This is a genomic window from Nocardia niwae NBRC 108934 = DSM 45340 (genome assembly GCF_001613465.1).
Lineage (GTDB): Bacteria > Actinomycetota > Actinomycetes > Mycobacteriales > Mycobacteriaceae > Nocardia > Nocardia niwae.
This window is the reverse complement of the sequence record NZ_BDCK01000027.1, coordinates 111,216-168,886: the sequence shown is the minus strand read 5'-3', so window position 1 is coordinate 168,886 and position 57,671 is coordinate 111,216. Positions and strand designations below refer to the sequence as shown.

Annotated in this window: 43 protein-coding genes and 2 tRNA genes (2 of these 45 cut by a window edge); 23 read left to right on the top strand and 22 right to left on the bottom strand. The window is 69.2% G+C overall.

Features of this window, described 5'->3' with window-relative positions:
* Nucleotides 1–4,657 carry the 3' portion of a non-ribosomal peptide synthetase gene (locus NNI01S_RS19620; RefSeq protein ID WP_063021551.1) on the top strand. Its footprint begins 1,511 nt before the window's first position, so 4,657 of the gene's 6,168 nt are visible here — the last part of the coding sequence; the start codon falls outside the window, past its left edge; it ends in the stop codon at nucleotides 4,655–4,657.
* 6 nt (nucleotides 4,658–4,663) lie between these two features.
* On the opposite strand, the gene NNI01S_RS19615 is transcribed toward NNI01S_RS19620, so the two are convergent.
* On the bottom strand, nucleotides 4,664–4,990 hold the full coding sequence (locus NNI01S_RS19615; protein WP_063021550.1) for a hypothetical protein: 327 nt from the start codon (nucleotides 4,988–4,990) through the stop codon (nucleotides 4,664–4,666).
* A gap of 115 nt (nucleotides 4,991–5,105) precedes the next feature.
* Nucleotides 5,106–6,509, bottom strand: coding sequence for a three-helix bundle dimerization domain-containing protein (locus NNI01S_RS19610; protein WP_245676276.1), 1,404 nt, complete (start codon nucleotides 6,507–6,509; stop codon nucleotides 5,106–5,108).
* A gap of 450 nt (nucleotides 6,510–6,959) precedes the next feature.
* On the opposite strand from NNI01S_RS19610, the gene NNI01S_RS19605 reads away from it, so the two are divergent.
* Both NNI01S_RS19605 and NNI01S_RS19600 read left to right on the top strand, forming a co-directional pair.
* The gene (locus NNI01S_RS19605) at nucleotides 6,960–7,763 is read left to right on the top strand and encodes an SDR family oxidoreductase (protein WP_063021549.1); all 804 of its coding nucleotides are present in this window, start codon (nucleotides 6,960–6,962) and stop codon (nucleotides 7,761–7,763) included.
* Between the two features lie 449 nt (nucleotides 7,764–8,212).
* The gene (locus tag NNI01S_RS19600; RefSeq protein ID WP_063021548.1) at nucleotides 8,213–8,992 is read left to right on the top strand and encodes a hypothetical protein; all 780 of its coding nucleotides are present in this window, start codon (nucleotides 8,213–8,215) and stop codon (nucleotides 8,990–8,992) included.
* A gap of 374 nt (nucleotides 8,993–9,366) precedes the next feature.
* Here NNI01S_RS19600 and NNI01S_RS19595 read toward each other — a convergent pair.
* The 3 genes from NNI01S_RS19595 to NNI01S_RS19585 form a co-directional block, all read right to left on the bottom strand.
* Nucleotides 9,367–9,440, bottom strand: a tRNA-Leu gene (locus tag NNI01S_RS19595).
* 219 nt (nucleotides 9,441–9,659) lie between these two features.
* The gene (locus tag NNI01S_RS19590) at nucleotides 9,660–10,577 is read right to left on the bottom strand and encodes a ribonuclease Z (RefSeq protein ID WP_063021547.1); all 918 of its coding nucleotides are present in this window, start codon (nucleotides 10,575–10,577) and stop codon (nucleotides 9,660–9,662) included.
* Nucleotides 10,578–10,623: 46 nt separating this feature from the next.
* Nucleotides 10,624–12,132, bottom strand: a complete 1,509-nt coding sequence (locus tag NNI01S_RS19585) for an amino acid permease (protein ID WP_063021546.1) — start codon at nucleotides 12,130–12,132, stop codon at nucleotides 10,624–10,626.
* A 422-nt stretch (nucleotides 12,133–12,554) separates the two neighbouring features.
* Here NNI01S_RS19585 and NNI01S_RS19580 point away from each other — a divergent pair, with 422 nt between their 5' ends.
* Nucleotides 12,555–13,076 (top strand): SRPBCC family protein, encoded by a 522-nt coding sequence (locus NNI01S_RS19580; RefSeq protein WP_063917560.1) that lies wholly within the window; start codon nucleotides 12,555–12,557, stop codon nucleotides 13,074–13,076.
* 24 nt (nucleotides 13,077–13,100) lie between these two features.
* On the opposite strand, the gene NNI01S_RS19575 is transcribed toward NNI01S_RS19580, so the two are convergent.
* From NNI01S_RS19575 to NNI01S_RS19535, 9 genes are all read right to left on the bottom strand, one after another.
* The gene (locus NNI01S_RS19575; protein WP_063021545.1) at nucleotides 13,101–14,048 is read right to left on the bottom strand and encodes a Ppx/GppA phosphatase family protein; all 948 of its coding nucleotides are present in this window, start codon (nucleotides 14,046–14,048) and stop codon (nucleotides 13,101–13,103) included.
* Entirely contained in the window at nucleotides 14,045–14,578 is a 534-nt protein-coding gene (locus NNI01S_RS19570; protein WP_063021544.1) for a DUF501 domain-containing protein, read from the bottom strand. Before NNI01S_RS19570 ends, NNI01S_RS19575 begins: the two co-directional genes overlap by 4 nt.
* The gene (locus tag NNI01S_RS19565) at nucleotides 14,575–15,180 is read right to left on the bottom strand and encodes an FtsB family cell division protein (protein ID WP_063021543.1); all 606 of its coding nucleotides are present in this window, start codon (nucleotides 15,178–15,180) and stop codon (nucleotides 14,575–14,577) included. Before NNI01S_RS19565 ends, NNI01S_RS19570 begins: the two co-directional genes overlap by 4 nt.
* Nucleotides 15,181–15,261: 81 nt before the next feature.
* A complete protein-coding gene (eno, locus tag NNI01S_RS19560) occupies nucleotides 15,262–16,548 on the bottom strand; it encodes a phosphopyruvate hydratase (RefSeq protein WP_063021542.1) in 1,287 nt (428 codons plus the stop codon).
* A 114-nt stretch (nucleotides 16,549–16,662) separates the two neighbouring features.
* Complete coding sequence (locus NNI01S_RS19555; protein WP_084489038.1) at nucleotides 16,663–17,391, bottom strand: lytic transglycosylase domain-containing protein; 729 nt, start codon at nucleotides 17,389–17,391, stop codon at nucleotides 16,663–16,665.
* An 85-nt stretch (nucleotides 17,392–17,476) separates the two neighbouring features.
* Nucleotides 17,477–19,027 (bottom strand): ABC transporter ATP-binding protein, encoded by a 1,551-nt coding sequence (locus tag NNI01S_RS19550; RefSeq protein ID WP_084489021.1) that lies wholly within the window; start codon nucleotides 19,025–19,027, stop codon nucleotides 17,477–17,479.
* Nucleotides 19,024–19,845 (bottom strand): ABC transporter permease, encoded by an 822-nt coding sequence (locus NNI01S_RS19545; protein WP_063021541.1) that lies wholly within the window; start codon nucleotides 19,843–19,845, stop codon nucleotides 19,024–19,026. The genes NNI01S_RS19550 and NNI01S_RS19545 overlap by 4 nt, the downstream gene beginning before the upstream one ends.
* On the bottom strand, nucleotides 19,842–20,771 hold the full coding sequence (locus NNI01S_RS19540; protein WP_281180659.1) for an ABC transporter permease: 930 nt from the start codon (nucleotides 20,769–20,771) through the stop codon (nucleotides 19,842–19,844). Before NNI01S_RS19540 ends, NNI01S_RS19545 begins: the two co-directional genes overlap by 4 nt.
* Nucleotides 20,768–22,285 (bottom strand): ABC transporter substrate-binding protein, encoded by a 1,518-nt coding sequence (locus NNI01S_RS19535; protein WP_063021540.1) that lies wholly within the window; start codon nucleotides 22,283–22,285, stop codon nucleotides 20,768–20,770. Before NNI01S_RS19535 ends, NNI01S_RS19540 begins: the two co-directional genes overlap by 4 nt.
* Before the next feature lie 321 nt (nucleotides 22,286–22,606).
* Between NNI01S_RS19535 and NNI01S_RS19530 the strand changes: the two genes are divergently transcribed.
* The 7 genes from NNI01S_RS19530 (at nucleotide 22,607) to NNI01S_RS19500 (ending at nucleotide 31,309) form a co-directional block, all read left to right on the top strand.
* Nucleotides 22,607–23,764, top strand: coding sequence for a TauD/TfdA family dioxygenase (locus tag NNI01S_RS19530; RefSeq protein WP_063021539.1), 1,158 nt, complete (start codon nucleotides 22,607–22,609; stop codon nucleotides 23,762–23,764).
* Nucleotides 23,736–24,746, top strand: coding sequence for an ornithine cyclodeaminase family protein (locus tag NNI01S_RS19525; protein WP_174554441.1), 1,011 nt, complete (start codon nucleotides 23,736–23,738; stop codon nucleotides 24,744–24,746). Before NNI01S_RS19530 ends, NNI01S_RS19525 begins: the two co-directional genes overlap by 29 nt.
* An 88-nt stretch (nucleotides 24,747–24,834) precedes the next feature.
* A complete protein-coding gene (locus tag NNI01S_RS19520) occupies nucleotides 24,835–26,139 on the top strand; it encodes an alanine racemase (RefSeq protein ID WP_063021621.1) in 1,305 nt (434 codons plus the stop codon).
* Between the two features lie 32 nt (nucleotides 26,140–26,171).
* Nucleotides 26,172–27,203: a PLP-dependent cysteine synthase family protein gene (locus tag NNI01S_RS19515; RefSeq protein ID WP_063021537.1), complete on the top strand. Its 1,032-nt coding sequence runs from the start codon at nucleotides 26,172–26,174 to the stop codon at nucleotides 27,201–27,203.
* A gap of 52 nt (nucleotides 27,204–27,255) precedes the next feature.
* A complete protein-coding gene (locus NNI01S_RS19510) occupies nucleotides 27,256–28,659 on the top strand; it encodes an MATE family efflux transporter (protein WP_063021536.1) in 1,404 nt (467 codons plus the stop codon).
* Nucleotides 28,660–29,104: 445 nt separating this feature from the next.
* Nucleotides 29,105–30,193: a glycerol dehydrogenase gene (locus NNI01S_RS19505; protein WP_063021535.1), complete on the top strand. Its 1,089-nt coding sequence runs from the start codon at nucleotides 29,105–29,107 to the stop codon at nucleotides 30,191–30,193.
* 129 nt (nucleotides 30,194–30,322) lie between these two features.
* On the top strand, nucleotides 30,323–31,309 hold the full coding sequence (locus tag NNI01S_RS19500) for a phosphodiesterase (RefSeq protein WP_063021534.1): 987 nt from the start codon (nucleotides 30,323–30,325) through the stop codon (nucleotides 31,307–31,309).
* On the opposite strand, the gene NNI01S_RS19495 is transcribed toward NNI01S_RS19500, so the two are convergent.
* Nucleotides 31,257–32,720, bottom strand: coding sequence for a stealth family protein (locus NNI01S_RS19495; RefSeq protein ID WP_084489019.1), 1,464 nt, complete (start codon nucleotides 32,718–32,720; stop codon nucleotides 31,257–31,259). The two genes, NNI01S_RS19500 and NNI01S_RS19495, sit on opposite strands and share 53 nt — an antisense overlap.
* Before the next feature lie 496 nt (nucleotides 32,721–33,216).
* On the opposite strand from NNI01S_RS19495, the gene NNI01S_RS19490 reads away from it, so the two are divergent.
* The 6 genes from NNI01S_RS19490 (at nucleotide 33,217) to NNI01S_RS19465 (ending at nucleotide 43,998) form a co-directional block, all read left to right on the top strand.
* Nucleotides 33,217–33,672 carry a flavodoxin domain-containing protein gene (locus tag NNI01S_RS19490; protein WP_063021533.1) on the top strand — a complete coding sequence of 152 codons (456 nt, stop codon included), beginning with the start codon at nucleotides 33,217–33,219 and terminating at the stop codon, nucleotides 33,670–33,672.
* 141 nt (nucleotides 33,673–33,813) lie between these two features.
* Nucleotides 33,814–34,299 carry a hypothetical protein gene (locus NNI01S_RS19485; RefSeq protein ID WP_063021532.1) on the top strand — a complete coding sequence of 162 codons (486 nt, stop codon included), beginning with the start codon at nucleotides 33,814–33,816 and terminating at the stop codon, nucleotides 34,297–34,299.
* A gap of 66 nt (nucleotides 34,300–34,365) precedes the next feature.
* Entirely contained in the window at nucleotides 34,366–34,941 is a 576-nt protein-coding gene (locus NNI01S_RS19480) for a TerD family protein (RefSeq protein ID WP_063021531.1), read from the top strand.
* Nucleotides 34,942–35,523: 582 nt separating this feature from the next.
* Nucleotides 35,524–36,153: a GNAT family N-acetyltransferase gene (locus tag NNI01S_RS19475; RefSeq protein ID WP_063021530.1), complete on the top strand. Its 630-nt coding sequence runs from the start codon at nucleotides 35,524–35,526 to the stop codon at nucleotides 36,151–36,153.
* 73 nt (nucleotides 36,154–36,226) lie between these two features.
* A complete protein-coding gene (locus tag NNI01S_RS19470; protein WP_063021529.1) occupies nucleotides 36,227–42,625 on the top strand; it encodes a type I polyketide synthase in 6,399 nt (2,132 codons plus the stop codon).
* Complete coding sequence (locus tag NNI01S_RS19465) at nucleotides 42,622–43,998, top strand: aminotransferase class I/II-fold pyridoxal phosphate-dependent enzyme (RefSeq protein WP_063021528.1); 1,377 nt, start codon at nucleotides 42,622–42,624, stop codon at nucleotides 43,996–43,998. The genes NNI01S_RS19470 and NNI01S_RS19465 overlap by 4 nt, the downstream gene beginning before the upstream one ends.
* 193 nt (nucleotides 43,999–44,191) lie before the next feature.
* Here NNI01S_RS19465 and NNI01S_RS19460 read toward each other — a convergent pair whose 3' ends face one another.
* From NNI01S_RS19460 to NNI01S_RS19440, 5 genes are all read right to left on the bottom strand, one after another.
* The gene (locus tag NNI01S_RS19460; protein ID WP_063021527.1) at nucleotides 44,192–44,515 is read right to left on the bottom strand and encodes a hypothetical protein; all 324 of its coding nucleotides are present in this window, start codon (nucleotides 44,513–44,515) and stop codon (nucleotides 44,192–44,194) included.
* 65 nt (nucleotides 44,516–44,580) lie between these two features.
* Nucleotides 44,581–45,222, bottom strand: a complete 642-nt coding sequence (locus NNI01S_RS19455; RefSeq protein WP_245676281.1) for a nucleoside triphosphate pyrophosphohydrolase — start codon at nucleotides 45,220–45,222, stop codon at nucleotides 44,581–44,583.
* 149 nt (nucleotides 45,223–45,371) lie between these two features.
* Nucleotides 45,372–48,983: a transcription-repair coupling factor gene (gene mfd, locus NNI01S_RS19450; RefSeq protein ID WP_063021526.1), complete on the bottom strand. Its 3,612-nt coding sequence runs from the start codon at nucleotides 48,981–48,983 to the stop codon at nucleotides 45,372–45,374.
* Between the two features lie 441 nt (nucleotides 48,984–49,424).
* A complete protein-coding gene (locus NNI01S_RS19445) occupies nucleotides 49,425–50,072 on the bottom strand; it encodes a TetR family transcriptional regulator (RefSeq protein WP_063021525.1) in 648 nt (215 codons plus the stop codon).
* Nucleotides 50,073–50,253: 181 nt separating this feature from the next.
* Nucleotides 50,254–50,868, bottom strand: coding sequence for a TetR/AcrR family transcriptional regulator (locus tag NNI01S_RS19440; protein WP_063021524.1), 615 nt, complete (start codon nucleotides 50,866–50,868; stop codon nucleotides 50,254–50,256).
* Nucleotides 50,869–51,391: 523 nt separating this feature from the next.
* Here NNI01S_RS19440 and NNI01S_RS19435 point away from each other — a divergent pair.
* From NNI01S_RS19435 to NNI01S_RS19410, 6 genes are all read left to right on the top strand, one after another.
* Nucleotides 51,392–51,462, top strand: a tRNA-Gln gene (locus tag NNI01S_RS19435).
* Nucleotides 51,463–51,553: 91 nt separating this feature from the next.
* Nucleotides 51,554–53,044, top strand: coding sequence for a bifunctional UDP-N-acetylglucosamine diphosphorylase/glucosamine-1-phosphate N-acetyltransferase GlmU (glmU, locus tag NNI01S_RS19430; RefSeq protein ID WP_063021523.1), 1,491 nt, complete (start codon nucleotides 51,554–51,556; stop codon nucleotides 53,042–53,044).
* Nucleotides 53,041–54,021 carry a ribose-phosphate diphosphokinase gene (locus tag NNI01S_RS19425; protein ID WP_063021522.1) on the top strand — a complete coding sequence of 327 codons (981 nt, stop codon included), beginning with the start codon at nucleotides 53,041–53,043 and terminating at the stop codon, nucleotides 54,019–54,021. Before glmU ends, NNI01S_RS19425 begins: the two co-directional genes overlap by 4 nt.
* A gap of 225 nt (nucleotides 54,022–54,246) precedes the next feature.
* Nucleotides 54,247–54,507, top strand: coding sequence for a hypothetical protein (locus tag NNI01S_RS19420; RefSeq protein ID WP_063021521.1), 261 nt, complete (start codon nucleotides 54,247–54,249; stop codon nucleotides 54,505–54,507).
* Between the two features lie 93 nt (nucleotides 54,508–54,600).
* Complete coding sequence (locus NNI01S_RS19415) at nucleotides 54,601–55,452, top strand: DUF4190 domain-containing protein (protein WP_063021520.1); 852 nt, start codon at nucleotides 54,601–54,603, stop codon at nucleotides 55,450–55,452.
* Nucleotides 55,453–55,502: 50 nt separating this feature from the next.
* The gene (locus NNI01S_RS19410) at nucleotides 55,503–56,150 is read left to right on the top strand and encodes a DUF2461 domain-containing protein (RefSeq protein ID WP_063021519.1); all 648 of its coding nucleotides are present in this window, start codon (nucleotides 55,503–55,505) and stop codon (nucleotides 56,148–56,150) included.
* 18 nt (nucleotides 56,151–56,168) lie between these two features.
* Here the strand turns inward: NNI01S_RS19410 and egtD are convergent, their stop codons facing one another.
* Both egtD and egtC read right to left on the bottom strand, forming a co-directional pair.
* Nucleotides 56,169–57,140, bottom strand: coding sequence for an L-histidine N(alpha)-methyltransferase (gene egtD / locus NNI01S_RS19405; protein ID WP_063021518.1), 972 nt, complete (start codon nucleotides 57,138–57,140; stop codon nucleotides 56,169–56,171).
* Nucleotides 57,141–57,156: 16 nt separating this feature from the next.
* Nucleotides 57,157–57,671, bottom strand: partial view of an ergothioneine biosynthesis protein EgtC gene (gene egtC, locus NNI01S_RS19400; RefSeq protein WP_063021517.1) — the 3' portion only. 295 nt of this gene lie beyond the right edge of the window; the window shows 515 of its 810 coding nt (coding positions 296–810); its start codon lies off the right edge, out of view; it ends in the stop codon at nucleotides 57,157–57,159.

Below are 57,671 nucleotides of genomic sequence, written 5' to 3'. Positions count from 1 at the left end.
CCCGCGCACCCCGACGGGCAAGGCCGACCGGCCCGCGCTGCGCGTGCGCGCCCTGGACGAACCGGACTATCGGCCCGCCGCCGACCTCGGTGAGGAAACGGTCGCCGAGGTGTTCGCCCGCGTGCTGGGCCGCGAGCGGTTCAGCGCCGACGCCGACTTCTTCGCGGCCGGCGGCAATTCGCTGCTCGCGACACAGGTCGCCGCGCGCCTGAGCGACACCTGGCGGCTGCGCATACCGCCGCGGCTGGTGTTCGACCATCCGACGGTCACCACGTTGGCTCGAGCCATCCGCTCGCAGCAGCTGGACGCGGCTCGCCCGGTGCTACGCGCGCGGACCAGGCCGCCACGCGTCCCGCTGTCGCCCGCCCAATTGCGGTTCTGGCTGCGCAACCAGTTCGACACGACGTCCTCGGTGGACAACATCGGCTTCGCGCTGCGGCTGTCGGAGCTGGATGTCCCCGCCCTGCGCGCGGCGTTCGCCGACACCGTCGAGCGGCACGAGGCGTTGCGCACCAAGTATCCGGCCGACGAGACCGGGCCCCGGCAGCTGATCCTCGACACCGAACGTGTGGTGGACGATTTCGCGGTGGAGGAACTGCCCGACGAGGCGGTCCCCGACCGGGTACGGGCGATCCTGCGGCACGGGTTCGACGTGTCGGCCGAGGTGCCGCTACGGCTCCGGCTACTGCGCACCCCCACCGAATACGTCCTGGTCTGCGCCCTGCACCACATCTGCGCGGACGGGTCGTCGCTCGCGCCGCTGGCCCGTGACGTCGCCATTGCCTACGCCGCACGGAGCGGGGGCGCCGCACCGGCCTGGCAGCCGCCGGATGTTCAGTACGCCGATTACGCACTGTGGCAGCGGGAATTGCTCGGTTCCCGCGATGATCCGGATTCGCCGCTGTCGCGGCAACTGGCGTACTGGACCGCGGAACTGGCCGGCCTGCCCGACGAACTCGATCTGCCCGCCGACCGGCCCCGCCCGCCGGTGGCCACGCTGCGCGGCTCGGCCACCCAGCGGTCGGTACCCGCTGCTGTGCACGGTGACCTGCTCACGCTCGCCCGAGCGCACCGGGCGACGCTGTTCATGGTGATGCGTTCGGCGCTGGCCGTGCTGCTGGCCCGCCTGTCCGGCAGCACCGACATCGCGATCGGCGTGCCGATGACCAACCGGGCCGAGCCCGCGCTCGCCGATGTCGTCGGTATGTTCGTCAACACGACCGTCTCCCGGACCAGGATCGAGCCCGCGGAGAGCTTCACCGCTCTGCTGCGGCGCACCAGGGAGCGGGACCTGGTCAACTTCGCACACTCCGAAGTGCCCTTCGAGCATGTGGTCGACGCGGTCGATCCGACCCGCTCGCCCGGACGCCACCCGCTCTACCAGGTCGGTTTCGCGTTCCAGAACTTCACCCAGGCCACCCTCGAACTGTCCGGGCCGAGCGTGTCGTTCCTCGACGTGGATGCCGACACGGCGAAGACCGACCTGCACATCGGTGTAGTGGACACCCGCGACGACGACGGCGAGCCCGCCGAGATCATCATTCGATTCGGTTACAGCACCGACCTGTTCGACGAGCACACCGTGCAGCGTTTCCTGGACGGCTACATCCGCATTCTGCTCCAGATCGCGGCCGAACCGGGCGCCGCGGTCGGGGACATCGACATCATGGACCCGGTCGAGCACAAGCGCATCCGGTCATGGGGCGCCGGAGCCGAGCACGATGTCCCGGCCGAGCCGCTCTGTGCCGCGACGGCGCGACAGGCCGCGGCGACGCCGGACGCGATCGCCGTGGTGTGCGGGCCGGAGACACTCACCTACGCGCAACTGTGCGAGCGGTCCGCGCGCCTGGCCCGCTGGCTGATCGGCCAGGGCGTAGGACCGGAGACCGTCGTGGCGGTGGCGATGCGACGGTCGATTCACCAAGTCGTCGCGCTGCAGGCGATCGTGGCGGCGGGCGCGGCCTGGGTGCCGATCGATCCCGGCCATCCGGCCGAACGCATCCGGTACGTGCTCGAGTCGGCGGCGCCTCGGTGTGTGCTGACCACCGCCGCGGACGGTTTCACGGTTACCGAGGCCCACGACGTCGACACCTTGGACCTCGAGCGCTTCGGCTCCGGGCCCGTGCTCGACGCCGAGCGCCGGGCGTCGTGGCACGCCGACCACCCCGCCTACCTCATCTACACCTCCGGCTCGACCGGCCGCCCCAAAGGCGTGGCGGTCAGCCATCGGGCGATCGTGCACCAGCTCGCCTGGATGCAGGACGAATACGGCGTCGAGGCCACCGACGTGTATCTGCACAAGACCCCCGCGACGTTCGATGTGTCGCTGTGGGGCTACTTCCTGCCGTTGCGCGCGGGGGCACGACTGGTCCTGGCCGGGCCGGAGGAGCATCGCGACCCGGCGGCGCTGGGGCGACTGATCGCCGAGCACCGGGTGACGCTCACCGATTTCGTTCCCGCGATGCTCACCGTCTTCGCTCAGCACTCGACGACCGACCAGTTGTCCTCGCTGCGTGCGGTTTTCGTCATCGGCGAGGCACTGCCCCCGGAGACCGCGCGCGCATTCGCGAACCTGACCGGCGCCGGACTGCACAACCTGTACGGACCGACCGAAGCCGCGGTGAGCATCACCCGGCACGCCGTCTCGGCCGCCGACCACACCGCCGCGGGAGTCTCCATCGGTGTGCCGGAATGGAATTCGCGGTGCCAGGTCCTGGACGACCGTCTGCGGCCGGTTCCGGTGGGCGTGACGGGCGAGCTGTACCTGGGCGGCGTTCAGCTGGCCCGCGGTTATCACGGCGCACCGGGCTCGACCGCGGCCCGGTTCGTCGCCGATCCGTCGCATCCCGGCGAGCGGATGTATCGGACCGGTGACCTCGTGCGCTGGAACCGCGGCGGCACCCTGGACTATCTGGGGCGCACCGACTTCCAGGTCAAGGTCCGCGGCCATCGCATCGAACTCGGCGAGATCGAAGCCGCCCTGCTGGCCGATCCGTCGGTGGGCCGGGCCGCGGTGGCGGTCAAGGGCTCCGACGCCGGAGACCGGCTGGTCGGCTACGTGGTCGCCGCGCCGGGAGCCACGGTCGACCCGGACGCGGTGCGTCACTCGGTCGCTCGGGTGCTGCCCGGGTACATGGTGCCGTCGGCGGTGCTGGCGCTCGACGCCTTCCCGGTGAACACCAGCGGCAAGCTCGACCGAGCGGCGCTGCCCCAGCCCGTGTTCGCCGCACGCACCGGAGAACGCCCCGGCACCCCGCTGGAGCGCGCGATCGCGGAGGTCTTCGCCGAGGTGCTCGCGGTGTCCCCGATCGGGGTCGGCGACGACTTCTTCGAGTTGGGTGGATCGTCGCTGCTCACCTTCACGCTGCACCAGCGGCTGTCGGACCGGCTGGGGCGCGACGTGCCGATGTCGGCGATCCTCGCCGCGCCGACCGTCGGCGGCTTGGCGGCGCGACTGACCGGTGAGCGCGTCCCCACCGCTCCCACGCCGGAACGCGACGCCGTGCTGGAGCCGGAGATCGGCATCGGCGGGTGCCAACCGGCGCACACCGGGCCGCCACAGGAGGTGCTGCTGACCGGCGCGACCGGATTCCTGGGCGCCCACTTGCTGCAAGAGCTGCTGGATCGCACCGATGCGCGGGTGTGGTGCGTGGTGCGCGCCGACGATGCTGAAGAAGGCATCGACCGAATCCTCGCCGCGCTGAGCCACTACCGGCTCGCCGGGACGACCGCCGCGGAACGGATCGTCGTCGTCGCGGGCGACCTCACCGCGCCGCGCCTGGGCCTGGGCCCCGCCGACTACGAGTGCTTGGCCGACAGCATCGACGCGATCTACCACAACGGCGCGCGCGTCAATCACGTCGACCCCTACGCCCGGCTACGGCAGGCCAACGTCGAGGGCACGCGAGAACTGTTGCGGCTGGCGACGACTCGGCGCGTGAAGCCGTTCCACCTGGTCTCCACCATGGGCGCGGCCGTCGCCGCGGCGCCGGAGTCGCCGGTGGTCACCGAAGACGTCCGGCTCGGCGCCGATCAGGTGTCCGGCAACGGCTACCTCGCGTCCAAGTGGGTCGCCGAGGAACTCGTCCGCCAAGCCGGCGACCGCGGCGTGCCGATCGCCATCTACCGGCCGGGGACCATCTGCGGGTGCCCCGAGGTCGGCGTGAACAGCTCGCAGGATTCGCTGTGGAACATGGTGCGAGCCGCCGCGATGCTCGGCATGGCGCCCGATGTCGGCGACGCGACCGTCTCGTTGGTTCCGGTGAGTTACGTAGCGGGCGCGATCGTGGAGATCTCCGTCCGTCCCCGCTCACAGACCGTCTATCACCTGGTCAACCGGGCCCCGGTGGCAGTCGGCGAGATCCTCGACAGTCTGCGTGCGCACGGGCTGCCGGTGGCGACCATGCCGGAGGACGCGGTGCGCGCGGGCCTGGCCAGGGAAGCGCGGCGGCGCGATGCGCTCGGCGACGATTCACTGGTGCGTGCGGCCCTGCTGAGCAATGACTTCGCCCGGCTCGCCGGTCATCTCGACTGGGCCGACGAGCACGCCCGCGCCGCGTTGACGGGCACCGGCGTGGACTGCCCGCAGGTGGATCGCGCGGTGGTGGACACCTTCGTGCGGGAGTTCATCGAGTCCGGTTTCCTGCCCTTGGACTGAGGACTCTCAGTATCCCGGCGGCACGGTGGCGGGTTGTTCGGCGCCCCTGCGGGCCTGGGCTCGTGCGCGCGCCTGCTCCAGCACGATCATGCCTACACCGGCCAGCAGGAAGACGGCCGCGATGATCGCGGCGACGACGGACGAACGGTTCAGCCCCCAGCCCGCCAGCACCGCGGCGGCTATCGCGCCCGCCGCCGCGAGCAGCAGCACCCCGTAGCCCGCCCAGTTCCTGGCGTCGGCCATCGTCGCTCCCGGCGGCGGCGCGGGGTCGCGCGCGATGTCCGGAGCGTCATCGATCGGAGGTATCTCCCATGGCCCCTCGTCCGCTGTCACTGGTATCTCCTCCCGCCGCGATACCGGCCGCTGCCGCGGTATCTGATGCGAGGAGGATGCCCGCAACGCCTGCACCGAAACGCGAGCGCGGCCACACCCGGACCGCGCCGTGGCTTCAGTTGTAGGTCTTGGTGACTCCGTCGAGCAGGTGCTCGAGGGTGTCGGAGGTCGGGGTGGCGACGACGTCCAGCAGATCCGCGGCCACCGGGGCGTTGCGTTCGGCGGCGACCTTCGCGAACTGCGCGCCGTCGCTGGTACGGAAACCGTGCTCGGCGGCCAGCCGCTGCAACTCCGGATCCGTGGACAGCAGGCGGCCGAGCCGGTCGCCCGTCACGCCGAGCGGCACCAGCGTGTGCCGGGACAGCACTGTCGGTGACGGGTACAGCAACGTCATCTCGGGCTTGATCTGGCCGCGCACGATCGCCTCGACGTACTGCGCCTCGTAGATCCACGCCATCGGGGTCGGGCCCATACCCGTGGCGAGGTAGTTGTTGAACGGGCCGTCGGTGGTGTTCTCGGTGTAACCCTGGCCCACGAACAGGCGGGATACGGCGGGCAGGACGGCCTGCTCCGCGGTCTGCCCCTGCACGATCGTGTTGTTGTTCGCGGCATAGCTCGCCGCGGCCAGATACATGGCGGCCGAATTCGAGCTCCGTGGATCGGTGGTGGAGATCAGGATTTTCTTGCCCACCGGATACGCGGCATTGCCGGGCAGTTCGTCCCAGCGGGTGCCGTTGCGGACCAGTTCGAGGTAGCGGCGCAGGTCCAGCGTCGGCACCGGGCCGGGGCGCACCGCTCCCGCCCTGGTGAGCAGTTCGGTGATCGGCGTGAACGTCGCGATGGCCATCGGCGAGGAGAAGGGGGTGTATTTCGTGGTCACGTTGCGCTGCCGCTGGATTCGCTCGGCCGCCTGTTCACTGGACGGGAAGGCGAAATCGAATGTCGAGAGATCGATGGACGTGGCGATCTGGCGCGACCCGGCGGGCTCGACCTCGACGCGCACGCCGTTGCGCGCCAGCGCGTCGATCACCTTCCGGTCCTGGAAGAACCCCATCTTCTCCGAGCCGACCACCCCGTGGACGACGGTGAGCGGCGCGACGGGAGCCGGCGCGGCAGCGGGCGCCTCGGGCGCGGGTTGCCGCACGGAGAGGACGACGGCGATCACCGTCAGGAGGACGACCGCGCCCACGGCGTACGGCGCGAAACGCTTCTTCGACGACCACACCGCGCGCAGCTGCGACAGTGTTCCCGGAGAGGTCGCGGAGGGCTCCTTCGCCTCGTCCATCGGGACCGTGGCGGACTGGACTTCCGTCTCCTGAGACCTCTCCAATTCCCGTCGCACCACCCGCTCGACCAGAATGGGAACGAATTGCCGCACCGGGTGGCCCTCGAATTTCTTTCGCGCCGCACCCACGGTGCTCTCGATATGCTCCGAAGAATAGGTCTCGGTGTAGTTTTCGACCAGCCGCTCCGTCATCTGACGAATCGCCTGTTCCTCTCGGACGGTATCGACAACCACCACATTCTCCTCGGCGTCGGGGTAACGCGGCAGCGTCTCCGGCCTGCACCGCGCCGGCCAACCCTAGCCTCATCCCCGCACCGCCGACATCCGGGCGAGCTTCCCGCCGGTGAACGATTTCGCCTGCGCCGGTGCATATCTCACGCCGCCCCCACACGTCCGTCCGCCCAGCTCACGGGCCCGCCGAGCCGCTCGAGCGCGGCGCACGCGACAGCAGCCGACGCGGGATTCGAGCCGGAACTCGCCATGCAGAATTCAATGGGCAATCTCCGAGCCGCCACCACGTGTTGTACTCCCGTTTCCCACCGCCGCGGGACCTCACGGTCGCCGTCGCCGGGAGAACCGTTGCGCACGACCGAGGGGCAGGGGCGGGCATCGAAGTTACTTCCCGGTAGCGCGAACCGGGAAGTTGACGATATCGTCAGCGTATTCGCTGTCGAAAGGAGCGTCATGTCTCGCGTCGCCGTGGTCACCGGTGCGTCGTCCGGAATCGGAAAGGCTACGGCCGCCGCCCTGGCCGGGCGGGGGTACCGGGTGATCGGCACCAGCCGCAATCCCGGCGCCATCGGTTCGGACGCCGAAGCGCCGGGCGTCGAGTACCGGGCGCTCGACCTCACCGATCCGGCCTCTATCGCGGCCTTCGCCGCCGGCCTGGACCAGGTCGACGTGCTGGTCAACAACGCGGGCGAAAGTCAGGCGGGCCCGCTGGCCGAGCTGCCCACCGACGCCGTCGAGCGACTGTTCCAGCTCAACGTGCTCGGTCCGGTCGCGTTGACCAAAGCGGTGCTGCCCGGCATGCGGGAACGCCGGTACGGGCGCATCGTCATGGTCGGCTCGATGCTCGCCAGCTTCCCCATGCCCTACCGCTCCTCCTACGTCGAAACCAAGGCGGCACTGCGCGGCTTCGCGGTCGCCGCCCGCTTCGAGGAATCCCCCTTCGGCGTCTGGATCACCGCGGTCGAACCCGGCCAGATCGACACCGGCCTCCGCGAACGACGCACCAAATACCTCACCGAAGGCTCCCCCCACACCGCCGACTTCACCACCTTCATGGCGAAACTCGACGAGAAGCAGGCCGAAGGCATCACCCCCGAAAAGGTCGCCACCACGATCGTGAGAGCGATAGAAGCCGGCCGCCCCCAACCCCTCTACGCCGTAGGCAGCAACGCCCCCGCCCTCTTCACCCTCCGCCGCCTCCTCCCCCGCACGGCGATGGAACGCATCATCGCCCGCGCCCACGGGTTATCGCGTTGACGTGTTGCGGGCCGGGTGGCCCGCAACCCACCGCCGTTGCAGCTACGTCATGTCGCGATCGCCCACCGGCCGTGCCGTGAAGCCGGTAGGTCCGATCACAAAGACACAGGGCTTGCCGATCTTGTCCATCTCGTACAGATGGGTCGACATCAACGTCACCGAATCCGGCACCGACGAGCTGGCACCTCCACCTCCTGGGAACGCCGCGATATTTCGACTTACTCATTACCCGAGACGCCAGAGGTCATTTTGATACCGCACAAGCGGCGATGATGCGATTTCCATGGTGGCGCTCATAGTTGGACGCCGAGCCACGAGGCGAACCCGGTCAGGCTGTTGGTCTGTCTGCGCTGCGTTGCCGCGATGCCATACACCGTTTTGGCCGATCGCCGGGCCCGGACCGGTCGTCACCGCCTCCACCACCGCGATCCAGGGGAGCACAGCCGACGATGTCACCGAGCGAGCGCACAACCAATCGCGTCCTGGCTGTGTGGGCACCGCCGGAATTCGTGTCCGATGGCAGCAACGGGGTTCTGAGCTGGGTCGGACCGGCGCTGCGTACGCCCACCGGGTTGCGGCTGTCCCTCGCGGCGGAAGCGGTCGGCGATACCGCGCCGTCGTTGCGTAGTTACCAGGTCGGGGTGTCGGCACTGGTCAACGGTGTGGCCACCGAGGTGGGTTGGGGCAGCAGCTCGTCCGACACCCACGCCGGTACCACCTTCACGTTGCCGGATCTCGGCCCGGATACGACACCGGTCGACATCGAGTTGACCATCGAGGACGTCACCACCGCCGGTCGCTGGGCGAGGCGACTGTCTTGGCCGAACGACACCGGCTACTCAGCGCCGCTCGGCGATCCGCGAGGCCGATTGGCCATGCTGACCGATCCGGCCTTCGTCACCGACGATGACGGCCCGATCGAGGCTTGGATCGGGCCGATTACGCTCGATCCCAACGGAATCGAGTTCGTCTACACCGCGACCGCGCTCGACGAACGCGCACCATCGATCTGGGACTACGAGGTCGACGCCGTCCTGCGCGCCACCTTCGGGACCTCAGCGGTGGTGGCCGGTGAATCGACCTCGGCGACACGAACGATCAGAACTTTCCAGGCCCCGATCCCGGAGGACATCGCAGACACGCCTTGGGATTTCGAGCTGATTCTTACCGATCACACGGCAGGGCTCACCTGGTCGACCGAGTTCTCCTGGAACGGGCCGACGTCCTAGCGCTCGCACTGCGAGCTTCCTGGTACAGGTCGGCACAATAGCGCCGCCCCGAGGAGCGCTCGGAGGCCAACGGCGACCGTCCCACCTCCTACGCCGAGTCAGGATGGTCTCCTGTCGAACCGCCCGCCACCCCCGCATGGGTTCGCGCAGTGTTCGCGCTGAGCCGCTGGCGGCGAGATTCGGCACGCTACGTGGTGCACCTGTGACGTTCGAGAGCCGCACCGCTAAGGAGCTGTGTGAGCGTGACCTGGACCCGTCGCGAACGCGATGCACCAGGCAGCGCTCACCACTGCTGCGGACACACTGCGGACCGAGGGCTTGTACGCAGGTGAGCAAGGCGATGAGGAAGTGCGACCTACCTGCGACTCAGTGAGTGCCCCCAGTCGGACTCGAACCGACACTGGGCGGATTTTAAGTCCGCTGCCTCTGCCAATTGGGCTATAGGGGCGTCCGGGACAGCGTACCGAGTCGTACGGCTGTACCGGAATTCCGACAATTCGTCGGGGTGGCGGAACGTCGGCCGTGCCGGGTGCCGGACGGGGCGGTCGGGTGACCGGCGCCGATGGCGGTAGTTTCCAGCCCGGGGTTGGCAGGCGTCCCAGAGAACTAGATCGGTGGCGGCGGGCTGGTGTTAGCGTCCGCGCGTCATCTCGGCGTGGCGAATATGTCAGCGGCGGGGCGGCACGGGAATCCGGGCGAGGTCGGTGGCGATGTGGATCTCGCCGGTGAAGTACTTCGCCGCTTCGGCCAGGTGCTCGTCGAGGTCGCGGTAGCGCTGGGAGAAGTGGGTGAGCACCAGGGATCGAACGCCCGCGTCGGCGGCCACCCGCGCGGCTTGGCCCGCGGTGAGATGGCCGTATTCGATCGCCAGGTGCTCGTCGGCGTCCAGGAACGTGGCTTCGATGACGAGCATGTCGACCTCGGCGGCGAGTTCCCGGACACCGGGGCACAGCCGGGTGTCCATCACGAAGGCGAAGCTCTGACCGGACCGGGGTTCGCTGATGTCCGCCAAACTGATTGTGCGGCCTTCGAACTCGACGCTGCCGTGCTGTTGCAGTTCGGAGATGACCGGGCCGCGTAACCCCAAGGCACGCAATCGGTCCGGCAGGATGCGGCGGCCGGGTGGCTCGCTGAGCCGATAGCCGAAGGTGTCCACCGGATGCGACAGCGGCACCGCCGTCACCGTGAACGGCGCCCCGGGCAGGTCGACGGGCCCTGGACCGGTCACCGGACGCGGCCGCAGCTCGGCGCGGTGGTAGTAGGACGTCGCGTTGACCAGGCGGTCGTAGTACACCGCGCCGGAGGCGGGAAACCAGACGTCGACCGGGTGCGGCACCCGGTCCAGGTTGATCCGCTGCACCACCCCGGCCAGCCCGAGGCTGTGGTCGCCGTGGAAATGGGTGATGGCGATCCGGGTGAGCCCGGTGACGGTCACACCGGCATAGGTCATCTGCCGCTGCGTCCCCTCACCGGGGTCGAACAGGATCGCCTCGTCGTCCCACCGGAGCAGGTACCCGTTGTGGTTTCGCTGTTTCGTCGGCACCTGACTCGCGGTACCGAGAACAACCAACTCACGCTGCGACACGGCGTCAGGCTATCCGCCCACCTCCGAGGAGCCGAACAGGGCCGCGCTACTCGGTGGCAGGAGCCTTCCGAAGCAGGGAGTTGCGCCGGGAGTAGGTGAAGTAGACGACGAACCCGATCAGCATCCACACCAGGAACCGCAGCCAGGTCTCCACCGACAGGTTCAGCATCAGCCACAGACACGCCAGCACGGCCAGGATCGGAACGACCGGCACGAGCGGAACCCGGAAACCGCGCGGCAGGTCCGGGCGGGTGCGCCGCAGGATGAGCACGCCGATCGACACCAGCACGAACGCGAACAGCGTCCCGATGTTGACCATCTCCTCCAGCGTGCCGAAGTCCACGAACCCGGCCAGCAGCGCGCACGCCACGCCGACGATGACGGTGACGCGCACCGGCGTGCCGTTCGCGCCGGTGTGCGCGAGTTTGCGCGGCATCAGCCCGTCGCGCGACATCGCGAACAGCACCCGGGTCTGTCCGAGGTACATCACCATGACCACCGTGGTCAGCCCGGCGAGGGCGCCGATGGAGATGATGTTCTTCGCCCAGGTGACGCCGTGGATGCCGAACGCCGTCGCGAGGGTCGCGTCGTCACCGGCCAGTTCGGTGTAGGGCACCATGCCGGTGAGCACGAGCGACACCGCAACGTACAGGATCGTGACGATGATCAGCGACCCGAGGATGCCGCGCGGCACCGCCTTCTGCGGGTTGCGCGTCTCCTCGGCGGTCGTGGCGACCACGTCGAAGCCGATGAACGCGAAGAACACCAGGCTGGCCGCGGCGAGCAGGCCGTACCAGCCGAAGTTGCTGTCCCCGGCGCCGGTCAGATAGGAGAACAGCGACTGCCGCAGGCCCTCGCCGCGCTCACCCGCCTGCGACGGCGGAATGTAGGGCGAGAGGTTCGAGGACTTGAAGTAGGTGGCGCCGACGACCAGCACCAGCGCGATCACGCCCAGCTTGATGGCGACCGCCACCGCCGACACCCGCGAGGACACCTTGGTGCCGGTCGCGAGCAGCACGCCGAGCACGGTGATCAGCAGCACCGCGCCCCAGTCGAAGGTCACCGGGCCCAGGTGCACGATCGGGGAGGTGGTGCCGAGTACCTCGCCGAGGTACTGCGACCAGCCCTTGGCCACCACCGCGGCGGCGAGCGCGAACTCGAGGATCAGGTCCCAGCCGATGATCCAGGCGACGAGTTCGCCGAAGGTGGCGTAGGAGTAGGTGTAGGCGCTGCCCGCCACCGGCACGGTGGAGGCGAACTCGGCGTAGCAGAGGGCGGTCAGCCCGCAGGCGATCGCGGCGAACACGAAGGCCAGCGAGACCGACGGCCCCGCGACATTGCCCGCCGTGCGCGCGGTGAGGGTGAAGATACCCGCCCCGACCACGACGGCCACGCCGAAGACGGTGAGGTCCCAGGCGGTCAGGTCCTTGCGGAGTTTCGAGTCGGGTTCGTCGGTGTCGCGGATCGACTGTTCGATGGACTTGGTGCGGAACAGGCCGCCCCACCGAGACGAGACATCACCCGCCGGATCGGCTTGTGGCCCGGGGTTAGTCACGCGTTCTCCTTAATTCGTGCTGCTGTGCTTGGTGTTCTGTACCCATGCGGCGAGCCGATGCACGCCGGCCATGAATTTGCTGGTCGATGGCGGGATAGCGGCGACGATCAGCCCCGCACACACCACGGCCGTCCCGGTGATTCCGGAGAACGCGAACTCGTGACCTGGGTCATAGAACCGAGCCAAACTACCCGACACCCACGTTCCGAGACCAACCGGGAAGAAGATACCGGTGCCGAACTTGCCCCTTCGACCATCTCCCGAAGATCGCATCCCGCGCGGCGTCGCGGGGGATTCGTTTGTTGTGTTCAGCCGGGTGGCGGCAATCGGATCTGGACACGTGGTTTGCGCACCGGACGACCGGGCACCCCGCAATCGACAGGCAAACCAGCCCCGGCCCACACCCAGGAAGCGTTGAGCTGATGGTCCACGTGGAAATCTCCGTGCCGACGACACCGGAAGACGTTTTCGCCGTCCTCGCCGACGGATGGCTGTTCTGCGCCTGGGTGGTCGGCGCCACCCACATCCGCGACGTCGACGACGAGTGGCCCGGCGTCGGCTCCCAGCTGCACTACAGCGCCGGCGTGTGGCCGTTCACCGTGAACGACACCACGCAGGTCGTGTCGGTGGATCCGCCGCACATGCTCGAACTCGAGGCCAAGCTCTCGCCGCTGGGCGCCGCGTGGATCCGGCTGGAACTCGTCGAGACCGTGCCCGGCGAAACCCAGATCCGGATGTACGAGCACGCCGAACGCGGGCTGGGGAGAATGGTGCCCAATGTGCTGCAAGAGCTCATGTTGGTGCCGCGGAACATGGAGTCGCTTTCCCGGCTCGCCGACATCGCGGTCGGCAAAGCACGCCGCAGCCGCACCGAGCTGGGAGTTCGTGCCGGAGCCGACACCCACGCCGAGGTGAAACTCGACGGCCACCCGCTGCAGACCTGACCGGACGCGCGAACCCGAACGAAATCAGGCGATCGACAAGGCGATGCCGTCGAGAATGTCGTGCTCGCTGACGACGAGTTCGGCGATGCCCGCGCGCCGGGACAACTCCTCGGCGAGCACTTCGGTGATGACCGCGCCGCCGCCGATCACGTCGACCCGGCCGGGGTGCATCGGCCCGAGCGCGGCGCGCTGATCGTGGTCCATGCCGATCAGGCGGTCGCAGACCTGGTGGACCTGGTCCAGGGTCAATCGGGTGAGGTGCACCCGTTCGGAGTCGTATTCGGGCAGGTCGAGCGCGACCGCGGCCAAGGTGGTCATCGTGCCCGCGACGCCGACCCAGGTGTGCGCCCCCTCCACGGGAACGTGCGTGAACGCTTCGGTCAACCGCTCGGTGGCGAAGGCGCGGGCGGCGTCGATCTCCTGCGCGGTCGGCGGGTTGCCCGCCAGGCACCGCTCGGTGATCCGCACGCAGCCGATGTCGGCGGAGAACGCGGCCCGCACTCCCGCACTGTCGCCGAACACCAGCTCGGTGGACCCGCCGCCCAGGTCCACCACGACGAAAGGCCCTGACGCGCTGGACAATTCGCCGATCGCACCGGCGAACGACAGGCGCGCCTCCTCGTCGCCGGTGATCACCTCGGCTTCCGCGCCCGCGACCACGGCGCCGAGTTCGGCCCGCGCCATGGCGAAGAAATCCTCCCGGTTGGCGGCGTCGCGGGTGGCGGATGTGGCCACCATTCGCACCCGGCCGACACCCGCCTCGCGCATCAGCGCGGCGTAGTCGGCCAGGGCGGCGCGGGTGCGCTCGATCGCCTCCGGCGCCAGCGAGCCGGTCGCGTCGACCCCTTGGCCGAGCCGGACTATGCGCATTTCCCGGTGCACGTCGGCCAGGCGTCCATCGCCGAGCACGTCGGCGATCAGCAGGCGGATGGAGTTCGTGCCGCAATCCACGGCGGCTACCCGGTCACTCATCGCTGTGCTCCAGTCTCTCGCGGGCCGGTCGGAGGCGCGGGCCAGTCGGCCGGTATAGCGGTGCCACGCAGGCCGTGCTCGGCGGCCAGCGCCACGGACTCGTCACCGAGCGGGTTCACCCCTGGCCCCTTGGCCAATGCGTGAGCGATCAGGACGTGCAGGCACTTGACCCGCTCCGGCATCCCGCCACCGGTGAAATCGGTACCGAGCGACTCGATCTCGTCGCGTTCGGCCAGATAGCTCTCGTGCGCGGCGCGATAGGCGGCGGCCAGCTCCGGGTCGGCGACGAGTCGCTCGGTCATCTCCCGCATCACACCGGCGGATTCCTGCCTGCTCGCCTCCGCGGTGAGCCGGGGATCGGTCAGATAGTAGAGCGTCGGGAAGGGGGTGCCGTCCGGCAGCCGGGGCGCGGTCTTCACAACGGCCGGGATCCCGTCCGGGGTGCGGTAGGCGATGGCGAGCACGCCGCGCGGCGCACGACCCAGCTGCTCGGCGATGATCGCGAGATCCTGGTCGGTGGGTGCGGTCACCTATGTCCTTCCGGTGCTTGCGGTGGTGGCGCGGCGGCCGCGGGCGTCGGCTGCGGCTCGGCGATACTGCGCCACATTTCGGTGTACCAGGGATCGGGTTCTCTGGCTCTGGTCGGCGCGGGCGGCGGCGCGGGCGCCTCGATGCCGGGCACCTGCACGATGTACGGCGTCTCGCCGGGCATCACCAGGCGCAGACGGTCCCGGGCCTCGGTCCGGATATAGGCCGGATCCTGTTGCTGCGCACGGCGGTCGCGCAGCCGGGCGAGATCCGCCTCGAGTTCCTCGCGCTGCTGCGCCAGCTGCGCGGCCTCCGCGCGCTGGGTGAAGTACGTGCGCATCGGCACGGCGAGGGTGAGCGCGAGCCCGCACACCACCATCGCGAGGATCACCGCCTTGCCGGTGGAGAGTCCGAGGAAGGTGTGGTCGTGCCTGTCGCCCGCCGAACCGGACGCGATCCGGCGCGGTTTCGGCTTCTCCGCGGTCTCCGATCGCCTGCGGCCGCGTTTGGCCGCGGCATCGGCCGGGCGCGATCCGGCGGCACGCGACGTGCGGCGGTCCCCACGTCCGGCCGGACTGGTCCCACGCGCACGTCGCTCCGTCATCTCACGCCTCGGTCTCTACTTCGCGGTGCTCCCGGCGCCCTGCGTGGTCACGCGCGCCACCCCCGTCGCTCGCACCGCAGGTCAGCCTTCGAACGCGAAACGGGGGAACGCCACCTCGCCGGCGTAGCGCGCCGAATCGCCGAGCGCGTCCTCGATGCGCAGCAGCTGGTTGTACTTGGCGACGCGCTCGCTGCGGGCGGGGGCGCCGGTCTTGATCTGACCGCTGCCCACCGCGACGGCGAGATCGGCGATGGTGGTGTCCTCGGTCTCGCCGGACCGGTGCGACATCATCGTCTTGTAGCCGTTGCGGTGCGCCAGCTCCACCGCGTCCAGGGTCTCGGTGAGCGTGCCGATCTGATTCACCTTCACCAGCAGCGCGTTGGCCGCGCCCTTGGCGATGCCCTCCTCCAGGCGCTCCGGGTTGGTGACGAACAGGTCGTCGCCGACGAGCTGGATCTTCTCGCCGATCTGGTCGGTCAGGGTCACCCAGCCGTCCCAGTCGTCCTCCGACAGCGGGTCCTCGATGGACACCAGCGGGTAGGCGCCGATCAGGTCGGCGTAGAACTGCGCCATCTCCTCGGCCGAGCGCACCACGCCCTCGAACTTGTAGCCGCTGCCGGTGGTGTAGAACTCCGTGGCCGCGACGTCCAGCGCGAGCGCCACGTCACTGCCCAGCTTCAGGCCGGTCTTGCCGATGGCCTCGCTGATCAGGTCGAGCGCGGCCTTGGTGCCCGCCACGTCGGGGGCGAAACCGCCCTCGTCGCCGAGGCCGGTGGACAGGCCCTTGGCCTTCAGCACCGCCTTGAGGGCGTGGTAGACCTCCGCGCCCCAGCGCAGCGACTCCTTGAAGGTCGGCGCGCCGATCGGGGCGACCATGAATTCCTGCACGTCTACGCCGGTGTCGGCATGCGCGCCGCCGTTGAGGATGTTCATCATCGGGACGGGCAGCACGTGCGCGTTCGGGCCGCCGAGGTAGCGGAACAGCTCGAGCCCCGAGGACTCGGCGGCGGCGCGGGCCACGGCCAGCGAGACGCCGAGCAAGGCATTGGCGCCGAGCCGGGACTTGTCCTGGGTGCCGTCCAGGTCGAGCAGGACCTGGTCGACGGTGCGCTGCTCCACGGCGTCGAGGCCGATGACGGCGGGCGCGATCTCGTCGAGCACACCCTCGACCGCCTTGCGCACGCCCTTGCCGCCGTAGCGCTCGCCACCGTCGCGCAACTCCACGGCCTCGTGTTCGCCGGTGGACGCGCCGGAGGGCACGGCAGCCCGGGTCAGGGTGCCGTCGTCGAGAGCGATCTCGACCTCGACGGTGGGGTTACCGCGGGAATCCAGGATCTCGCGAGCTCCGACCTGTTCGATGATGGCCACGAAAACGACACTCCTTCGGCTGCTGACACGGTTGGTCTCACGGGATGGGCCGTGCGCTGCGAGCCTATCGTCCCGGCGGCGGCGCGGGTAACCGGCACTCCGGGGACCGGAGGATCACACGCGGCGGCCGATGCTGTAGCTCGCGGCCCGATCGCGCACCGTCAGCAGGTATGCGTGCGACTGGTTGTAGGTGAGCAACGCCCGCTGCCAGCCGTGCTCGGAGGTGAGGTCGCCGCCGCTGACGCACAGGTACCTGGCGGCGGTGAGCGCGGCGTCGTCGATGTTCTGCGGATCGGCGACGCCGTCGCCGTTGGCGTCGACGCCCCAGCGCTTCCAGGTCTCCGGGATGAACTGCAGCGGGCCGACGGCGCGGTCGTGCACCGGATCGCCGTCGAGCGCGCCGCCATCGGTGTCCTCCACCAGCGCCACGCCGGGCGAGCCGTCCAGCGGGACGCCGATGATCGGCGGGCGGACCGAGCCGTCCGCGCCCAGGTCCGCGCCGCGATGGGTGCCGTGCTTGCTCTCCACGCTCGCGATGCCCGCGAGCGTCGTCCACGCGACGCCGCAGCCGGGACGCGCCCTCGTCATCACGGCCGCCGCGTATCCGTACGCCTGCAGCGCGATCGACGGGATGCCCAGCCGGCCGGCCTGCTCGTCGGCCCAGTCGCGCAGTTGGACGGCCGTGCGGCCGGGGGCGTCCAGGTCGATCACCGGCAGCGGGGTGCCCGGTCCGGGCGGAATGCCCTCCGGGATCGGGGTGCGGTCGATCCCGCAACCGGCGAGCCCGAGGAGCACCACGACGGCGGCCGAGACGCCGGTCTTTCGCAACACCCCTTCCATCATCCAGATGACGGCGAACAGCGGCGGCAAGCCGGTGACGAAGCGCACTGCGTGTCGGATGCGCGAATGACCCGCACCGGTCGCCGGTTCAGACGAGCAGTGCGCTGGTCGCGTTGTGCGCGGGCGCGGCGAGAACCGTTCGGGTGTCACCGGATTCGACGACGCGCCCCTGGTCGAGAACGAGCAGCCGCGGACAGTATTCGGCGACCAAGGCCATGTCGTGGGTGATCACCAGCAGGCCGGTGCCGCGTTCGGCTCGGATCCGGTCCAGCAGCGCCATGATCGCCGCCGCGGTGGTGTGGTCCAGTGCGGAGGTGATCTCGTCGCACAGCAGCACGGCGGGTTCGGCGGCGAGGGCGCGGGCCAGGGCGACGCGCTGGCGTTGCCCGCCGGACAGCTCGTGCGGATAGCGGGCGGCCAGGTCGGCGGACAGCTCGACCGCGGCGAGCAGGTCGGCGATCCGGCGCGCGAGGTCCCGGCGCGCCACGCCCCCGATCCGCCGCAGCGGGCGGCCGAGCGTCTGGGCCACGGTGCGGCGCGGGTTGAGCGCGGAGCGGGGATTCTGGGTGACCAGTTGAATACCGCCCGCGCCGTAACGGATTCGGCGGTCAGCGCCCACGGCGATCGGGTCGCCGCGCAGTTCGAGCGATCCGGTCGCCGCATGGTGCAAACCCGCGATGACGCGTGCCAGCGTGGTCTTGCCCGCGCCCGAGGCGCCCACGACCGCGAGCGCCGAGCCCGCCTCGAGCGTGAGGCCGATGTCCGCGAGCACCTGATGTCCGTCGATCGAGGCCCTGATTCCCTCGGCACGCAGCACGACCTCCGGCGGCCGGTTGTCCGTCGCGACGGCCGCGGGCTGGTGACCGTTGCGCGTCCGCACTCGCTCTCCGGCCGAGGCGACGTCCGGCGGCGGCGAAGACGCCGGACGGACGACGCCGAGCTCGACGATGTCGTCGGCGATCGAGTGCACGAGCGCGGTGTCGTGCCCGGACAGCAGGATCGCCGCCGACCGCTCGCGGGCGAGTGTCGCTAGCTGCCCGGCGATGTCGGTGCGCAGCGCGCCGTGCAGCCCGGCGAGCGGCTCGTCGAGCACCAGCACGCCGGGCCTGCGGATCAGCGCCCTGGCCAGGGCGACGCGACGCTGCTGGCCGCCGGACAATTCACCGGGGCGGCGGCGCAGATAGTCCGGCGACAGGCCGACCAGCGCGAGCGTGTCGGTCAGAACGGACTCCGGCGTGTGCGGCGCGACCTCGCGCAGCAGGGCGCGCACGCGCAGCAGCGGGTTCAGCGCCGAGCCCGGATCCTGCCCGACGTAGGCGATGTGGCGTCGCCGAAAGCGGTGCAGCGCCGCGCGATCGAGCGCGAGCACGTCGTGCCCGGCGACCGACACCGAACCCGTCGCGCGCGCCGCGGCCGACGGCAGCTGCCCGAGCAGGACGCGCATCACCGTGGTCTTGCCCGACCCGGACGGACCGGTGAGGGCCGTGACCGTGCCCGCGGGGATGCGGAAGGTCGCCGGACCGGCCAGCTCCCGGCCGTCCGGGCCCAGCACGCTCAGGCCCTCGACCGCGACCAGATCGCGCCCGGCCGCCACCGCCTCGGTCGACCGGCTCTCACGTTTGATGACGTGCGTGTTCATTCCCGCTCCCCTCGCCCGAACGCCGACACCGCCAGGTTCACGCTCACCGCGACGATGGCGATCGCGAGGCTCGGGGCCAGCACGGCCCAGGGGTTGAGCAGCATGCCGGAAGCGTTCTCACGCACCATGACCGCCCAGTTGCTCGCGCCGAGCGTCGTCGGCAATTGCAGGAAGGAGGCCGTGCTCACGAGGTAGACCCCCGCCACGAAACGCAGGCCGAGCTGAGTCGTCGACACCGCGCGCAGATTCGGGATCACCTCCCGGAACACCAGGTGCCCGAGCGACTCGCCCGCGGCTCGCGCGCTCTCGACATATCCGGATGCCGCGACCCCGGCGGCGGCAGCGGTGAAGATGCGCGCGCAATAGGGGACGCCGAACAGCAACGCCAGAACGATCAGTCCCGCGGTGCCCGCGTCCGGCCACGAGGTCAGTACGAGCAGGATCCCCAGCACCGCGGGCAACAGGATGAACAGGTCGGTGCCCAGCTCGATCCACTCGCCGATCCGCGGACGCAGCGCGGCGACCGCCCCGAGCACACACGACAATCCGGTCACCAGCACCGCGATGACCGCGGCCACCAGCAGCAATCCCCAACCGCCGTAGAGCAGGTGGCTGAGCACGTCGCGGCCGAGCCGGTCGGTGCCCAGCGGCGCGCCCGCGCCGGGAGCACCGAACGGGATGCCGAGCGCCTCCTCCGCCGGATGCGGCGCCAGCGTCGGTCCCAGCGCCGCCAGCAGTGTGACCAGCAGCGCGGGCGCGACCGTCAGCCGGCCGAGCCCCCGCCTCGCCCGGCTCGCGACCTGCGTGACGGCGTTCATCGCCGCCCCCGCAACGACCAGGCGCGGATACCGTCGGCGACCGCGAGCACGACCATGATGACCACCCCGGACAGCGCCACCACCGCGGCGACCACCGAGGTGTCGCGATCGGCCACCGAACCGGCCAGGACCGCTCCGAGACCCGGGTAGTTGAAGACCGTCTCCACCACCAAGGCCCCGCCGAGCAACATCCCCACCGTGGTGGCGAAACTGGCGACGATCGTCGGCAACGCGAACGGCAGCACGTGCCGCACCAGCACCGCCGGACGCGAAAGACCGTCCAGCACTGCACTTTCCACATGCGGCGCGAGAGCGGCATCGGACAGGGCCGCGCGCACCACCCTGGTGTTCCACCCGATCTGGGGCAACGCCAGCGCGAACACCGGTAGCACCAGCATCTCCGGTCCGGCGGGCATCCCCGAGGGGCCGGTGATGGTGACCGCGGGCAGCCAGCCCAGCGCCAGTGCGAACACCAGGATCAGCACGGTGGCGACCACGAACTCGGGAACGGCCACCACGGTGGTCGTCGTCGGCTGCAACACCCGCGCGCCCACACTCTCCGGACGCGTCGCCCACCACGCACCGAACGCGAGCGACGCCAGCACCGTCACTGTGAGCGCGAGTCCACCGAGCAGCAACGTCGGCGGGAACTTGTCGACGAGCAGGTCGTTGACCGGCCGTCCGCGCGCGGTGCGCCCGAAATCGCCGGTGGCGACACCGGATATCCACTGCCAGAACCGCACCGCGAGCGGACGGTCCAGCCCGAGTTCGCGTTCTTTGGCCGCGATCTGCTCCGGCGTCGCCTCTCGGCCGAGAACCGCGCGGGCGGTGTTGCCCGGCAGCAGGTCCACGGCGACGAAGACGCAGGCCAGCAGCGTCATCAGCAGGATGACGCGCCGAAGCAGCAGTCGGGCGAACGAGATCACCCGGCCAGCCAGGCCTTTTCCAGCTGGACCCGGGCGAACCCGCCGAGCGTGGGCAGGTCACGCACCCGGGAGGCGGCGATGTCGATGCCGTCGGCCATGCCCCAGACCAGGTAACCGCCGCGCTCGTACTGGATGCGCTGCAGTTCCGCAGCGGCCTGCCGGTATTCGTCGTCGCTGTGCGCGGCGAGCGCCTTGGCCGTGGCCGCGTCGAACGCCGCGTCCTTGAAGCCGGTCTCGTTGCGGTTCGATCCGCTGGACAGCAATTTGCTCGCGAAGAACAGCGTGGAATCGTTCGTGCCCCAGGAGATCGTGTACAGCGGCGCCTTCAGCCAGGTCTGGTCGTAGAAGGTGTTCGGCTCCTGGGTGAGAACCTCCAGCCGGACGCCGATCTCGGCGAGCTGGGTGGCGATCACCTTCGCCGATTCCACCTCGCCGGGCGCCTCGGCCTTGGTGACGAACGGGTAGCCGCGCCCGGTGTCGAAATTCGCCTCGCGCAGCAGTGCTTTCGCACGGTCCACGTCCCGGGCGCGCTGAGCGAGAGAGGTGTCGTAGAGCGGGTCACCGGTGCCGAGGATGTCGTTGGCGACCGTCCCGTATCCGGAATGCACCTGGTTGACCAGGGCTTTGCGGTCGACGCCGAGCCGCAGGGCGGTGCGCACCCGCGCGTCGGCGAACGGTCCGTCGGAGGTGCGCATGGCGACGCCGACCACCGTGTCGTTCGGGCGGCGCACGACGGTCAGGTCGCCGCGTCCCTCGGCGGTGCGGCCCGCGATGGCGCCGACGTTGGAAGCCAAGTCGATCTGTCCACCGAGCACCGCGTTGCCCAGCGCGGTCACGCTCTCGAACATGGTGACCTCGATGGCGTCCAGCGGGGGCGGCCCGCCGTGCCACCGCTCGTTGCGTACCAACCGGGCGTTGCCGCCCTGATAGGACTCCAACCGGAACGGTCCGCTGCCGACCGCCCTGGTGAAGTCGGTGGTGTCCCTCTTGACGGTGAAGGTCATCAACCGGACCAGCAGCGGCAGTTGGGTGTTCGGCTCGGGCACGGCGAGGACCACCCGGCTCGGGCCGTCGGCGGTGATGTCCTCCACGGCCACCGGGATCTTCGATGCGCCGCCGACCGTGCGCAGCCTGCGCAGCGACCACACGACGTCCTCGGAGGTCACCGGTGACCCGTCGTGGAAGACCGCGTTCTCGGCGAGGACGAAGCTCCAGCGCCGCCGATCGGCGTCCGGTTCCCAGCGGGTTGCCAGTCGCGGCAACACGTTCGGGTTCGCCCCCGGCACCGTCAGCGCGTCGTAGACCAGGGACGTGATCAGGAAGTCGCTGTCGTTGCTGAGGTTGGCGTGCGGGTCGCGTTCGATGCGGGCCGCGGTGCCGAGCGCGCCCACCCGCAGTGTGCCGCCGCGCCGCGCCGGTCCGGACGTGTCGGCGCCGTCGGAGCACGCGGCGGCCAGCAGCACCGCCCCCGCCCCGAGACTCGACCGCAGCAGTTGCCGTCGATTCAAAACCATTGCGCTGCCCCTCTTCCTGAACCGAACCCACCGCGATACCGCCCGCACGGCGCGATCAGGACAGGCTAGCCTAATCCGTTGCGCGACTCACCGATACCGGCATCAAAACGGCAGCGCAAGGGCGTACCTCCCGCAAATTCCGTGGCGGTCCCGGATGTACCCACCGACGGCGCCCTGCTCAACCGAGTCGCAATCATGCAGTTCTGCTATATTTTCCTCAACGCGCTTAGGTAAGGCTTGCTTCACTAAGCACGAAGGGCTACCTTCGCATATTAACTCGTGACCCCTGCTTTTCGAATCGATGCGAAGAAGGGATACCCGGTGAAAAGCGTTCTCTCCGAACGTAAGACGCTTCACCCCCAAGACCTCGAACGACGGGAGTTGTCCCCCGGAGCCGGCCGCGCGGTGCGCGCACTCGCCCGAGAGATCTCCGCCACACTCGACTTCGCGCTCCCCGATCCCGCCGCCGCCGCGCGCACCCTCACGGACCCGGCGCTCATCGAACGGATCGATGCGGGCGTCGCGACCCTCCCTGCCGAGGTGCGCCACGCCATGCGACCGCCGGCCACCACGTCCGGCGCCGCCGTCGTCGGCGGTCTTCCTCTGGCGGACAACGAATTCGGTCCGACGCCACCGAACTGGCGGGAAGCGGCGCGCTGGAGCGGTGATCCGGAGCGGCGCGCGCACTCGTTCGAACTCGACGTGGTGATGCTGTTGCTGGCGCGCAGCGCGGGTGAGCCGTTCGGCTGGCAGGGCCAGCAGGACGGGCGGCTGGTCAACAACATCGTCCCCGCGGCCGGTCACGAGCACGAACAGTCCGGCGCGAGCAGCAGAGTGCTGCTGAGCCCGCACACCGAGGACGCCTTCCATCCGCGGCGCGCCAACCTCCTGATGCTCGGCTGCCTGCGCAATCCGGATCTGGTCGGCACCACCGTGTCGTCGGTGCGGCGGGTCGAACTGTCCACCGCGCAGCGCGCACTGCTCAGCGCTCCCGCGCTGCCGATCCTGCCGGATGTCTCCTACGGCGACGGGCACGAAACCTTCACCGCCGCGCCGATTCCGACGCTGTGGAGCGCCGACGGCCCCGAAGGGCAGACCCTGCGCTACGACCCGGCGTACACCCCGCTCGCCGACGCCGACCCCGAGTTCCGTTCCGCCTACCAGCATCTCGCCGCCGAGCTCGAACGCGTCTGCGTGACCGCCGCGCTCTCCCCCGGTGAGCTGCTGCTGGTGGACAACGACGTCGCGGTGCACGGCCGGGTGCCGTTCACCGCGCGGTACGACGGCACCGACCGCTGGCTCAAGCGAGTGAACATCCGGCTTCCGGAACGTCGGCGGCGAGCCGAGGAAGCCGACGAGAATGGCTACGGGCAACAAATCGTGGCCCCGTTCCGAGCGGCGGACACCCCGCCGGTCGAGAGCGGCACTCAGGAGCGGGATGCAGTACGACATGATCGAGGACCCCTTGAGCACGCGTGACCGAAGCACACCCTTGCGGGTGTTGAGCCGCAGCGACCTCGCCGACGTGCCGATCACACCGGCCGCGGTGGTGCGCGCGGTGGAAGAGGCGTATCTCGCCTTGGCGGCGGGTGATTCGGACAACCCGCGCAAGCTCAGCGTGGCGAATCCGGACGGCTGGTCGGTCGCCTACGCCATGCTCGGCCGGGACGGCCGCAGGCGCGTGGTGGCGATGAAGACCTCCTACAAGTTCGATCCGGGTCACGATCGCAGCACCAAGCGGTACTACACGACCATCACGCTCTACGACGACAGCACCGGTGCGCCGATCGCGATGATGGACTGCGCGCGGGTCGGCGCGCTGCGCACGCCCGCCGTGTCGGCTCTGCTGGTGCGCGAGACCATCCGCCGCGGCGCGGAGAGCGTCCTGCTGATCGGCACCGGAACCCAAGGTCGCAACGCCCTGCCGCATCTGCTCGCCGCGAACCCCCAACTGCGCAAACTGATGGTGTACGGCACGCACCCGGAGGGGCTGGCAGCGGTGCACCGCGTCCTCGCCGAGCACCACCCGCACGCGCTGCTCGAGACCGTCACCGATCCACGCGCCGCGGCGGCCACGGCCGACGTCGTGCTGGCCACGGCGGGCCCTGCCACCGAGGTCGCGCTCGAATCCGACGATCTGGCACCGGGTTCGGTGGCGGTGCTGGTCGGTTACGGGCTCGCGCCCTCGACGCTGAACAAGGCCGACCGCGTCATCGCGACCAGCGCCGAGCAGATGGCGCTGACCGGCACCGACATGGCAGGCCCCGACGGCACGCTGCGCCCGGTGGACGCCGAGCTGCCGCAGATCCTGAATCGCCGTGCGGTCGCGCGCCGCTCGGACGAGGAGCGCGTCTTCGTCTACAACAGCGGACTGGTGCTGACCGACATCGCCGTGGCCCACGCGCTGGCCGAACGGGCGATCGCGGAAGGCCGCGGCACGGAGGTACCGCTGTGGGACTAGCGCGCGGAGGTACCCGGTGGGTCTAGAGCACACGAGTGTCACCGTGGAACCGGGGGCCGAGGCGAACGAGTCGATCAGCGCGGTTCCGATGCCCGCGCATCTCGACCCATGGGAGCGCCGCCTGCTCGCCGATCCGGACCTCCTCGCGGACTTGGCTTTCGCGATGGGCGGCCCGTTCCACGTCATGTATCCGCCGCGCGTCGGCCACAACATCCGGGCCTTCCACGCCGCTTTCACGCAGGCCGGCGTGCACGGCACGGTCTATTACGGCAAGAAGGCGAACAAAGCCGGGTGTGTCGCGCGGGCGTGTGCGGAAAACGGCGCGGGCGTCGACGTCGCCAGCGTCGGCGAGTTGACCGCCGCGCTGGCGCAGGGCGTGCGCGGCGCCGAGCTCATGGTGACCGGTCCCGTCAAAGCGGACGAACTGCTGTGGCTGGCCGCCCGGCACGGCGCGCTGATCGCGGTGGACGACCTCGGAGAGCTCGATCGGCTCGCCGCGCTGGCCACTGTGAGCGAGCCCGCGCGCGTGCTGATCCGAGTGCTGCCCACCGCGTCGGCCAGCCGGTTCGGCATGACGCCCGGCGAAATCGATGACGCGCTGGCGATCGCGAGCGGGCACGATTCGATCCGGCTGGAGGGCTTCAGTTTCCACCTGTCCGGCTACGACGCGGTGGCGCGGGCGGAACTGGCGGGCGAGCTGATCGCCCACTGCCTGCACGCGCGCGCCCTGGGACATCCGGCCACCACGGTGTCGATCGGCGGGGGTTTCGGCGTCGACTACGTCGCGGCGGACGCCGCGCTGGAGTTCACCGCACGGGTGGGCAGGCAGTGGTTCCACTCCGGAAAGTCCTTCGATTCGTACTACCCGTACCACTTTCCCGTGCCGGGGGCCGCCATGCTCGCGCAGATTCTCGAACACGAGGATCTCGCCGGACGACTGCGCGACAACGCCGTGCGCCTGGCGATCGAACCGGGACGCGCGCTGCTCGCGCACGCGGGGTGCACCGTCTTCCGCGTCCAGGGCAGCAAGACCAGGCACGCGCACGGCCGCCCCTACCGGTTGCTCACCGTCGACGGCACCAGCCTCAGTCTCTCGGAGCAATGGTTCGACAGCGAGTACCTGCCCGATCCGGTGCTGTGGCCCGAACGGCCCGGCGCCGTGACACCGACCAGCGTCGGCGCGGCCACCTGTCTGGATTCGGACATGCTGAGCTGGCGGCGAGTGCCCCTGCCGCGCGCCGCCGAGGCCGGTGACCTGCTGATCTACCCGAATACCGCTGGTTACCAGATGGATTCGAACGAATCCGCCTTCCACGAACTCCCCATCCCACCGAAAGTCGTGCTGCACGATGCCCCCGGCGACCGCTTCCGCTGGACCCGCGACGGCAGCTGACCCGACTTCCCGACCCGAACCAGGAGACACCGATGCCGCTCGTCACGCGCGTGACGGATCTGATCGGCCGCACGCCGCTGTTCGAGCTCGCGGCCACCGCGACCGGCACCCGACTACTGCTCAAACTGGAGCAGTTCAACCCGACCGGCGCGGCCAAGATCAGGATGGCGCGCGAAATGGTGCTCGACGCCGAGCGACGCGGTTTGCTGCGCAGTGGCGGACATATCATCGAATCCACGTCCGGGAACACCGGGCTCGGCCTCGCGGTAGTTGCCGCCGAACGTGGGTATCGCTTCACCGCAGTGGTCGACCATCACGCATGTAAGGACAAACTGCGCGCGATGCGGGCAATGGGTGCGGAACTGGTGTACGTCGCCGACGAGGGCGACGACAACCTCGCCACCTCGGCACGAGAGGACCTGGCCGAGGCGATGGCGGCCGAGCGGGACGACGCGTTCTTCACCGAACAGCACAACAACGACGCCAACGCGGTGGGGTACTACGCGGTGGCGGAGGAATTGCTGGAGGACGTCGAACGGGTTGACATCCTGCTGTCCGCGGTGGGCACCGGAGGTTCGCTGTTCGGCACCGCGGCCCGGCTGCGCCAGTTGGGCTGCACTCCCCACGTGATCGGCGTGGAGCCGGTCGGTTCGATCGCCTTCGGCGGGCCGGGCGGCCCGTACTGGCAGTCGGGCACCGGCACCCCGCCGGGCGCGACCATCGGCACCGCCGTCGACTACTCCCTATTGGACGAGGGCGTGAAGGTCACCGATGTGGCGGCCTTCGCGACCGCCCGCGCGGTGGCAGCCGAGCTGGGCCTGATGATCGGCGGGTCGGCGGGCGGCTCGGTGCACGCCGCGCTCACCCGCCTCGAGGAGTTCCCGCCGGGCTCCACGGTGGTCACCATCGTGTGCGACGGCGGGGAGAAGTACCTGGACACGGTGTTCGACGACGACTGGATGACCGAGCGCGACCTGCTCGACCCCGGCACCGAACGCGAGGTCGCCGTGCTGCTGCGGCGCTACGCTCCCGCCGCCCGCAACACGCTGGTGCAAGCGCGGTGAGGTCCGGCCGCCCGCGCAAGACGACGCTCCCGCCCGCTGCGAAGGAGAGCCGGTGATCGTGACGAGTTTCCGCGGCGACGGCGGTCGGCTGACCGCGCTCGCGACGCCGATCGCGCTGACCCAGCTGGCCCAGATCGCGGTCTCCACCACCAACATCGCGCTGATGGGCACGCTCGGCGTGCGCCAGGTGGCCGCGGGCGGGCTGGCGATCGTGCTGTTCAACCAGATCCGCACCATGTGTGTCGGACTGATCACCGCCAGCGGCAACCAGATCGCCACCGCGGTCAGCGCGGCGGGCAAGCGCGGCGATTCACCCGATCGAGAGATCCGCGACCTGCTGCGCTCGAGCTTCGCGATCGCCACGGTGGCCGGGCTGCTCGGCGGCGCGGTGCTGATCGGGCTCGGCTGGGTGCTGCCCTGGCTCGGGCAGGATCCGGGCGTGCTCGCCGACGCCCGTCCGCTGATGGTGGCGCTCGCGCCCGGCCTCCTGCCCTGCCTGTGGTTCCAAGTCCTGCGCCAGTACACGGTCGGCATGCAGCGTCCGCAGGCGCTACTGCTGGTCACGCTCGGCTCGGTGGTGCTCAACCTGGTGCTGGCGCTCGGCCTCATCCACGGCAAGGGCGGGCTGCCCGCCCTTGGGCTGACCGGCATCGGGGTCGCGACCTCACTGGTCTTCCTGATCACCTTCGGCGTGTTCTGGGCGATGGTGTGGCGCGACCACGACCTCGGCCGCAACCTGCCCAGGACGCCGCTGCCGGTGCGGCTCCCGACGGTCCGCGCCGAGTTGAAGCTGGGCACGCCGATCGCGCTGACCTACGGTTCGGAAGCGGGCATGTTCTCGGTGCTCGCCCTGGTCATGGGCAGCATCGGCCCCGCGGCGCTGGCGGCGCACAACGTCGTCTACCAGATCATCTACATCGTCTTCCAAGTGGCGATCGGTCTCTCGCACGGTGCCTCGATCCTGGTCAGCCACGCGGTCGCGCGCGACGAGCACGCGCACGCTCGCGCGCTGGCCTGGCTGGCGCTGCGGCACGCCGCCGTGATCGCCGCTCTGACCGGCGCGGTGTACGTGGTGGCCCCCGATCTGGTGCTGCGCCCCTTCCTCGACTCCTCGGATGCCGACACCATCCGCGTCGCGCACACCCTGCTGCTGATCGGCATCGTGTTGCAGTTCTTCGACGCCGCGCAGAACATCGGCACCGGCCTGCTGCGCGGGCTCGGGGCGACCGACGCGGGCTTCCGGCTCTCGCTGATCGGCTATTGGGGCGTCGGCCTGCCCGTCGCCCTGCTCTCGGCCTACCCCGCCGGACTCGGCGCGGCCGGCGTCTGGTGGGGCCTCACCGCAGGCCTGGCCACCACCGCGATCCTCATGCTGCGCCGCTACTTCGCGCTGCTCGGCGAGCGGGAAAGCGACCGGCCCCGCCTGCTCCCGGAGACTCTCACCACGCAGAGCTGATCGGTTTGGGCCGAAGCGCTCACAATCGCCCCGGCCCTGGTCCACCGGCTTCAGGTCGAATCTCCTTCGGCGTCCGAGCGGTGCGCGAGGGGTGCTTTGCCGTCTCCGAGACTGCCCCGGACAACGCCGCAAGAGGGAGGACGGCCGAGACCGAGTTCCCGCGTCGGAGGACTGCCGTGCCGCAACATGCGATCCCGCGCAACGTGGGCGCCGCGCCGTTGCCTGCACTGACGGGGGTTTTGCACTGGCGAGGGTTTCCAGCCTCCCACCGACGGTGCCGTTCGCAGGAGCCCACTCCAGCGCTGCCGAACGACGCGACCTGCACTCCGCGGGGGTGTGCGGCGAGTTCGTCGATCATCATCGTGGAAAGGGGGCCTCGCGTAGCGTTGAGGCGTCGTCGGTCGGGCTGAATGCGAGCGCGCGGCCCGGGAGCGGGAGGTGCCGGATGCTCAGCGTGTTCTCCTCGCCGGGGCACTATGTGCAGGGCCGGGACGCCACCGCGGCGCTCGGCACGGAGATGACGCGGCTCGGCATCGACGGTCCGGTGCTGATCGTGGCCGGGTCCAGCGCCTTCCGGCTGCTCGCCGACACCTGGGAGCGCTCGCTGACGGACGCGAAGATCGCCTATTCGATCCATCCGTCCGGCGGTGAATGCAGCCGGGCAGAGATCGCGCGGATCGCCCACGCCGTCGAGGAGACCGGCAGCACGGTCGTGCTCGGTGCGGGCGGCGGCAAGGTGCTCGACGCGGCGCGCGCGGTCGCCGAGGATCTCGACCTGCCGATGATCAGCTGCCCCAGCACCGCGTCCAGCGACGCGCCGTGCAGCGCGCTGTCGGTGATCTACACCGAGGCGGGCGAATTCGAGGCGTATCAGCTGGTCCGGCGGAATCCGGCACTGGTGCTGGTGGACACCTCCGTGGTCGCCCGAGCTCCGGCTCGGCTGCTCGCCGCGGGGATGGGCGACGCCCTCGCCACCTGGTTCGAGGCGCGCACGTGCAGCGCCGCGCAGGTGCGCAATATGCGCGGCGGGGCCTCCACGCGCAGCGCCACCGCGTTGGCGGAACTCTGCTACCGCACGCTGCTCGCCGACGGTGCGCAGGCGCTGACCGCCGTCCGTACGCACAGCGTCACACCGGCGCTGGAGCGCGTCGTGGAGGCCAACACCCTGCTGTCCGGGCTCGGTTTCGAATCGTCGGGGCTGGCCGCGGCGCACGCCGTGCACAACGGTCTCACCGCCGCCGCACGGACGCGCCCGTTCCTGCACGGCGAGAAGGTCGCCTTCGGGACGCTGACCCAACTGGTGCTCGAGGGCGCGCCCGCCTCCGAGATCGGCACGGTGCTCGATTTCTGCGCCGAGGTGGGCTTGCCGACCACCCTCGCCGCACTCGGGCTGGCCGACGCCGACCAGGAGACGCTGGCGGCCGTCGCGACCCGGGCGACCGCCCCGGGCGAGACCATCCACAACGAACCTTTCGCGGTGGACGCCGCGATGGTCGTGGACGCGCTGCGGGCCGCCGACGCTCTCGGTCGGTGACGAATCGCACACCGTCGAGCGTTTCCGCAGCGTCCGACACCGAAAACTCACCTTCCCGCCAGCGTGTCTTCACCAACCGCCGGGAAACCTGTCCGTAACCGACGCTATCGTTGCGACGGAGCCAAGCCAATGGCGGGCAACCGCCAGGAGGGATTCGGTCCGGTGGCTATCACCAGAGTCGCGGAGTATCCGCGTCCGGATCACGTGTTGTTCCACTTCAGCGACACGCATCTCATCGCCGGCGACGATCCCCTGTACGGCGATGTCGACGCCGACCTGCGGTTACGGCAGCTGCTCGAGCAGGCTGCGGCGAGCCGGATCCGCCCGACCGCGATCGTGTTCACCGGCGACCTCACCGATCGAGGTGAGCCAGCCGCGTACGCCAAATTGAAGTCGATCGTCGAGCCATTCGCCAGAAGTTTGCAGGCCCCGCTCGTGTGGGTCACCGGCAACCATGACGACCGTGCCGCCCTGCGCGCCCGCCTGCTCGGCGAGTACCCCAGCCCGTCCCCGCTGGATCGCGTCCATCTGATCGACGGGCTGCGCATCGTCGCCCTGGACACGTCGGTCCCCGGGCACCACTACGGCGAGATCTCCGACGACCAACTGGAGTGGTTGCGCTCGGTGCTGGCCGAACCCGCGCCGTTCGGCACCATCCTCGCCATGCACCACCCGCCGGTGCCGTGCGTGGTCGACCTCGCCGTCACCGTGGAACTGCGGGATCAGCGCCGACTGGCCGACGTGCTGGACGGCAGCGATGTGCGCGCGATCCTCGCCGGGCACCTGCACTTCTCCACCAGCGCCACCTTCGCGGGCATCCCGGTCTCGGTGGCCTCGGCCACCTGCTACAGCCAGGATCTCGGCGTGGCGCAAGGCGGTCTGCGCGGCCGCGACGGCGCGCAGGCCTTCAACTACGTGCACATCTATCCGGACACCGTCGTGCACTCGGTGGTGCCCATCGAACGCGGCGGCACGGTGGGCGTTCCGGCCACGCCGGAGGAGGCGCGGCAGCGGCTGGACCAGGAGGGCATCGTGATTCCGCCCGCCGCGCGCATCCCGCACGTCATGCGGCGCCCTGCGTCGACTCCGGAAGCGGATGACGAGGCGGTGTGCTGAGCCGCTCCCACGGCGCCGCTTCGGGGTAGTACCCCTTCAGGAACTCCGACACGATCCGCACCCGCTCGCACTCGGCGACCTCCGGGAAACTGCCGTCGTTGAGGCAGAAGAAATCGACGTCGCGATGCCGCGCCAGCCCGTCCAACAGCGTCAGGCCGCTGTAGCTGGTCGTGTCCACGTACCGCACCTTCGCCGTCTCCTGCGGCACCGCCCGCCCGGTCAGCATGGCGTAGTAGTGGTACAGCGAATTCGTGACCGAGATGTCGGTGGCCGCCCGGAACCGGCTCGCGCTCGTGCGCGCGAAATCGGCGGCGAACTCCTCCTCCATCTCGAGCAGCACGCTGCGCCGCAGCGGCACGGGCGTGTGCTCCAGGTGCCGGGTGATGACATAACCGAAGCGATCGGCCAGCAACGCCCGGTTCACCCGCGCCGCGTTCTCGAAACCGCTGCGCCGCTCGTTGTTGCTGCCCGGACCGATCCTGGTGTCCGCTTCGATGAACCGGCTCACGCCGCCCGGGGTGAAGAACATCGACGGACGCACCGGCCGCGCGAAGAACATGTCGTCGTTGGAGTACAGGAAGTGCTCGCTGAGCCCGTCGATGTGCTGCAACTGGCATTCCACGGCGTGCGAATTGAACACCGGCAGACCACTGACGTCCCGGAAGTGGTCCACCGCTCGCACCACGGTCACCTTCGGATGCGCGGTCAACCACTCCGGCGGCGTGGAGTCGGTCGCGATGAAGATCCGGCGGATCCACGGCGCGTTCTTGTGCACCGACCGCAGCGCGTACTTCAGCTCGTCGATCTGCCGGATCCTGGCGTCCGCGTCGTCCCCCTCGCCGACCACGACCTGGGCGAGCATCCCCGCGCGGCGGGCGCGGAATTCCGGATCGGAGCCGTCGACCCAGGAGAACACCAGGTCGATGTCGAAGCCGACGTCGCCGGTCTGCGGCGCGAACATGTCGGCCAGGGTGGGCCAGGTCCGGTCGAACAGCCGCACCTGCGTGCGCTGGACGTCGGCGAGGTCGAAGACCGGGCGGGTCAGCGCGTTCGGGCGCGGACAGGTCACCGTGTCGCCGTGGTACTCCCACAGCTCCAGTTCGACGTGATGCGCCGGATCATGGTCGCGTCCGAGCCGGAAGACGTTGTGCCGCAGCTCCACACAGCAGAATCCGACCGCCATCGCCGCGGCGGTCACCCGGCGCACCATCGGGCGATGCGCCGCGTCGGCCGCGAGCACGAGCCGGTGCCCGCTGTCGCGCACGAGCAGGAAGGGCACCTCCGCCGCCGCCAGCTCCCCGCGCAGATAGCCGAGATCCTCGATCATCGCCGCGGATACGGCGAGATTGCTCGCCATGGTCCGCGTCACCATTTCCACCGCCCCCGCGTTCACTGCTCCCCTGTCCACCATGACTGTCTCCACATCCGTCGATCCACCGGTTTCCGACTGCGGGGCACCGCGCCGAGCCGCGATTCCGCCGACGCGGGACATCGGCGAGAGAGGACCGCGCCCGGCGCGGTGACATTCAGACGTGGGGAAGGGAGCCGAAGCGGGCGTACGAATTGACCACCTGGCGTGCAGACGACTGGTAGACCATTTCGTTTTCACCTCACTCACGGCCGGACGCGCGAAGCGTCATGAATGGAAGCGCTGCACTCGTGCGAGAACTCGAAGGGCACGGGCGGCAGCCGCGGAGCCGGACAGTCATCGGCCGGCGGGAAGGTCGGCCCGGAGAACACCGGGCACCTCTAGGAATGATGCAACGCGCTGGGGATTCCGTCAATCGGTGCAGTTGAACCGCCCGCGCTCCGCCCCCCGTCCCCGATACCGATCCTGCGTCGGCGGCCCAGCGCACTTTCCGCTATAATTAGGTTAGCCTCACCATATTGACAGAAGGGTTGCTCCGGTGCGTGTCGTCATTCTGTTCGGAACCGAGATGGGCACCGCGGAGTCCGCCGCGTACCGCATCGCCGAGGAGCTACGCGGCGCGCACGACGTCTCGGTGCACGACATGACGGACTTCGCCGTCGACGAACTGGACGTCCGCGACTTCCACATCGTCGTGTGCTCGACCTACGGCGACGGCGACCTGCCGACCGGCGCCGAACCCTTCGCCGACGCGCTCGACCGGGAGGCGCCGGACCTGAACGGCCTGCGGTTCGCCGTCTTCGGGCTCGGCGACACCGTGTACGGCGACACGTTCAACCGCGGCGGCGAGATCATCGCCGAGAAGCTGACCGACCGCGGCGCCGTCCAGGTCGGCGAGCACGCGCGGCACGACGCGTCGACCGAGGTCCGCGTCGAGGACATGGCACGGCGGTGGGCCGCCGCGCTGGACATCCCCGCGCTGGTCTCGGCCTGACCGGCTGCGGCCGCGGCGCGGTGGTCACCGGAGTGCGGTCCGGACAAAGTGCACAGCGTCAGCGCGCAAGGCGCACAGCACCTTAGACTGCTATCAAGCGCGGACAGCCCGCCGCGCTCGACGATCCATGAGGTGACGAAGATGGCAGCCGGAGCGAGCCCCGCCCAACGTCAGCACAACTCGACAGATCATCCCGAGCTGGACGTGCTCCCGGAATGGCCTCTGGAGACGATCGGCGTGCTGGTGACGACCGATCCTGCGCCGCACGCGATTCCGGTGTCCTGGCCGGTGCGGGCGGGCGACCGGCGCATCCTGCTCAGCCTGAAGTACGACCGCGGTTCGCTGGCCCGGCTGCGCGACCATCCCGAGGTGGCCCTGCTGATCCTCGGCGGAGGCAATGTGGCGATGTGCGCCAGGGGCACCGCGCATGTGGTCGCCGAGCAGATGCCCGGCGCCGACGACTACGTCGCCGTCCGCATCGACGTGGACGTCATCGATGATCATCGCCAGTCGGCCTTCGCGGTCGTGCAAGGCATCCAGCGCACGGTGCTCGACGACGAGAGCGAACTGCGCGCGCTGAAGGGCCGGGTCAGCACCCTGCAATCCTGGGCCGACCACCAGAACTGAATCCGCCCGACGTTTTCCGGGCGCAGAGCAAGAGGCGGCACCGGCCGTGCCGCGCGGAAGGGGATCATGAGCGTCACTCTGGCCAAAGGCGGCAACGTCTCGCTGTCGAAGCAGGCCGCGAATCTCACCAAGGTGTCGGTGGGGCTCGGCTGGGACGTGCGCACCACCACCGGCTCCGACTACGACCTGGACGCCAGTGCGCTCGCCTGCGGACCGAACCTGAAAGTGCTTTCCGACCAGCACTTCATCTTTTACAACAACCTGCGCTCACCCGACGGATCGATCGAGCACACCGGCGACAACCTCACCGGCGAGGGTGAAGGCGACGACGAGGTGATCAACGTCGACCTCACCGCCACGCCGCCGAGCATCACCAACATCTTCTTCCCGGTGTCCATTCACGACGCCGACGCCCGCGGCCAGTCGTTCGGCCAGATCCGCAACGCCTTCATCCGCGTCGTCGACGCCGCCACCGGCGTCGAGCTGGCGCGCTACGACCTCACCGAGGATGCGTCCACCGAAACGGCCATGATCTTCGGCGAGCTGTACCGCCACAACAACGAGTGGAAGTTCCGCGCGATCGGCCAGGGGTACGCGTCGGGTCTGGCGGGCATCGCGCGCGATTACGGCGTCAACGTCTGACTGCGTAGAACTACTACGGCCGCCGCGCCGGGCCTTCCGCTCGACGGTGCGCACAGCACCCGAGTCGAGTTCGTGGAGACTCGCGTGGCGAACCCGCGGCCAGATCGTGCCCCGATTCCCCCGCGCCCGAGCAGGCAGGGCAGCGACGTCCAAGGCCATGCGGACCTGAATTCTCGCCGATCATCGGCGGCCGCACGTCGACGCCACCGATCCGGATAACGCCGTCGCCGGCGTCCGAAACCATGGCACGACCGAGCCGGGTGATGCGCGGGGCCCGAAGCCGACACCGACAGCACTATCGCCACGACCGGATCGACTGATAGCACTTTGCTTTCGCCGGAAATGTCCAATTCGAGACGAATCGGCCGGTCCAATACTCCCAGAGGTGGTAAGCCAGAGATTTGCAGGATGGCAGGTAACTGCTCAAGACTGCCGCGCGGGACAATTGGAACGCGTTACATATTGCTCACTACCGGCAGGTAGCGTTGCGCGCGGATTCATGTAGTCTACTGATCGGTAGCTTTGTTCGTAGCGCTGCCGCGCAGTCCGCAGATGATCGACATGCCATGAGGGACAACAGCTTTGAACCAGGCGAGCGGGCCGGTCGTGCGTCCGGCGACGCGTGACGATGTGGCCGATATGGTGCGCGTGCTGAGCGCCGCATTCGCCCATGACGATCCGATCGAGGACTTCGTCTTCCCGGACGAGAGAGTGCGTCATCGTCGTGCTGCGCGGATGCTGCGGCTGATGATCGACTACCGTTTCCTGCCTGCGGGCGGCGCCGAGGTCGCCATCGTCGACGACAAGGTGGCCGGTGTACTGCTGTGGTATCCGGCCGGATACCGGAAAGACTTCTGGCGCGAACTCGTCTCGGGAATTCTGCTGCTGTTCGCGATGGGCACCGCCGCACGACGCGGAGTCGTCGTGGACAGCGCCATCGAGGGGGCCGCACCCGCCGAGCCGAATCTGTGTTGTGTCTACCTCGGGTGCGACCCCGGGCTGCAGCGCAGCGGTGTCGGTCGCGCGCTGTTCGGCTCACTCGTGGACAAGGCCGACGCGCAATCGGTTCCGCTGTACGGACTCTGCAAGGACGCGAATGTCGACTACTACCGCGCCTTCGGCCTCGAACCGGTGGCCAAGACGGTTCTGGGCAAAAAAGGTCCGCAAATGAACGTAGTGGCTCGCCTGCCACCGCGCCACGCCGACGCGTAGCTGGGACCGGCAGCGCGATTCGTAATTCCCATTCTCGTCGGGAAAAATTTCGAGTTCGATTCAGGGAGTTGTTGTGTCCGACATTGCAATTATCGGTATCGGCTGCCGGTACGCCGGTGGAATAGATTCCCCCGAATCCTTCTGGGAATTCATCGTCGGCAAAGGCGACGGTGTCATGGATATCCCGGAGAGCCGTTGGGATTACCGGCGTTTCTACGACCCGGATCGGACGACGCCGGGCCGGATGTACACCAAGCGCGCGGCTTTCATGACCGGCGACCCGTGGGCGTTAGACCCGGACTTCTTCGGCATCTCGCCGCGCGAGGCGGCGGCGATGGACCCGCAGCAGCGCCTCGTTCTGGAGGTCACCTGGGAGGCTTTCGACGACGCCGGCATCGCCGGGCGGGTCAACGGCGCACCGCTGGGCGTGTACGTCGGCGCGTTCACCATGGACCAGCTGGGTGTTTCGGTCGGCGGCCCGGCACTGCCGTTCGTCGACATGCACACTGCGGCCGGCGCCTCCTACACGATGATCTCGAACCGGATCGCGTACGCCCTCAACCTGGTCGGCCCCGCGATCACCGTGGACACCGCATGCTCGTCCTCGCTGGTCGCGGTGCACCTGGCCTGCCAGGCCCTGGACAACGGCGACTGCGAGGTCGCCGTCGCGGGTGGTGTGACCGTGCTGGCCGAGCCCGAGCCGTTCGTCTCCATGTGCAAGGGCGGCTTCCTCGCCGCGGACGGCCGCAGCAAGCCGTTCGACGCCGCCGCGGACGGCTACGGTCGTGGTGAGGGCGCCGGGATGGTGGTGCTGAAGAAGCTGGCCGACGCCGAACGCGATGGTGATCGGGTCTACGCCGTGATCAAGGCGACGGGATCCAACCAGGACGGCCGCACCACGGCGATCACGGTACCCAACGCTGATTCGCAGGAGGCGCTGGCGCGGATGGTGACCCGCCGCGCGGGCATCCAGCCGCACGAGGTCACCTATGTGGAGGCACACGGTACCGGAACCCCCGTCGGAGATCCCTTGGAGCTACGAGCGATCGGCCGTGCGTATGGTGCTGTCGACGGCCGCACGACACCGCTGGGCGTCGGCTCGGTCAAAGCTCAGCTCGGCCACACCGAGGCCGCGTCCGGTGTCGCGAGTGTCATCAAGTCGGCGCTGGCCGTGTCCAAACGGACCATCGCACCGCAGGGTTGGCTGGAAACGCCGAACCCGGACATCCCCTTCGACGAGCTCGGGCTCCGGTTGCAGCTGGAGGCCGAGGAGGTCGGCCCCGAGGTCGAGCGGATGACAGTCGCCGTCAACGGATTCGGCTACGGCGGCACGAACGCGCATGCGATCCTGCAGGAGTACCGCCCCTCGATCACGGCCGAACGCCCGCCGAAACACTTCGGCGTGCTGCCGATATCCGCGCGCAGCGAGCAGGCCGCACGAGATCTGGCGCGAGGTTTCGCCGAGCGCATTGCCGATGGCGCCGACCCGGGCCGCCTCGCCGAGGCCGCCTGGACCCGCCGCAATCACCATCTGCTTCGCGCCGGGATAGCCTTCGGCGACGACACCGAATTGGTTCGCGCATTGATCGAATTCGCCGGCGGCGCGGGACGTGTGAACCGGACCGTCGCTCGCAACGTGCCCGAACCGGTGTTCGTATTCACGGGTATGGGCCCGCAATGGTGGGCGATGGGCCGTGAACTATTGCAGACCGGTGGCACTTTCGCGGCTGAGGCCGAGCGCATCGACGCGGTGTTCCAGGAGATCGCGGGGTGGTCGATCGTTGCGGAACTGCTGCGACCCGAGGAAGAGTCACGCGTAACGACGACCGCTGTGGCGCAGCCCGCGAATTTCCTCGTGCAGGTCTCCCTGTACGCCGTGCTGGACGAGCTCGGCATCAAGCCGGCGGCGATCGTCGGTCACAGCGTCGGCGAGGTGTCCGCCGCCTATGTGACCGGCATGCTGTCGCTGCGCGACGCCCTTCTGGTCAGCTACCACCGCGCCCGGCTGCAGGCCACGACCGCCGGATCCGGCGGGATGCTCGCGGTCGGCCTGGCGCTCGCCGACGTGCGGGAACTGATCGCGGGCGATGCGCGAGTGGATGTCGCGGCGGTCAACAGTCCGTCGGCCGTCACTCTCGCCGGTGATGCCCTGCGCCTGGACGAAATCGCCGAAGCACTCACCGAACAAGGTGTTTTCGCCCGTCGACTACAGGTCGAGGTGCCCTACCACAGCCACCTGATGGAGCCCATCCTGGATGAGCTGCGCTCCGTACTGTCCGATCTGGAACTGCGACCGCCTCGCATCCCGCTGTTCTCCACCGTCACCGGTGCGCGCGTCACCGAACCGGATTGGGATGCCGAGTACTGGTGCGGGAACGTCCGGCAGGCGGTTCGCTTCCACGATGCGATCATCGAACTCGTGCGCGCGGGCAGCCGGGTGTTCCTCGAGGTCGGCCCGCATCCGGTACTCGGCGCCAACATCCGCGAAATCCTGATCGCCGCGGGGGAGACGGGAGCGTCCGTCGCGACGCTCAACCGCAAGCAGTCCGATGCCGACAGCATCAGGCAGACCATCGCGGGACTGTACAACGCCGGAGCCCTCGATATCGACGCGCTGTTCGCCGATTCGACCTCCCCGACACGGCATATCGATCTGCCCGCCTACCCGTGGCAGCGAACCCATCTGCGCAACGACATCCCGGCATATCAGCGCAAGCGGCACGGCACTCCCGAGGCATATCCGATGCTGGGCGACCAGGATCCGGACAACGCCTCGACCTGGCGGCTCGAGCTGGGCATCGAATCGCTGCCGTGGTTGGCCGACCATGTCGTCGGCGGATCGCGGATCCTGCCCGGTGCAGCCTATCTGGACGCCGCGCTGAGCGCGGCGGTGCTGCGGACCGAGTCCGCGTCCGTGGCGGTCGAAGACGTACGCTTCGTCGCACCGCTGGTCATCGATGAGGGCGAGACGCCGATCATGGAGTTCGACCTCGAGGAGTCGACCCGGCGCTTCACCATTCGCTCGCGCGGTGTGGCGGGTTCGGTATGGACGATCAATGCCGTCGGACGGCTCGTGGAGGGCGCGTACGAATCGGCCAAGATCGACGTGCCCGATGACGACTCCATGCTCGAAATCGATCCCGTCGACTTCTACACCGGCCTCGCGGCGCATGGACTCGATTACGGGCCCACCTTCCGCCGGGCGACCTCGATTCGGATCTCCGGCTCCACGGTCGTCAGCACCCTCGACGGCACCATCGCCCGCAAGGCCCGGCATCCAGCGCACCCAGCGGTCGTCGATGCGGCGTTGCAGAGCGTTGCCGCCCTGCTCACGGGCGCGAGCAGCAAGCAGGACGGCGCGATGGTCCCGGTCGCGGTCGGCGCGGTGCGGTTGTTCGCATCGCTGCCCGAAGAGGTCACCGTGGTGGCTCGGCTGGATACTTCCGACGAGCCGACGGCGGACATCGACCTGCTCGACGCCGACCACAACCTGCGCATGCAAATCGTCGGGATGAAGTTCGGATCGATCGCGCCGCGCCCCGGCCCGATGCAGCGGATGGTCGACTTCTTCTACGAGGACCGCTGGGAGATGCGCGACCCCATCGACCGCGCCGCGCTACCGGGGACGGACGATCTGTTCACCGTGGTCGTCGCGATGGACCGCGCGGTGACAGAGCGGGCCGAGCACATCGTCCGCATCACCACTCCTGTTGTCTCGGGTGAGGTTTCGCCCCTGATCGTGACCGGTGACCCGGCCCGTGACGATTTGGAATCCGTGGTGACCGAACGGCTGCGGGCTGCTCGGACGCAACCAGGCGTCGGCCGCGTGCATCTGGTGGTGGTCGCCGGATCGAGCTACAACGACATGGACAACCTCTGGACACTGCGGCGGATCGCCCTGGCCGCCGAACAGTTCCTCGACTCGACGGCACAGGACTTCCTCGACAGCTGGCTGGTAGAGCAAGGTTCCGACCGGGATGTCCTCGGTGACGACACCTTCTACGCGTCCCTGATCACCGAGCACGCCTACACCCACCCGGAGGGCGATGCCGCGCCGAATCCGAGCCATGCCGCACTGGCCGGTGCCCGTCGTGCGCTGCTCAACGAGCAGACCCGGCTGCGGTGGCGGCTGATCGACGTCGAAGCCGACGTCGCCGACGCGGATCTGCGCGCGGAACTGACCATTCCGGGAGCATTCGGTTTCGACCACGCCGACGAGGTGTTCCTGCGCAACGGCTTGCGCTGGACCACCGTGGTGAGCCGGACGCTGCAGGATCGCCTGGACGCTCTCGACGAGACCGAGCCGCTGACCGATCCGGAAGCCGATTTCCGGCTGGAGATTCCCAAGACCAAGACCTTCGCGCGGCTGGGCTGGCGGCGTAGCGAGCGGCGGGAGCCCGGTGCGGGTGAGGTCGAGGTGCGCATGGCGGCCATCGGCCTCAACTACAAGGACTCCCTGCGGGTCATCGGGCTGCTCGGTGATCGCGAACTCGGCGACACTTTCTTCGGCACCGCGCCGGGCATGGAGGGCGATGGGACCGTCGTCCGCGTCGGCCCCGGTGTCACCGGATTCGAGATCGGTGACCAGGTCAGCTTGGCGTGCAAGGGGATGATCGGCCGATTCAACACCTTGAGCACGGATCTGGTCTGGCGCGTCGGCGACGGTTTCGAACCCGGCCGATGCAGCAGTTCGACCTCGTTCGTCGCCGCGGAGTACGCGCTGCTGGAACTGGCCCGGCTACAGCCGGGCGAGACGGTGCTCGTGCACGGCGCGGCAGGCGGTGTCGGTTCGGCGGCGGTGCAGATCGCGAAACTCCACGGCGCCGTGGTGATCGGCACCGCGAGTACCGCCGAGCGCCGTGCCTACGTGCTGGATCAAGGCGCGGACCACGCGCTGCACTCGCGGTCGCTGAACTTCGTGGATGACGTCCTCGAACTCACCGGCGGTCGCGGCGCGGATGTGGTGATCAGCTCGGCGCCCGGCGAGATCGTGGTGCAGAACTTCGCCGTGGTCGCGGAATTCGGGCGCATCATCGAGGTCGGCAAGGCGGACATCTACTTCGGCGGCGTCCTCGAGCTGCGGCACTTCGACAAGAACGTGACGTACTCCTCGTTCGACCTGGACCGGATGATGAAGCTGCGGCAGCACAAGGTCTTCGACTTCGTCAAAGCGGTCAACGGCAGACTCGACGACGGCACCTACCGGCCGTTGCCCTTCGACACGTTCGGCACTGCCGAGGTGGCCCAGGCGTTCGAGGAAGTGGCGCGATCCACGCGGATCGGCCGCGTCGTGTTGCGCATGGACGAGCAGGCGCCACAGGTGCGGCCGCAGATTCCCGATGTCGTGCTCCACCCCGGCGCGCAGTACCTGATCACCGGCGGTTTCGGTGGATTCGGGCTGGCGATCGGCCGCTGGCTGGTCGGCAAGGGCGCTCGGCGCCTGACTCTGCTCGGGCGCGGCGGCGCGACCACCGAGGAGGCCAGGAAACAACTGGCCGTCTGGGAGCAGCAAGGCGTCGAAGTGACCACCGAGCTGGTGGACGTGACCGACCCGGAGGCCGTCGGCGCGGTGATAGCGCGGGCGCACCAGCCCGAGCATCCGCTCAAGGGCATCTTCCACACGGCGGGCGCGGTGGACGACAAGCGGATCCACGCCATGGATCGCAACAGCCTGGCCAAGGTGTTCCGGCCCAAGCTCGACGGCGCGCGTGCCCTGTATGCCGCGGTCGTGGCAGCCGGTGCGCAGCTCGACCAATTCGTCCTGTTCTCCTCGGGTAGTGCCATCTTCGGCGGGATCGGCCACTACTCCTACACCGCGGCCAACATCGCGGTGAACGCGTATGCGCAAGCCCTCGCCCGCGAGGGAGTCAACGCGCTGGCGGTGGGCTGGGGCCACATGGCCGGAGCCGGAATGGCGGCGGCCGACGAAAATCTCGCCCGCTACCTGGTCAACACGGGATTCGACACGATCGAAATGGACGAGGGACCGGAATATCTGGAGGAGGCGCTGCGGCTCGGCGTCACGAGAGTCGACATCTTCCCGATCAACTGGACCCGGGTCGCCGCCACCGGACCGCAGCTGGCCCTGACCGGTCGGATCGAGTCCATGATCGCGGCGGCGGCGCAGAACGATTCCGCCGCCAGCCGCCTCCGTTCCGAGCTCGCCGCCCTCGACGAGGCCAAACGCAACGAGGTGGTCGCGCACATGCTGGCCGAGCAGCTGGCGTCGGTGATGGGGGTGTCCGCTGAGTCGATCGACCTGACCCTGCCCTTGCCGGAACTGGGCCTGGACTCGCTCATGGCGGTGGAATTCGGTTCGCTGGTCACGCAATCCCTGGGTGTCGAACTGATCTCACTGAAGCTCGGGCGGTCGTTCAGTCTGGAGCAAGCGGGCGCCAAGGCCGCCGAGGCGATCGTCGAGGGCGTCGGCTCGCATGGAGCACCGATCGGCGCGGCGACGGTGCAGGCATGACCGAGTCGGCGCGCGACTTGGCGCGCAAACTGCTGGCGGACAACAGTTCTGGGAGTACCGCGACGGCACAGACGCCGGTGCGGTCGGTGCCGCGGTCGCGGCCACGCCGCGGCCCGGGACGCCAGTTCGCCGATCATCCGGATGTGGCGGCGGCCGTGCAGAAGCGCGCGATGATCGCGTCGCTGTATGAGCAGACCCAGCTGGTGAACCCGTTGTTCCTGCCCCGGACGGGGCCCAACGACACGGTTATCCACGTCACGGAGCCGCGGCTGGCGGGCATGGATCTGGTGAACTTCAGTGCCTACAACTACCTCGGCCTGGGCAACCATCCGCAGGTGGTCGACGGCGCGAAGAAGGCTCTGGATCGGTTCGGGGCCTCAGCGTCGGCCAGCCGCATCGTCGCCGGTGAGATCCCGCTCTACGAAGAGCTGGAACGCCGCCTCGCCGGTATCTACGGTGTCGGCGACGCCATGGTGACCACCAGCGGTTACCTCACCAATGCCGGTGTGATCGGCTTTCTGCTCGGTGAGGGTGACGTCGCTGTCTGCGACTCGCTCATTCATGGCAGCGTCATCTCCGGCGTTCAGTGGTCCGGGGCGCGGCGCATCAATTTCCGGCACAACGACCCCGAGTCGCTGCGGTCCGTGCTGCGTACCTCGCGCAGTGGGTTCGATCGTGCGCTGGTGGTGCTCGAGGGCCACTACAGCATGGACGGCACCGTCGGCCGCATCGAGGAATTGGCCGCCGTCGCACGGGAATACGACTGTGCGGTGATGGTCGACGAAGCCCACTCGTTCGGGGTCTTCGGCGATAAGGGGCATGGCATCCGTGAGCACTACGGTCTGCCGGGTGACGCTGTCGACATCTGGATGGCGACATTGTCCAAAGCGCTGGGTAGCACCGGCGGATTCGTCGCGGCCGACGCGGATCTCATCGGCGCGATGAAGTCGTCCGCGCCGGGCGTCGCCATGCTCACCGGTGCACCCGCGCCCGCGGCGATCGGCGCCGCACTGGCGGCGCTCGACGTGCTCGAGCAGGAGCCGGAACGCCTGACGCGGCTGTGGGCGAATGCCGGCCTGTTCCACGGTGCGCTGTCCGAACGCGGCGTGAATCTCGGCGTCTCCCATGGCACGCCGATCGTGCCCGTCATCGTTCCCGGTGAGATCCGCGCCGGGTACGTCTCCTCCACCCTGCTGGAGAACGGCATCTACTCGGGCCTGATCTCCTCGCCCGCGGTCCCTGCCGGACAGGAACGCCTTCGCTTCTTCATCACCTCTGAGCACACCGAGGAGCAACTGACGAGAACGGTCGATCTGCTCACCGAAACAATTGCCCGAGCCGAGCAGATCCCCGACAGCACGGTCGACAGATGATCTGCACGGGCCGTGGTGTCAGCGGCCTGTCGACTGCGCATCGTCGAACCGAGCCTTGCGAATCCGGGTTGATTTCGGCCGGAATTCGAATGGAAGTATGCGCACCTCCACATTGTCGCGAGTACTCTCGCCGGCACTTCACGACTGGCTGATCACCGGCATCGGTGCGCTCGCACGTGCCTGCGCACGTCCGTCAACCGCAGCAGAACGGGTCGTCGCAAGGTTTTCCTGCTTCACTGCCGTAGGCCAGGAAGCCCTTGATACCCGACAAGATCTGTTCGGCTGCGTCGGGCTCGAGCGGCGGTAGGGATCGGGCGCTCGGGCTGCCCCAGGTGGCCGGGGTGTCGTCGAGGTCGAAACGCGGTGCGCCGTCGATGAACAGTGTCCACAGCGGATGGTCGGGAAAACCGTTCAGCCGCAGGACCCACCACCGGCCGTCGACGTGGGCGGCGACGGGAAACTTGCCGTTCCCGGTCGATTGCCATCGCGGGCGTGCGTTCAGCTCGGGGTACGGCATTGTCTCAGTGTCCCTGATCCGGACGGCCGCGCGGATTGCACTATGTTCCGAGTCGGGTGGTCTTCCTACTCGTCTTCCTCCGGCCAGAAAGCCCGCCAGTCCGCGGCGGTCAGCGGAAGGCGGTCGCCGCGGTCCTTTTCCGCCGCGTCCTCCGTCGCACGAATGGCGGCGGCGAACGTCAGCGTCGCTTTGCGCAGCCGTTCCTCGGCGCTTTCCGGACCGCCGAGGTGCACCACCCTGAGCGCTTCGGGGACGAGATCGGCCGGTAGACCGGCTTTGGTGCTGCGGGAGATGATCTTCTCGGCGAGCGCCAGGGCGGGCTGGGCCATCGCGATGCCGTCCAGGCACGAGCGGCGGGACTTCTCGGCGGACTTGCGTTCCTCCCACGCTCGTTCCTGGGCGGCGATCTTCTCCGTCACGGACGCGGACGGATCGATCGCGGCACCTCCCAGGTGCGGGCTGCGGTTGACCAGCTTGGCGACCAAGGCGGCGGCGACATCGTCGACCGTGAATTCGCCTGCCGCCTCAGCGATCCGGGAATGGAACAGCACTTGCAGCAGCAGGTCGCCGAGTTCCTCCTTGATCGTCTCGGCATCGCTGTGCTGGATGGCGTCGAGCAGCTCGTAGGTCTCCTCGAGCAGATACGGCCGCAGGGAGTCGTGGGTCTGGGTGACCTCCCACCCGCCGAAATGCCAGAGGCGGTCCATCACCTCGACGGCGCCGGCCAGCCCTGCCGCCACCACCGCCGTGTCCGTGCGCGACAGCGAGCCGCCGCCCGGCGCACTACCGGACGGCACGCCTTCGGCGGCACGATGCCGAGCGGCCCGCAGGACGGACTCGTCGCGACCCGTCGAACTCATCGCGGCGCCATCTCGGCGGCGACGGTGAGATCGACCGCCCCCTGTGCCTTCCCGTCCAACGCCAGCAGCAGGTCGGCGACGAACTGCAGCAGCACCACGTCCCGGACGCGCTCGGCCCCGACGCTGTCCTCGACACGCGGCAACGGAAGCTGCACCACGCCGGACGCGGCGCGGTACCCCGCACTCGGATAGAGCCGCTTCAAGCGCATCTGCTTGGAGTCGGGCAGGTGCAGGGGCGAGATCTTCAACGTCGTCCCGGTGACCGCGATCTCGGTGACCTCGTACTCGCGGGCCAGCAGCCGCAACTTGGCCACCGAGACCAGGCGGCCGACTTCCACGGGCAGCGGGCCGTAGCGGTCGACGAGTTCCTCCACGACCTGCGCCAGCGCCGAATCGTCCTGCGCGGCGGCCAGTTTGCGGTACGCCTCCAAGCGGAGCCGGTCACTGGCGATGTAGTCCGGCGGAATGTGCGCGTCGACGGGCAGGTCGATGCGCACCTCCTTGACCTCCTCGGTGGTGATCGGCTTGCCGTCCGCGGCGGCGCGATACGCCTCGACGGCCTCGCCGACCAGCCGCACATAGAGATCGAAGCCGACGCCCGCGACATGGCCGGACTGCTCGGCGCCGAGCACGTTGCCCGCGCCGCGGATCTCCAGGTCCTTCATCGCGACCGCCATGCCCGCGCCGAGGTCGGAGTTCTGCGAGATGGTGGCCAGGCGGTCGTAGGCCGTCTCGGTGAGCGGCTTCTCCGGCGGGTACAGGAAGTAGGCGTAACCGCGTTCCCGGCTGCGCCCGACCCGGCCGCGCAACTGATGCAACTGCGAAAGGCCCAGCGCGTCGGCACGTTCCACGATCAACGTGTTGGCATTCGAGATGTCCAGGCCGGTCTCGATGATCGTGGTGCACACCAGCACGTCGTATTCGCGCTGCCAGAAGCCCTGCACGGTGGACTCCAGCGCGTCCTCGTTCATCTGACCGTGCGCGACCACCACCCGCGCCTCCGGTACCAGGTCGCGAATCCGCTTGGCCGCCTTGTCGATCGACGACACCCGATTGTGCACGTAGAAGACCTGGCCGTCACGCAGCAGCTCGCGGCGGATGGCGGCGGTGACCTGCTTGTCGTTGTACGCGCCCACATAGGTGAGCACCGGGTGGCGCTCCTCCGGCGGGGTCAGGATGGTCGACATCTCGCGAATCCCGGCCAGGCTCATCTCCAGGGTGCGCGGGATCGGGGTGGCCGACATGGTGAGCACGTCGACGTGCGTGCGCAGCGCCTTGATGTGCTCCTTGTGCTCGACACCGAACCGCTGCTCCTCGTCGACCACGACCAGACCGAGGTCCTTCCAGCGCACGCCGGTCTGCAGGAGCCGGTGCGTGCCGACCACGATGTCGACGCTGCCGTCGGCCATTCCCTCCAGCACGGCGCGGGCGTCGCCCGGATCGGTGAAGCGGGACAGGCCTCTGACGGTGATCGGGAAGCCCGCGACTCGCTCGGTGAACGTCTGCAGATGCTGTTGCGCCAGCAGCGTGGTCGGCACCAGCACGACGACCTGCTTGCCGTCCTGCACCGCCTTGAACGCCGCGCGCACCGCGATCTCGGTCTTGCCGTAGCCGACGTCACCGCAGACCACGCGGTCCATCGGGACCGGCTTCTCCATGTCCGACTTCACCTCGGCGATGGCCGTCATCTGGTCGACGGTCTCGGTGAACGCGAACGCGTCCTCCATCTCCTTCTGCCACGGCGTGTCCGGCCCGAAGGCGTGTCCGGGCGCCGCCTGACGGGCCGCGTACAGCTGCACGAGCTCGCCCGCGATCTCGCGCACGGCCTTGCGCGCCTTGCGTTTGGTGTTGGCCCAGTCGGAGCCGCCGAGCTTGGACAGGCTGGGCATCTCGCCGCCGACGTAGCGGGACAGTTGGTCGAGCGACTCCATCGGGACGAACAGCCGGTCGCCGGGCTGGCCGCGCTTGCCCGGCGCGTACTCGATCACCAGGTACTCGCGTCGCGCGCCGCCGACGGTGCGCTCGATCATCTCGACGAACTTGCCGATGCCGTGCTGGTCGTGCACCACCATGTCGCCCGCGTTCAACGCGAGCGGGTCGACCTGGTTGCGGCGCTTGGCCGGCATCCGCTTGCCCTCGGTCGGCGCGGTGACCCGGTTGCCGGTGAGGTCGGACTCGGCGACGACCACCAGGCCCGCGTCCTCGAATACCAGACCGTCGTGCAGCGAGCCGCACAGCACGCCCACCACGCCCTCGTTCGGCTCGGCGCCCGCCGCCAGCGCCGCGGCGGGCACGTCGGCATCGGCCAGCCGTTCCAGGATGCGCTGCGCGGTGCCGTGGCCCGCGACCACCACCACGGCCCTGCCGCCGGTGGTGACGTGGGCGCGCAGCGAGGCGAACAGGGTCGCCACCAGTTCGTCGGACCCACGCGCGGTGGGGCCGGGCAGCACCCGCAGGACGACCTCGGACGAATCCCCGGAGGCCAGCGGGCTCAGCGTCCACCAGGGCAGACCCTGCCGGTCGGCGCTGGCGTGGACGCCGGACAGCGGCTGGTAGGCCGACGCGGCGAGGTCGAGCCCGTGGCCGCCGAGTGGCGCGGCGCCACCGAAGGAGGCAGCGGTCCAGGACGCCTCCAAGAATTCCTCACCGGTGCGCACCAGGTCGGCGGCGCGAGTGCGGATCTTCTCCGGATCGCACAGCAGCACGTGGGTGCCTTCCGGCAGCACCTCGGTGAGCAACCGCAGTTGCCCGGGTCGCAACACCGGCAACAGCGCTTCCATGCCCTCGACCGGGATGCCCTGCGCCAGTTTCTCCAGCATCTCCACCAGCGCCGCGTCGGCCGCGTTGGCGGCGGCGACCTCGGCGGCGCGCTCGCGCACCTCGGGGGTGAGCAGCAACTCCCGGCACGGCGGCGCGACCACCACGTCCACCGCGACGTCCGGCAGCGAGCGTTGGTCGGCGACGGCGAACGGCCGCAGTTCGGTGACCTCGTCACCCCAGAACTCCACGCGCACCGGGTGGTCGGCGGTGGGCGGGAACACGTCCAGGATGCCGCCGCGCACCGCGAACTCGCCGCGCTTGCCCACCATGTCGACCCGGGTGTAGGCGAATTCGACCAGCCGTAGGAGCAGTTCGTCGAAGTCCAGCTCGACGCCGACCCGCAGCACGATCGGCTCGATGTCGCCGAGCCCGCCCGCCATCGGCTGCATCAGCGACCGCACCGTGGTCACCACCACGCGCAGCGGCGCGGGGAAGTGCGGGTCGCCGGGATGGGCGATCCGGCGCAGCACCTCCAGCCTGCGCCCTACCGTGTCCGCGCCGGGTGAGAGCCGCTCGTGCGGCAGCGTCTCCCAGGACGGGAACTGCGCGACCGCCGGGCCGAGCATCTCCGCCAGCTCGACGGTCAGGTCGTCGGCCTCCCGCCCGGTGGCGGTGACCACCACCAGCGGCCGCTCGGCGGCCAGCCGCGCCGCGACGAACGGCCGCACCGCCGACGGTGCGACCAACTCGACCGACGAGGTGCCGATCAGCTCCGTGACGGTCCGTAGCGAGGTATCGGCGCCGGCCGCGGCGGCCAGTCCCGCCAGCGGCGGACGGTGGGTGGACATCGACAACTCCTGAGCGCAGGCGACACGTTTCGAGCGGCCAACCGAGTCTAGTTAAGCGGGCATCTCGTTTTTGCAGCGCCCGCACCGTGACGCGGCGGCGGTCCAGCGCCCGAGCACCCGTCCGCGGGCGCGTCCGTCACACGTCACGACCGTCATCCGGCCGCTGGCGGCGGAACCAGGATCGCGCCGCACCGAGAAGCACGGCCGCCGGCGACCCGCACCCACCGTCCCGCGCCCCGACCCGCGTTCGACCGACCACCACCTACCCGGCGAAGACCCAACCGCCCGCAGACTCCGACCGACAAGAGCAAGCCACCCCAACCCGCGCCCACCTTGATAGCGAGTTGCGGCACCGACGCGCCCAGCGCACCGCAACTCCCGGTTTCGAGCGAAGCGAGACCGACCATCCGCCGTTCGCGGCGCCGCAGGCGCTGCCAAACGTTACGGCACGTATCGCCGTAGCCGCCTGGCCGCGAACTCCCTGAAGTACGAGAGCTTTTCGGGCGGCACGATGGCCGGGAGCAGGAAATACCAGGCGCGCTCCATCCGGACCGCCATCTGGTCGATGGACTCGGTGCCGACGGCGATGATGTGCACGCCCGCGGCCATCTCCTGCCACAGCAGGCCGATGACCTCCGCGTCCAGGTCGGCGATGAGGTCGCCCTGGGCGATGGCTCGCTCGGCCAGCAGGCGGTAGGTGTCGCCCCAGTTCTTGGCGATGTTGTCGCCCTGGGCGCCGCGGTAGTCGCCGATCTGATGGGTCAGCTTCAGCATGGCGCCGACCATCGGATCGTTCATCGATAGATCGGCGACGACGTAGGTGATGCCGATGCACGCTTCCAACGCGGGCACCCGGGGATCGAAGAAGCCCTGACACGAGCTGGTCAGTCGCTCGTTGCCCTGGTCGACCACGGCGCGCGCCAGTTCTTCCTTCGAGCCGAAGTGAAAATACAAGGCGCCCTTGGTCACATTGGACTGCGCGATGATCTCGCTCAGGCTCGCATTCGCATATCCCAAGCGCAGAAAGACATCGGCAGCGCCTGCCAGGACGGAGTCGCGGGTGATCTCCGCGCGCGCTTGCCTAGCCATCAGATCCGCCTGTCATCCCAAAACCAGCCATCCTGAAGTAGACCGACATCCCGAAGTTGACCGACTTACCGCCCGAACAGCACCCAAAGGATGGGTGAACCGTACCACCAGGTGCGCGCCCAGCAGCCAATTCGAGCATTCGACAAGACCTGTCGCGCAATTTGCTGGTTAACAATCCGGGTCACTCACCGGCGCCCGCGCGCCATTCCGAACTCAACTGTGGTTCGGCTTCCAGATGACTGAGCCCGTTCCAGCACAGGTTCACCAAGTGGGCCGCCACAACCTCTTTCGACGGTTTGCGCTCGTCCAACCACCAGGTGGCGGCGGTGGCGACCTGCCCGACGAGCGCCTGCGCGTACAGGGTGGAAAGACTCGTGTCGAACCCGCGCCGCTCGAAATCTCCGGCCAGGATATGCGCCACCTGATTGGTCGCTTCGTTGAGCAAACTGGAGTACCGGCCTTCCGCGGCCGCGGCGGGCTGATCGCGCACCAGAATTCGAAACCCGTCGGTTCGTTCTTCGATGTAGGTCAGCAGCGCCAGCGCGACCTGTTCGAGCCGGATCCGCGACCGGTTACGGGTGAGCGAGGAGGTGATCATGTCCAGCAGCATCGACATCTCCCGGTCGACGACCACCGCGTACAGCCCCTCCTTCCCGCCGAAGTGTTCGTACACCACGGGTTTGGAGACCTGGGCGCGTTGCGCGATCTCCTCGATCGAGGTCGCGTCGTAGCCGCGTTCGGCGAACAGCGCGCGCCCGATCTCGATCAGTTGCTGACGCCGCTGGGTGCCGGTCATCCGTGGCCGGGACACTCGATGCGACTCACCCGAAGACACCCCTGCTCCTCCGCCCTCTCCGCGTTGTTGCCGGTCGTGCGTGCCTCGACGGTTCCCTCCGAGCCGACGATCGCATGCCGGGGGCGCGTCTGCGGGCGAGTCCGGCGAGTTGCCCGCGTGCGTGCCGAGTCAGCCGTCGCGACGGGGCTCCGACGCGCGACACCGACATTCGGATACCACTGTCCCAGACCGGTCGGCGGTGCGCCCGACCGGCCCGGCGTTCTCCCGCGAGGGATGACCGGGTCCGGGGACCCGGCTCGAACACATGGTCGCATCGCCGTCGACGAGGCAACCGACCCCGCGGAAGAGGCACAACCCATGAGCGCGGGCCGCCCCGAGGGCATGAGCGCGTGTTCCTCGCTGGTCCGGCGCGAATACCAGATGCGGCGGGCGGAAGAATTCGCGGGGAGGCGGGCGAGTGTGCGAGGATTCATCCCGTGCCATGGCACAGCGGCGGGGGTTTCGCCAACCGCCGGTGTGGCAATCCGCCGTGGTGTAATGGCAGCACATCTGATTTTGGTTCAGAGAGTTCAGGTTCGAGTCCTGGCGGCGGAGCTCGAGAGCACGATGACTTATCGTTGGCCCGCATATCGCTGACCAAGCACGACGACAGCCCCGCACGAGGACAGGCAGCCGAGGGAGATTCATGCCACAGCAGACCGCCGTCGTCGTTCTCGCAGCCGGTGCCGGGACACGAATGCGGTCGAAGACCCCCAAGGTACTGCATTCGCTGGCCGGTCGGAGCATGCTCGCGCACGCGCTGCATGCGGCGAACGAGATCGACCCCGCGTATCTCATCACCGTGGTGGGGCACGATCGCGAGCAGGTCGGCGCGGCGGTGGCCGCGGTGGCCGGCGATCTGGGCCGGGAGATCACCCCGGCGATCCAGGAACAGCAGCTCGGCACCGGGCACGCGGTGCAGTGCGCGCTGGCCGCCCTGCCGGTCGGATTCACCGGCGATGTGCTGGTCACCTCCGCCGACGTGCCGCTGCTGGACGGGCACACCCTGTCCGCGCTGCTGGACGAGCACCGCAGCTACGCCGAACGCCCGGCGGTCACCGTGCTCACCTTCGTCCCGGAGGACCCGAACGGCTACGGCCGCATCGTGCGCGACGCGGACGGTCAGCTGGCCGAGATCGTCGAGCACGCCGACGCCACGCCGGAGCAGAGCGCGATCACCGAGGTGAACTCCGGCGTCTACGCGTTCGACGCCGCGATCCTGCGCACCATGATCAGCCGGCTGTCCACCGCCAATGCCCAGCACGAGCTGTACCTGACCGACGTGCTGCGCCTGGCCCGCGAGGCCGGTCACCCGGTGCACGGCGCCCGGCTGGTCGACGCGGCCAAGGTCACCGGCGTCAATGACCGGGTGCAGCTGGCCTCGGCGGCGGGCAGGCTCAACCGCTACATCCTGGAACGCCACATGCGGGCGGGCGTCACGATCATGGATCCCGCCTCGACCTGGGTGGACGCCAGTGTGCGCATCGGGAGGGACGCGGTGCTGCGCCCCGGTGTGCAACTGCTCGGCAACACGGTTGTCGGTGAGGACGCCGAGGTGGGCCCGGACAGCACGCTCACCGACGTGGTCGTCGGTGAAGGGGCGAAGGTGGTCCGAACCCACGGCGAGGGCGCCACCATCGGCCCGCAGGCCACCATCGGCCCGTTCGCCTATTTGCGTCCCGGCACCATCGTCGGCGACGCGGGCAAGCTCGGCGCTTTCGTCGAGACCAAGAACGCCTCGATCGGCGCGCATTCGAAGGTCCCGCACCTCACCTACGTCGGCGACGCCACCATCGGCGAGCACAGCAACATCGGTGCGTCCAGCGTCTTCGTCAACTACGACGGCGTGACCAAGCACCACACCGTCGTCGGATCGCACGTGCGCACCGGCAGCGACACCATGTTCGTCGCGCCCGTGACGGTGGGTGACGGAGCCTATACGGCGGCGGGTACTGTACTGCGCAGAAACGTTCCGCCCGGAGCTCTCGCGGTGTCCGGTGGACCGCAGAAGAACATCGAGGGCTGGGTGCAGCGACACCGTCCAGGGACGGACGCGGCGCGCGCGGCGGCGGAAGCCGTCGCGGCCAAGGAGATCTCGGGTCAGGCAATAGAGCAAAAGGATGGCAAACAGCAGTGACCGCGTCATGGATCGACAACCAGAAGAACCTGATGCTCTTCTCGGGACGCGCCCATCCTGAGCTGGCCGAGCAGGTCGCCAAGGAACTCGACGTCCACGTCACCCCGCAGGTCGCGCGGGACTTCGCCAACGGCGAGATCTTCGTGCGATTCGAGGAGTCGGTCCGCGGTTCCGACGCCTTCGTCCTGCAGAGCTTCCCGGCGCCGCTGAACCAGTGGCTGATGGAGCAGCTCATCATGATCGACGCGCTCAAGCGCGGCTCGGCCAAGCGGATCACCGCGGTGCTGCCCTTCTACCCTTACGCCCGCCAGGACAAGAAGCACCGCGGCCGCGAGCCCATCTCCGCCCGCCTGGTCGCTGATCTGCTGAAGACCGCGGGCGCGGACCGGATCATCACCGTCGACCTGCACACCGACCAGATCCAGGGCTTCTTCGACGGGCCCGTCGACCACATGCACGCCCAGGTGCAGCTGGCGGAATACATCCGCACCAACTACAGCCTCGAGCACATCACCGTCGTGTCCCCGGACTCGGGTCGCGTGCGCGTCGCCGAGAAGTGGGCCGACTCGCTGGGCGGCTCGCCGCTGGCGTTCATCCACAAGACCCGCGACCCCTTGGTGCCCAACCAGGTGAAGTCCAACCGCGTGGTCGGTGAGGTCGAGGGCCGCACCTGCATCCTGATCGACGACATGATCGACACCGGTGGCACCATCGCGGGCGCGGTCAAGGTGCTCGAGGCGGCAGGCGCGGGCGACGTGGTCATCGCCGCGACCCATGGCGTCCTGAGCCCGCCCGCCGCCGAGCGCCTCGCCAATTGTGGCGCCAAGGAGGTCGTGGTGACCAACACCCTGCCGCTGGCGGAGGAGAAGAAGTTCCCGCAGCTCACCGTGTTGTCCATCGCGCCGCTGCTGGCGCGTACCATCCGCGAGGTCTTCGAGAACGGCTCGGTCACCGGTCTTTTCAACGGCAACGCCTGACCGGCGCTCCGAGTATTCAGGCCGCACCGGTCAGCTGACGCCGGATTCGTGTTCGATTCGGCGTCGAATGCCGCCCGGGTTGCCGGGGGCGTACCCGGTGGGTCTCCCATTGGTCGTTCGAAGTCGGCCGGTACGTCGGCCGTGGCCGAACGGCTGTCGCGTCGAACAGGCCGAGTTGTTCGTGTGCTCCCGTTAGTCCTGACGTTCTGCGGGGATACTGGGCGTATGGACCGTGACCCGTTGGAGACCGAGATGGGGGACGACGACCAAGAGGACGAGATCCGCGAGTATCAGCGCAACATCGAGGATCCGCCCGACGACCTGCGCATTCGCTACCACGAGGACGAGGACGACGGCAGACTCGGCATCGGCGAGGAGCTGGATCAGGAGTGGACTTCGCGCGACGGCCGCATCGAGGACGAGCAGGACGACAACCGGTCCGCCGAAGTGGCCGCCATCGAGATCGTCGACGACGAGGACCTCTAGAGACCCGACGCGCCACGAGATAGCAATCTGCTATCACGAAGCGTCCGCCGTGGTAGGCATGGTTGCGTGACCGGGACGAATGAGGAGGGTGCGATGAGCACGCCGAACGAGCCGGACCACGATGAGCAACGGCCGTCGGAGCCACCGGCACCGTCGAAGCAGGCCGGGGAGACCCCCGGTGACGAGCCCGCCCCGCCGCTGACCGGCGCCGCTCCGGCCCAGACACCGGGCGGACAACCCACCGGGCACGATCCCGCCGCCGCGCGGCCGCCAGAAGGCGAACCGGGGCGGGCGGACCAATGGTGGCAGTCGAGCGGCGCGCCGCCCGCGGAACCGATGGGCGGCCAGTGGGGCGCCGAGCCCAGCGGGCAGCCCGCCGAGCCCCGCCCTTGGGGCGCCAACGGCGGAGGCGATCAGCAGTCCTGGGGCGCCGAACCCGCGGCGCCGGGTTCCCCGCTGTCGGGTTCCGCGCCCCAACCCCCCAGCGATGACCCGACGCACCGGTTCACGCCCGACGAGCATGCGCAGTACGGGTCGGGCGGGCAGCCGCCCTACCCTCCGGGGCAACCCGCCGACGCTCAGCAGCCGTATCCACCGGGCGGGCAATCCCAGTATCCGACAGGCGGCATGTACGGCTACCCGGGGTCCGGACAGCAGCAGCCACAGTACGGCTACCCCTCCTATCCGCAGCAAGGGTACGAGCCGTACGGCATCCCGCCGAAGCAGCCGGGCAGCCAGGTGTACTCGATCATCGGGTTCGTCTGCGCGGTCACCGCCGTGCTGTTCTGCCCGATCTTGTTCGGCCCGGCCGGGATAATCCTCGGCATCATCGGACACAACAAGGGTGAATCGCTCGGCAAATGGGCAGCGATCGCGGCTGCCGTCGGTATGGTGATCGGCTTGATCGTGGGATTCGCCGTGTTCGGCGGAGACTTCACCACGTAGATTTTCGGTATGCGTCTTTTCGGTGACACCAGCGCGGCGGGTGCGCGAGCATGACCGGATTCGCGGGCTTCCCGCTGGCCGGGCTGGACTTCTACGAAGATCTGGAGGCCGACAACTCCAAGGCGTTCTGGACCGCGCACAAGAAGATCTACGACGAATCGGTGCTCGCACCGATGAAGTCGCTGGTGACCGAGTTGGAGCCGGACTTCGGGACGGCCAAGATCTTCCGGCCCTACCGGGACGTGCGGTTCGCCAAGGACAAGTCGCCGTACAAGACCGCGCAGGGCGCGGTGGTGCGCGCCGGAGCGGGAGTGGGCTGGTACGTGCAGATCAACGCCGCGGGCCTGTTCGTCGGCGGCGGCTTCTACCAGGGCTCACCCGACCAGCTCGCACAGCTGCGCGCCACCATCGATGACGAGGTGCGCGGACCAGAGCTGGCGGCGATCCTCGCGAAACTCGCCGGCGCGGGGTTCACCATCGGCGGCGAGAAGCTGAAGACCAGGCCCAAGGGCTACGACGCCGATCACCCGCGCATAGACCTGCTGCGACACAAATCCATCACCTGCGGTCGCGAATTCGGCGCACCCGCCTGGTTGGACACGCCCCGGACGGCGAAGGAAGTCCGCGCCGCGTGGGAGACGATGCGGCCGCTGGTCGAGTGGCTCGCGGCGGTGGTCGGCGGCGCACCGTCCTGGTGACCGCCGACCGCCGCGTGGTCAGCGTCGTCCGGCGAGGACCAGGGCGAAGCGGTCGTCCGGATCGGTCCACACCCGTCCGGTGGCGAAGCCCGCGGCCGCGAGTTCGGCGTCGAGGCCCGCGACCCGGAACTTCGCGGAGATCTCGGTGCGCATCTGATCGCCGCGGCCGAAGCGCACGGTGAGGCCGAGACCGCCGACCGTGACGGTCATGTCCTCGACCGCCTCCAGCCGCATCTCGATCCATTCCCGCTCCGCGTCCCAGACCGCGACGTGCCGGAACCTGTCCGGCGCGAAGTCGGCGCCCAGGCGCGCGTTCAGCACGTGCAGGACGTTGCGATTGAACTCGGCGGTGACGCCCGCCGCGTCGTCGTAGGCGGGGACGAGCACCGCCGGGTCGGTGACCAGTCCCGCCCCGAGCAGCAGTTGCTCGCCCGGCTCGAGCACGTCGTGGATCCGGGCGAGGAATTCGGCGCGTTCCTCGGGAACGAGGTTGCCGATGGTGCCGCCGAGGAAGGCGATCATCCGGCGTCCACCGCGCGGGAGGTTGTCCAGGGTGTCGGTGAAATCGCTGACCACGCCGTGCACGGCGAGACCAGGGAACTCTGCCGCGACCTGGTCGGCCGCCGCCCGCAGCGCCGCGGACGAGACGTCCTGCGGCACATACTTCTTCAGGGGCCCACGCGCGCCGAGCGCGGACAGCAGCAGGCGGGTCTTGGCTGCCGATCCGGCGCCCAGTTCGACCAGCACCTCGGCCTGGGCGGCGTCGGCGATCTCGCCGACCACCCGCTCGAGCAGCGCGCGCTCGGTGCGGGTCGGGTAGTACTCGGGCAACTCGGTGATCCGCTCGAACAGCTCGCTTCCCCTGGCGTCGTAGAACCACTTGGGCGGCAACCACTTCGGGTCAGCGGTGAGGCCGAGGCGGGCATCGGAGCGGAGCGCCGTGTCGAGGTCGTCGTCGGTGAGGTGGATGTCCAGCGTGGCTGCGGTCATGGCACGGCCTTTCGGGTCACAGGAGGGCGTCGACGGACAGCGCACCGGGCCTGGCGCTCACCAGGCTGCGGTCCGGGATCGACTGCCAACGGGGATCGTCGTCGAAGGGTTCGGAGGACATCAGCGCGAAATCGTCGGTGACCAGCACCGACAACGAGTGGTGGCAGGTGGTCGCCCACAGCTGCGCGCCATCGGAGAGCAGAAGATTCAGGCGTGCTTGCGGGGCCCGGTCGAGGATCGCGGAGACGAGCAGCCGCAGCGCCGCCGGAGCGGCCGACCATTCGCCGTCCGGTGAGCCGGTCGACAGCAGATCGCACAGCAGCACCCACAGCGTGGCGGCGTCGGTGGCCGACTCCGCCTCCAGCAGCCGTGCCGGGGTGAACAGATCTTCCGCGCCCAGCTCGGCAGCGATGAGGGCGAACTCGGCTGCCACGCCGGTCAGGGTGCGCCGCCAGTCGGGCACCACGCCGTTGTGGCTGAACGCCCAGCGGTCGCGGGTGAACGGCGCACACGCGGACCGCTCCACGGGCA

Bases quoted from the DNA above. Each gene is read 5' to 3' on its own strand.
- NNI01S_RS19605 (WP_063021549.1), top strand. From the start codon at position 6,960: ATGTCTCGCGTCGCCGTGGTCACCGGTGCGTCGTCCGGAATCGGAAAG.
- NNI01S_RS19600 (WP_063021548.1), top strand. From the start codon at position 8,213: ATGTCACCGAGCGAGCGCACAACCAATCGCGTCCTGGCTGTGTGGGCA.
- NNI01S_RS19580 (WP_063917560.1), top strand. From the start codon at position 12,555: ATGGTCCACGTGGAAATCTCCGTGCCGACGACACCGGAAGACGTTTTC.
- NNI01S_RS19575 (WP_063021545.1), bottom strand. From the start codon at position 14,048: ATGAGTGACCGGGTAGCCGCCGTGGATTGCGGCACGAACTCCATCCGC.
- NNI01S_RS19565 (WP_063021543.1), bottom strand. From the start codon at position 15,180: ATGACGGAGCGACGTGCGCGTGGGACCAGTCCGGCCGGACGTGGGGAC.
- NNI01S_RS19555 (WP_084489038.1), bottom strand. From the start codon at position 17,391: ATGATGGAAGGGGTGTTGCGAAAGACCGGCGTCTCGGCCGCCGTCGTG.
- NNI01S_RS19550 (WP_084489021.1), bottom strand. From the start codon at position 19,027: ATGAACACGCACGTCATCAAACGTGAGAGCCGGTCGACCGAGGCGGTG.
- NNI01S_RS19545 (WP_063021541.1), bottom strand. From the start codon at position 19,845: ATGAACGCCGTCACGCAGGTCGCGAGCCGGGCGAGGCGGGGGCTCGGC.
- NNI01S_RS19535 (WP_063021540.1), bottom strand. From the start codon at position 22,285: ATGGTTTTGAATCGACGGCAACTGCTGCGGTCGAGTCTCGGGGCGGGG.
- NNI01S_RS19525 (WP_174554441.1), top strand. From the start codon at position 23,736: ATGATCGAGGACCCCTTGAGCACGCGTGACCGAAGCACACCCTTGCGG.
- NNI01S_RS19520 (WP_063021621.1), top strand. From the start codon at position 24,835: ATGCCCGCGCATCTCGACCCATGGGAGCGCCGCCTGCTCGCCGATCCG.
- NNI01S_RS19515 (WP_063021537.1), top strand. From the start codon at position 26,172: ATGCCGCTCGTCACGCGCGTGACGGATCTGATCGGCCGCACGCCGCTG.
- NNI01S_RS19505 (WP_063021535.1), top strand. From the start codon at position 29,105: ATGCTCAGCGTGTTCTCCTCGCCGGGGCACTATGTGCAGGGCCGGGAC.
- NNI01S_RS19500 (WP_063021534.1), top strand. From the start codon at position 30,323: ATGGCGGGCAACCGCCAGGAGGGATTCGGTCCGGTGGCTATCACCAGA.
- NNI01S_RS19495 (WP_084489019.1), bottom strand. From the start codon at position 32,720: ATGGTGGACAGGGGAGCAGTGAACGCGGGGGCGGTGGAAATGGTGACG.
- NNI01S_RS19485 (WP_063021532.1), top strand. From the start codon at position 33,814: ATGGCAGCCGGAGCGAGCCCCGCCCAACGTCAGCACAACTCGACAGAT.
- NNI01S_RS19480 (WP_063021531.1), top strand. From the start codon at position 34,366: ATGAGCGTCACTCTGGCCAAAGGCGGCAACGTCTCGCTGTCGAAGCAG.
- NNI01S_RS19465 (WP_063021528.1), top strand. From the start codon at position 42,622: ATGACCGAGTCGGCGCGCGACTTGGCGCGCAAACTGCTGGCGGACAAC.
- NNI01S_RS19460 (WP_063021527.1), bottom strand. From the start codon at position 44,515: ATGCCGTACCCCGAGCTGAACGCACGCCCGCGATGGCAATCGACCGGG.
- NNI01S_RS19455 (WP_245676281.1), bottom strand. From the start codon at position 45,222: ATGGACCGCCTCTGGCATTTCGGCGGGTGGGAGGTCACCCAGACCCAC.
- mfd (WP_063021526.1), bottom strand. From the start codon at position 48,983: ATGTCCACCCACCGTCCGCCGCTGGCGGGACTGGCCGCCGCGGCCGGC.
- NNI01S_RS19445 (WP_063021525.1), bottom strand. From the start codon at position 50,072: ATGGCTAGGCAAGCGCGCGCGGAGATCACCCGCGACTCCGTCCTGGCA.
- NNI01S_RS19440 (WP_063021524.1), bottom strand. From the start codon at position 50,868: ATGACCGGCACCCAGCGGCGTCAGCAACTGATCGAGATCGGGCGCGCG.
- glmU (WP_063021523.1), top strand. From the start codon at position 51,554: ATGCCACAGCAGACCGCCGTCGTCGTTCTCGCAGCCGGTGCCGGGACA.
- NNI01S_RS19420 (WP_063021521.1), top strand. From the start codon at position 54,247: ATGGACCGTGACCCGTTGGAGACCGAGATGGGGGACGACGACCAAGAG.
- NNI01S_RS19415 (WP_063021520.1), top strand. From the start codon at position 54,601: ATGAGCACGCCGAACGAGCCGGACCACGATGAGCAACGGCCGTCGGAG.
- NNI01S_RS19410 (WP_063021519.1), top strand. From the start codon at position 55,503: ATGACCGGATTCGCGGGCTTCCCGCTGGCCGGGCTGGACTTCTACGAA.
- egtD (WP_063021518.1), bottom strand. From the start codon at position 57,140: ATGACCGCAGCCACGCTGGACATCCACCTCACCGACGACGACCTCGAC.